We start from the raw sequence: 55452 nt of genomic DNA on the forward strand, positions 1-55452 counted from the left end.
CATCCGCTCCACGCAACACCGAACCCAGCGAACACTGCCACAACAAGTAAGTGAGCACTCACATCGGAACGCTGAAACCGCCGAGCCCAGCGACCACCACCAACACGTAAGTGAGCACTCACATCCGATGCACGCTCCGCCGAGCCGAGCGAGCGCTGCCACAACAGGTGAGTGAGTACTCACATCGGAATGCTGAGGCCGTCGAGCCGAGCGGGGTTTCAACGAAACGGGTAAGTGAGTACTCACATCGGGGTTAGAGCGCTGCCGGGTGGTGCAGGCGGTGCCATAGGTCGGTGCCATGGCTGGTGGGCTCGGGTGGGGCCTCGTGCAGGCGGAAGGAGCGGTCGCGGTCGGCGCGCAGGAACAGGGCGGGCAGGCGGTCGCGCTGGTCGTAGCAGGCCTGGGCGAGTTCGTGCAGGTGGGTGACGAAGACGACGGTGACGCCGGCGTCGGTCATGGCGTCGATGATGTGGCGGGCCAGGTCGGAGCCCTCGCGCTCGTTGGTGGACTGGAAGGTTTCGTTGCACAGCAGCAGTCCGTGCGGGCCGATCGTGTCGGCGATCTGGGACATGCGCCGTAGTTCCTCGTCGAACTTGCCGCTGGTCTTGGAGTCGTCTTCGTCGGTCGTGAAGTGGGTGAAGACGCCGGATCGGGCGGAGGTTGTGAACGAGGTGGCGGCCACGAACGTGCCGGCTGCGGCCATTAGCTGGGCCAGGCCGAGGCTGCGTAGGAATGTGGACTTACCGCCGCGGTTGGCGCCGGTGACCATGATCAGCGACTTGCCGTCGGCGTTCAGGTCGTTGGTAGCGACCGGCTCGTCGAGGCGCAGTTGTAGCCCGGGGTCGTAGAGGCCGCGGGCGGTGAGCTCGGGCGAGAGCGGAGACGAGGGCGAGAGCGCCGACGAGGACGAGAGCGCCGACGAGGACGAGAGCGCCGACGAGGACGAGAGCGCGGACGGGGACGAAGGCGGGGGCGAGGCGAGCACGGACGGAAGGCATATCTGAGCGCCGCGGGTGGTCAGGGCTTGGTGGAGGTTTAGTGAGCCCAGATAGAAGGCGGCGTCGAAGCGTAGGGCGGTGAAGAAGGCGAGCACCGACCGCGCGGACCGGTCGGCGGAGATGGCTAGGCCGGCCAGCATCCGGTCGCGCAGGGTACCGAGGGCTCGGCTGGCCGCCTCATCGCCGTACGGGAGCTTGTAGGTGGCTTTGGGGGTGGTGTTGCGGCGGAACAGGCCGCGGGACTGGCGCTCGGGCCGGCGTATCGCGAAGCCTTCGCTTTGATTTCCCGCGCCGAGCCGGGCCGATACGAGCAGGTTGCCGTCGAGGCTCAGTTCGGCGATGCGGTTGGTGACCGAGGCCAGGTACGCGTCGTCGAACTGGTCGTCGGCCAGGGTGAAGAACTGGGTGAACCCGGTCGACGACACTCGCGGCCGGTAGCGTCCGGCCAGGGCTCGCAGGTCGCGCAGCAGGGTCACGTACGCGGTAAGGGTCACGATCGACTGGTTGAGCAGGGTTTCCGGGCTGTCGAAGTAGACGGCGCCGGCCGCGGTGCGCTGGGCTTGCAGGGCTCGCCCGGCCAGCTCGTAGAGTTCCCGTACGAGGTCGGGCTCGCGCAGGCAGTCGGCGAGCACCTCCTGCCGGTAGGCGACGTCCTCGGGGCTTGGCGGCGCCGCGAGCAGGACGGACCGGGCGGTCTCGGCCAGGAAGGCGTCACCGGCCGCCATCGCGTCGATCACCGCGGACAGCCCCAGATCCTCGGTGACGCGTTCGGCCAAAGCGTGCGCGGGCCGGGCCTCGGCGTCACCGGCGAACAGCAGACCTGGTCTCATGCGTGGGCCTCGATCCGTGCGCGGAGCTGATCCTGGGTGAGTCCGTACTTGGTGGCCAGGGCGAGGGCGTGGGCCGCGCCGTCAGCCCGGCCGCGGGTGACCTTGAAGGCGCCGGCGACCAGGGAGACGACCCGCGGGTCAAGGTTCGACAACTCGTCGATGAACGTGACGCACACGCCCACCGCGCCCGCGTCCAGCACGGCTCGCAGCACGTCGGTGCTCATCGTGCGCGCGTCGACGAACGTGGTCGAGCTGAACATCTCGTTCAGGATCACCACGGACCGGTCGCTGACGGCCGGCAGCATCGCCGCCATCCGGGTGGCCTCCTCCTCGAGCCGGCTCTGCAGGTCACCGGCGCGATCGCCCCGGTCGAAGTGGGTCAGGATCGCGTCCGGCGCGTGCAGCGCGACCGACCGTCCCGGCACGGGCACCCCGAGCGCCGCCAGGTGGTAGAGCTGCCCGACCGTACGGGCGAAGGTGGTTTTGCCGCCCTGGTTGGGGCCGGTGATCACGAGCAGCGACTCGTCGCCGCCGAGGGTGACGTCGTTGGTGACCGGCCGGCGCCCGTCGGCGATGAGCGCGTTCGCCAGCAGGACGTCGTACGTGGCCGTGACGTCGAGCCCGCGGGGCCGGATCTCGGGGGTGCAGAACGGCAGGCCCGCCTGGCGCACGGGTGCGGTGAAGTCAAGCCAGGCGGACGCGAACTGCAGCTCGCGCTCCACCACGGCGATCACCGGGTGCCGCACGTCGGCGTACCGGTCGACGAACGCGGCCACCCGGTCGAACACCTCGGGGAACAGCTTGACCACCAGGTCGAGGATCGCGGCGTGCAGGTCGTTCATCTCCGCCCCGCCGCGCAGGTCGAACTCGTGCGGCGTGACCTGGCCGGTGTCGAACCGCTCGAACGTCGCGAGCGTCCCGGCGTTCAGGTCCTCCTGCTCGGCGAAGGGGCTGGCCACGATCGAGTCACCCGAGATCGACAGGGTGTACTGCAGTCCCTCCAGCTCGGCGACCAGGGCCCGCGCGCCCGCGGCCATCTCGGCGAAGGACGGATCCGCCCGATAGCGGTGCAGCCACTCCCGCCACTCGCGTAGCCCCGCCGAGGACAAGGGCGCGTCGTCGAGGACGGCTGCTGCCGCGTCGATCACGTCGGCGTACGAGGCGAGGGCGTTCAGCCGCCACCGTTGCGCCTGCCGCGGATGCCGTACGCGTGTGGCCGCCTCGATCTGCCGCTCGTAGCGGGCGAGGCCGTCGCAAAAAGCCCGCAGCGGCTCGCCGGCCAGGTCAGCGAACACCGCCTGCCGTCGCTCGATGCCCGCCGGGTCCTCGAGCCGGACGCGGAAGGCCGGCCGCAGGTTGTGCCTCTCCCGGCCGGCCACCACCGCGTCGACGAGCTGGTCGAGCTGCAGATCGGGGAAGTAGCCGGGCTCCGGCGCGTCGGCCGGCAGCGCGCCGGACTTCGCGAACAAGCCGGAGAAGTCTGAGTCGATCACTTGACAATGTTGGCTCACATTGTCGATGAAGCCCTGTTCCCACGCCTCGCTGCGCCGGATTCTGCGCCGGCAGCACGAGCGGGTCGCCCAGGCTCTGACGCCGGGCGGCCGCACCGGACCCGGGCGGCCATGACGACCGCGTCATACCGTCATCACCGTCGTCCTCGCCGGGGACGACACGAGCCCTTAGGCGGCCACCCGCTCGGCGACCACCGCCGCCGTGGCCCGGGCACCCGCCCGCTCGTACGCGATCTGCACGGTCTGCCCGACCTCGGCGCTCAACTCCGCGCGCACCAGATCCTCGGGCGACCGTACGGGCTTCCCGTCGAGCTCGACGATGATGTCGCCGGCCCGCAGTCCCGCCCGCGCGGCCGGCCCGCCCGACCGGACCGCCTGGACGAACAGCCCGGCCGGCACCCCGGCCTGCGCAGCGACGGCGTCCGAGATCTCCTGCACCTGCAGCCCGAGGCTCGGGTGGACGATCTCGCCCCGCTCGGCCAGCTCGGCGGCGATCGGCTGCATCAGGGCGGTCGGGATGGCGAACCCGAGGCCGCTGCTGCCCGCGTCGCCCGACGGCGAGGCGCCGGCCGTGTTGATGCCGATCAGCCGGGCCGAGCAGTCGACCAGCGCGCCCCCGCTGTTGCCCGGGTTGATCGCGGCGTCGGTCTGGATCGCGCCGATCAGGTGGGTCGACGACGCCCCCTCCCCCGGCAGCCGCACATAGCGATCCGTGGCGCTGACGATTCCGCTGGTCACAGTGGAGGTCAGCCCCAGCGGGGAGCCGAGCGCGACCACCGGCCGGCCGACGCGCAGGTCCCCGGAGTCCGTGACCTCGATGGGCTTGGCGCTGCGGGAGGGGTCGTCGGGCTGCACCACCGCGAGATCCGTCAGCGCGTCGGCGCCGACGATCTTCGCGGTCGTCGAGTGCCCGTCGGTGTACGTCACGGCGACCTTGCCACCCGCGGCGGTCGAGATCACGTGCTCGTTCGTCACGATCCGGGCCGCCCCGGCGATGGTCACGACCACCCCGGAGCCGACGCCGGCGCCGCCGGGCCCCTGGGCGTTGATGGTGACCACCGAGGGCAGGGCCTGCTGCGCGACCTGGTCCACCGCGCACCCGGCGCTCGTCACGACCGACCTTCGCGGCTCCTCCACCGCACGCCAGATCAGCACGGTTCCCGCGCCGCCGGCCACACCGGCGGCCAGCGCGGCGGCCAGCAGCAGGTAGGGCCCGGGCATCCGGCTCGGGGCGGTCATCGGCTGTCCGGACGCGACTGCTGGTCCTGCATGCCGTCATCTCCTTCGCCGGGCGGCTCCACCACGCGACGCTTGGCGATCATGAATTCCGACAGGGTCAGCACGCCGTCGAGATGCAACTGGGCCAGGCCGACCAGGTGGTCGACTATCCCCGCCCCGGGCCGGTCGATGACCAGCACCCACAGCGGCCCGTCCGCCACGCGCCGGCGCAGCACCGACAGCACCGACGCGATGTCCGCCTCGGCCCCGACGGCCAGGCTCAGCACCTCGACCGGGCCACGTGCGCTCACCTGACCGACGTTAGGAAACGGACGGGCACGACGGCTCCCCCGCTTCGGCGGAGCGCGACGGGCCACGCTGAGCTATGCACCGATGACTCTTTGACATCAGATTGAGACTTGACTAAGAAAGAGGAGGTTGCCCAGGGGGTTCGGATGACTCACACCCAACTACCGCCGGCTCTGCCCACCGCCTACCTGCCCCGCCGCCGCCTGTGGGAACGGCTCGACCAGGTGCACGACAGCGCCGTCATCGTGCTGATGGCCCCGCCCGGCGCCGGCAAGACCCTGGGCGTCAGCGGGTGGCTGCGCCGCGAGCGGCCGCCGCACCCGGGAGTCGTGTGGCTCTCGGCCGATGCCGGCTGCCCCGCCGAGACTCTGCGCGCCGTGCTCGACGCGGCCGCGGCCGCCGGCGGTTCGAGGCCGGCGCTGGTGGTGGTCGACGACGCGCACCGGCTCCCGAGGGACGCGCTGCTGCTCGTCGATCACCGGCTGCGTCATGATCCCACGAGCCTGCGCCTGCTCCTGTTGTCCCGCACGCCGCTGGATCTGCATCAGGTGGTGCCGGAACTGCTCGGCGATCTCACCATCCTGCACGGCGACGTGCTCCGCCTGACCTCGGACGAGTCGCGCACCTTGACGCTGGCCCACGTGCGGACCGACTCCGTGGCCCTGGCCGAGGCGGTCGAGGAGCGGGCCCGGGGCTGGTGTGCCGTCCTGGTGCTCACCGCCCGCAGCATCGCCGCCGCGGCCGACCCGCTGAGCACGGCCCGTACGGGTCTCGGGGGCAGCCGGGACGAGGCCGCCCGCCAGATCGTCGACGAGACCTTCACGGAGCTGAGCGACACCGAACGGCACCTGCTGCTGTGCATCGCCGGTGAGCAGGTCGTCACCGCCGACCTCGCCGCACACCTGACACGCGACGCCGCGGCACCCGACGCGCTGCTGCATCTGGAGGCCACCGCCCTGCTGGTCCAGCGGACGATCACCCCGAACGGCGACCCGGCGCGGTACAACGTCCACCCCGTGCTGCAGGAGGTGATCCGCCGCCGGTTGACGCGGCCGGGCCCCGACGAGGACCGGGCGCGAGCCGCGGTGCGCCAGGCCGTACGGCTCGACCTCGCCCGCAACGACCACGAGCGCGCCTTCGGCCGGCTCGAGCACGTCGGTGATTACGAGGGCGCCGCCGAGCTGCTCGCGACCGATGGCCTGGCCATGGTGTTCCGCGGGGAGGGCGATCAGATCGCGGCGTTCGTCGCGCGGCAGAGCGAGGCCGTGCTCGCCACCGAGGCGTGCTGGTTCACGGCGACTGTCGAGTGCTGGCTGCGCGACGACATCGCCGGCGCCCAGTACTGGATGAGCCTGGTCCTCGGCCGGCCGTCGCCCGGTTCCGTCGCGGCCTCCGCGCAACGGGCGTGCCTGCGGCTGATGCGGGCCCGGCTCGGCCAGGAGGCCATCGCGGCCGCCGTCACGGACGCCCGCCGGTTGGTGGCCGAGGTGCTGCGCCGGCCCGCGGCCCAGGAGGTCCTGCCGCTACTGCTGCTCGAGCTGGCCGTGACCCAGATGTGGACCGGCGAGCTGGACGAGGCCGAGGTGCACCTGAGCAGCGTCATCGCGCTCTCCCGGAGCCGGGCCCTGCCCGCCCTCGGGGTGGCCGCCACGGCGCACCTGGCGCTGAGCCAGTTCATGCTGGGCCGCGAGCGGGCCGGCGTCGAGGTGGCCAACGTCGCCCTCGGGGCGGCGGCCGAGCTGCCCGAATCGTCCGTGCGCTTCTCCGTCCCGCGGGCCGGCCTCGCCCTGAGCCTGAGCGGGATGAGCTCGCCGCCGTGGCCGGTCGACCTGCCGGAGCGGGTGCCGCCGTCGGTCCACGCCGCCGACCTGTGCACCCTGTTCTGGCTGACCATCGAGGGGGTCGCCGTGGCCCTGACCCGGGCGTCGGTGGCCGACGCGGCGGCCGTCCTGGAACCGCCCATGCCGATCCTCGAACAGACCGAAGTCGTCACCACGACCGGGACCCTGCCCGCCCACCTGCGTCAGGCGCTGCTGGTCAACCGGGCGCTGCTGGCGGCGATCGCCGCCGACGGCAACCGGCTGGCCGACACCGCGGAGGCCCTGCGGCAATCCGGCTCGGCCGGCGAGGCCGCCCTGGCCCAGGCGTTCCTGGAGGATCTCCACGGGGACCGCCGGGCCGCCCACCGGCACTTCTGCACCGCGTTGCGGGAGGCCACCTGTCTGCAGCCGCCGGTGGCCGCGGTGGCCATGGTCTGCGCGGCGCAGCTGCGCGACTCGCTCGGCGACACCGCCGGCGCCCTGGACGACCTCGAGAAGGCCATCGTGATGACCGAGGTCCGCCGCAACGCCCTGCCGTTTCTGGGCTGGCTGCGGCACGGCACGCCGATCGGCACCATCCTGCTCCGGCTGAGCGGCCACGTCGCCTCGCCCTGGCTCGACACCGTCGTGCAGGCCGCGGCCGGCAGCACCGACATCGTCCACCACTACTCGGCCCGGACGCCGCCGCCCGATCCGGCCCCGGGCGACCCGGGCCATCAGGCGCTGACCCCGCGCGAGCGGGACGTCCTGGCCGAGCTGGCCCGGGGCGCGACCTACGCCGACATCGCGGCCGCACACTTCATCGCCGAGAGCACCGTCAAGACCCACGTCTCCAGCCTGTACGCCAAACTGGGCGTCTCGCGCCGCAGCGAGGCGCTCGCGACCGCACGCCGCGAACGCCTGATCTGACCCCGGAAAGTCAGGCCGTCTCGCGCAGCCGCAGCACCAGGAACAGCTGGGCCAGCCCCATGATGATCATCCAGATGCCGGTGAACACCACCATGGCCAGCAGGCTCAGCTTGGGCCAGGACAGCACGACCACGCCGCCGATCGCGGTGAGCGCCCCCAGCACGCCCACGCCGATGCGGGCCGCCCCGGAGTAGCGCGGGGTGAAGGCGGCCGCGCCCCGCACGATGCCCCCGATGATCCACGTCAGGCCGATCACCGTGGCCGTGGCCAGGATCGAGAGCAGCAGGTGGCGAAGGCAGACGATGCCGGCGCCGACGAAGATGAGGCCGAGGACGCCCTCCAGCGCCCGCATGCCGGCGCCGTCGACCCCCGTCGCGGTGACCGCTCGCACGATGCCGACCAGACCCTGCACGATCAGCCATAGTCCGAAGAGGATCGCGCCGAGGTAGAGCGTCGCCCGGGGCCACGCGACCAGCATCACGCCGATGACGACCGACGTGGCGGCGCCGGCCACCGCCAGCCACCACAGCAACCGCTCGGTGCGGCGATCCTCGGCCGCGCCGGCTGCGGTGCGCCCCGAGGGGCCCTGAACGACGGTGTCGGACATGCCAGTCACCTCACAGTCATCGCGCCTGCTCCACCGGAGTCAGCGTGCCCGGGTCGCCGCCCCCTCCGGCTCCCCCGAAACGGCGGAGGGCAGCACCGGCGCCGCGCGGCCGGGCGATCACCGCTCCGCCGATACAGGGGACGCCCCGGCGCCACCCCGCCTCGCATAGTGACGACGTGGACTCTCCCACCAGCCCGAGGCCGCGTGCCGTGACTGTCCTCGTCGTGCTCAGCGGCATCGTGATCACGGTGCTGGGCCTGCGCGAGCTGGCCTGGCTGGCCACGCCGGCCGCGTTCGCCCTGGTCATCGTCATCCTGGTGCACCCGGTTTACACGAAGCTGGCCGGCCGCGGCGTCCCGTCGATGCTGGCGGTGGCCGGCCTGCTCCTGTCGATCTTCGCCGTGATCCTGGGCCTGGTGGCGATCGTGGTGTATTCGATCGCCCGGCTGGCCACCGTCCTACCGGAGTACGTCGACGAGGCCGCCGTCACGACTCAGGACCTGAGCGAGCTGCTGGCCGGCCTGGGCGTCGGCACCGAGCAGATCGGCGCGATCGTCGACGACTTCGACTTGCGGGTGGCCGCGGGCTGGCTGACGGCGCACATCCCGTCGTTGCTGGGCGTCGCCACCAGCCTCGTCCTCGTCTACAGCCTGCTGATGTTCACCGGCATCGAGTCGGCCAAGATCGGCCGCCGGTCGACGGCGCTGCGCGAGGATCACCCCCGGCTGGCCGCGGCGCTGACCGGTTTCGTGGCCGGCACCCGCCGCTACGTCGCCATCACCGGCGTCTTCGCCGTCGCGGTCGGGCTGCTCGACACGGTCTTCCTGCTGATCCTGGGCATCCCGCTGGCGCTGCTGTGGGGCCTGCTGGCCGCCGCGTGCAACTTCATCCCGTACGTGGGATTCCTGATCGGCCTGGCCCCGCCGGCGCTGCTGGCCCTGTTGATCCAGGGCTGGCAGAGCATGCTGCTGGTGATCGTCGTCTACTTCGTCCTGAACTCGATCATCACCACGATCGTGCCGGCCAAGGTCGTGGGGGACGCGGTGGGCATGTCGATGACGGTGACCATGGTCTCGGTCGCGTTCTGGTCGTGGGTCCTCGGTCCGCTCGGGGCGGTGCTGGCCATCCCGCTCAGCCTGCTGGTCAAGGCGATCTTCATCGACGGCGTGCCGTCGGCGCGCTGGCTGGCCGGGTTCGTCGACGGCGGCGCCCTCCTCGACCGATTCGACGGAACCGAGCCGCGGCCAACACGCCGATGATTCGCCACGGGAGGAACACCATGGACCTGGACGTCTCGGAGATCGAGCAGGCGGTCAGCACGGGAGCCCTACCGCCCGGGCCGGACATCGACGCGTTCCTGGCCCAGGCCTGCAAGCATGCGGCCCGGCATCACGAGGGCGCCGTGGCCGACTACATCCCGGTGCTGGCCGCGGCGGATCCCGAGGCGTTCGGGCTGTGCGTGGCCGATGTCGACGGCGGGCTGCACGAGCACGGCGACACCCGGGTGTGCTTCTCGATCCAGTCGATCTCCAAGGCGTTCGTCTACGCGCTGCTGTGCGACGCGCTCGGTCACGAGCGGGTCCTCGAGGTGGTCGGGGTGAACAACACCGGCCTGGCGTTCAACTCGGTCATCGCCATCGAGCTCAACGACGGGCACCCGATGAACCCGATGGTCAACGCGGGCGCCCTCGCGACCACGGCGCTGATGGCCGGCGACTCCGCGGACCGGCTGTGGGCGAACGTGCGCGACGGGCTGTCACGCTTCGCCGGCCGGGCGCTCGAGGTCGACGACGAGGTGTACCGCTCCGAGGCGGCGACCAATCAGCGCAACCAGGCCATCGCGCGGCTGCTCGAGAGCTACGGGCGGATCACGCGCGACCCGCTGGAGGTCGTCGACGTCTACACCCGCCAGTGCGCGCTGAGCGTCGACGCCCGCGACCTCGCCGTCATGGGGGCGACGCTGGCCGACGGCGGCGTCAACCCGGTCACCGGCGAGCGGGTGGTGTCGGCGGAGGTCTGCCGGGACACCCTGGCCGCGCTCGCCGCCAACGGCCTCTACGAGCGCTCCGGCGAATGGCTGGCCGAGATCGGGCTGCCCGGCAAGTCCGGTGTCGCGGGCGGCCTGGTCACCGTGGCTCCGGGCAAGACCGGGATCGGCGCGTACGCACCCCGGCTCGACCCCGCCGGCAACAGCGTCCGGGGCCAGATCGCGACCGCCTACCTGTCGCGCGCGCTGGGCCTCAACATCTTCGCCTCCGATCCGCATGTACGCGAGAGGGCCGCACCATGACCGCAACGGAAGCACCCGTACGGACGTCCTGGGCCCCGATGATCGGGCTGTTCCTGGCTCAGGTCCTCATGTCCTACAACGTCGCCGCGCTGCCGGTGTCGATCGGCGGCATGGTCGACGACTTCAACGTGCCCCCGACCGACGTCAGCACGGCCGTCGTGACGTACGGGCTGGTTGTGGCCGCGCTGGTCATGCTGGGCGCGAAACTGGGGCAGCGGATCGGCTGGGTCATGGTCTTCCGCGCCGTCGTCGTGGTGTTCGCGGTCTCGGCGCTGACCATGATCTTCGCGCCCGCCGTGGGCTGGGTCATCTTCGCCCAGGCGCTGGCCGGAGCCTCCGCCGCCATCATCGTCCCGTCGCTGGTCGCCCTGATCGCGGAGAACTATCGCGGCGCGCAGCAGGCCACCGCGATCGGCTCGCTGGGTTCGGCCCGCGCCCTCGGCGGCGTCAGCGCGTTCCTCATCGGCGGCTCGCTGGCCACCCTGGTCGGCTGGCGCCAGGTCTTCATCCTCGTGCTCGTCATCGCCGTCGCCGTGTTCGTGCTGAGCTTCCGGCTGCGCTCGGACGCCGGCGACCCCACGATAAAGATCGACTTCGGGGCCGCCCTGATCATCGGGGCCGCCATCGTGCTGCTGACCCTGGGCGTCAACAACCTCAACGGGTGGGGCCTGCTACGCGCGGACTCCGGCGCGCCGTTCTCCGTCGTCGGCCTCTCCCCCGCGCCGATACTGATCGTGGCCGGCATCGTCCTGGCCCAGATCTTCTTCCTGTGGAGCCGGCGCCGGACCGAGACGGGCAAGGTGCCGCTGGTCAGCCTGTCCGTCTTCGGCTCGGCCGGCGAGCGCGCCGCGATCTACGCCATGTTCCTGGTCGTCGCCATGGAAGCCGCGCTGAACTTCACCGTCCCGCTCTACATCCAGATCGTCCAGGGGCGCACGCCCTTCGACACCTCGCTGGCCATGCTGCCGTTCAACCTGACCGTGCTGATCACCGCGATCCTGGTCGTCCGCCTGTACGACCGGTTCCCCCCGCGCACCATCGGCATGGCCGGGTTCGGGCTGACGACGATCTCGCTCGTCTGGCTGTCGGTGGTGGTGACCAACAACTGGGAGACCCTGCCGACGATCCTCGGCCTGATCACGTTCGGCATCGGCCAGGGCGCCCTGGTCACCCTGGTCTTCAACGTGCTGGTCACCGCGTCACCCAAGGAGCTGGCCGGTGACGTCGGCTCGGTGCGCGGCACCGTGCAAAATTTGGCCTCGGCCGTCGGCACTGCGGTCGCCGGGGCCCTGCTGGTCGGCATCCTGAGCGCCAACGTTGCCACCGCGGCGGCCGCCCACGTCGAGCTGCCGCCCCAGCTCGTCGCGCAAGTGGACCTCGACAAGACCAACTTCGTCAGCAACGACCGGCTCCGCGAGATCCTGGCCGGCACCGACGCGACACCGGCCCAGGTGGACGCCGCGGTCGGCCTCAACGAGGACGCCCGGCTGCGCGCGCTGCGCCTCGGGCTGCTCGTGCTGGCCGCCCTGAGCGCCCTGGCGATCGTCCCCGCCGCCCGGCTCCCCCGCTACCTCCCCGGCGATGTGCCCGACCAGGCCGGCAGCGATGCCCGCACCCGCGAGCCGGTCTGAACCCACCACGAGAACGAAGGGAACACCATGTCCGACCTGATCATCCTCGGCTACGACAACCACGACACGGCCGTCAAGGCGTACGAGGAAGTGCAGCGGCTCCAGAACGACCACGTCGTCGACCTCTCCGGCCTGGCCGTGGTGACCGTCGACGACAAGGGCAAGAGCCACGTCGACACGCCGGGGAAGATCGTCTCCGGCTCCGCCAGCTCCGGCGCGCTCTGGGGCATGCTGATCGGCCTGCTCTTCCTGGCCCCGATCGGCGGGCTGCTCTTCGGCGGCGTCATGGGCGCCTTCATGGGCTCGCTCGGCAAGGCCGGGATCGACGCGTCCTTCCGCGAACGGGTGCAGGGCATGCTGACCCCGGGCCGCGCCGCCGTCGTCATCATGACCACGAAGATCACCGAGGACAAGTTCGCCACCGCCCTCAAGCCGTACGGGGGTGAGGTGCTGCAGACCTCGCTGTCGGAGGAGCACGAGAAGGAACTGGCCGGGGAGCTCTCCGGATCCTGACGCCCGTCAGCGGCTGTCGCGGCGGGCCTGCCGGCGAGCGCCGGTGGCGCGCGTGGCGGCGTGTCGTTTCGGCAGGTCGCCGTGATCGGGCCGGCGATCGCTGCGCTGAGCCTCGCGGGTCTCGGCCGCCGGCGCCACCAGCGGGCCGGCGGCCACCGGGTTGCCCGGCTGCTGCGCCTCGGCCAGCCGCTCGGCCCGCAGCGCGAGCACGCTGGCCCGCGCGGCCGACGCCACCGCGTCGCTGACCCGGGCCAGCGCGTCCTCGAAGATCTCGGCCTTGCCCCGGCTGCGCGTGTTCTTGGGAAAGGCCCGGCCGCGCGCCCCCACCTCGTCGACCCGCGCCGCGGCCCGGCGGCGATACACCTTGACGTACTTGTCGCGGGCCCGCCGGATCCGCTGATGGAGGGCTAGCAGCTCGTCCTCGTCCAGCCCCGCCAGCGCGGCCGCGTCGGTGGCCCGGACGAGCATCAGCTCGTTCTCGGTGAGCGAGCCCAACAGCACCTGCTCCTGAGTCATGGCGCCCCCTCCGCTTCCTCGATCGCGTTTCGACTCTGCCGCCACGCCGAGGCACTGTCCTCCCCCGAAGCGGAGGAACTGAGCGGCGTTCGCCCGGCCGGGTCGATCTGCCCGCTTGTTCCGTCCGTCGGTGATCGGCCGGTCATAGCCGCCGGGGTCTTCTTGACACCTTCTTAATAGATACGAAGACTTCGACGCATCCCTATATCCCCTGACGAGGAGCTCCCCCATGGCTCGTCCGTATCGTTGGATCGCGGTTGCCGCCGGCGCGGTGACGGCGGTCGCCCTGACACCCCTAGTGAGCTTCGCCGACGAGCCCGACCCCACGGCGCACCCGCGGGTCGACGTGGCACAGACCCTTGACGTCCCGGCCGGCGTCGTCAAAGCCATGAAGCGCGACCTCAAGCTGACCAGTGACGAGCAGGTCGCCGACCGCCTGCGCACCGAGGCCGCGGCCCCGCTCGTGCAGCAGCGGCTCAAGGCCAAGCTGGGCAACGCGTACGGCGGCGCCTGGATCAAGAAGGGCCAGGAGCGTCTCACCGTCGCCGTCACCTCCGAGGCCGCCGCGAAGCAGGTGCGCGCCGAGGGCGCCGAGGCCCAGATCGTCGCCCGCGGCGAGAGCGCCCTGGCCGCCGACCGGGCCAAGCTGGACAAGCGCGCCGCGAAGGCGGCCGACGCCATCCGGGCCTGGCGCATCGACCCGGCGACCAACAGCGTCGTGGTGACGGTCAAGCCGGGCGCCGAGGCCCAGGCCCGCACGTTCGCCAAGGACAGCGGCGTCGGCACGGTCACCGTCGAGACGTCAGCGGTCGCGCCGCGGCCGGTGTACGACATCCGCGGCGGCGACCAGTACGTCATCAACGGCAACACGCTGTGCTCGGTCGGCTTCCCGGCCCGTCGCGGCGGCGCCCCCGGCTTCGTGACCGCGGGTCACTGCGGCGGCCGCGGCGCCCCGGTCAAGGGCTTCAACAACGTCGACCTGGGCAGCTTCGGAGAGTCGGAATTCCCGAACACCGACATGGCCTACGTCGCCGCCAACGGCAACTGGACCCCGCAGCCGTGGGTCAACAACTACTCCGGCGGCAACGTGATCGTGGCCGGCTCCAACGACGCCGCGATCGGCTCCTCGATCTGCCGCTCGGGCCGCACCTCGTCGTGGACCTGCGGCACCCTGCAGGGCCGCAACGAGACGATCAACTACTCCAACGGCCCGGTGTACGGCATGAGCCGGATGAGCGCGTGCGCCAACCCGGGCGACTCCGGCGGCTCGGTCATCGCCGGCAACCAGGCCCAGGGCGTCACATCCGGCATCGCCGGCGGCTGCGGCTCGGCCAACCCGCAGACCTGGTTCCAGCCGGTCAACCCGATCCTGTCGCGCTGGGGCATCGCCCTGGTCACCAGCGGCGGCGGCAGCTCCGGCGGCGCCGTCATCAGCGCGCTGAACAACCGCTGCCTGGACGTCCCGAACGGCAACTTCTCGGACGGCGTACGGGTGCAGATGTGGAACTGCAACGGCTCGGCCGCGCAGAAGTGGGAGTTCGTCAACGGCACCCTGCGTACGGGAAACAACAAGTGCCTGGATGTGGCCTGGGGCTCGACCGCCAACGGCGCGATCCTGCAGATCGTCGGCTGCTCGGGCAACCCGGCGCAGGGCTGGGTCCTGTCGGCCGCCGGTGACCTGGTCAACCCCCAGGCCAACAAGTGCGCCGACATCGACGCCTGGAACGCCAACGAGGGCGCCAAGCTGGTGCTGTGGGAGTGCACGGGCGGCGCCAACCAGAAGTGGCGCCGCGGCTAGACAGCGGGCAAAGGGCGGCAACACGTTGACCGTGTTGCCGCCCGGCGCGCCCCATCGCCGGGACACCTCGTGACTGGTGCGAGCCGGCGAGCCGGTGCGGATCACCGTGCTGGTCAGCAACACGCTCAGCTTCCAGTCGATCCCGCCCGGCGTCATCGAGGACGGGCCGGCCGGGCCCCGGCAACGCTACTGGCACGACTTCTTCAACTACGCCGGGATCCACCGACCCGTTTGGCTACCAGACCGCCCCGCGACACCTGACCGACATCACCGTGGTGACCGGCCTCGACGGCGCCGCCGGCACGGTCGGCTACACCATCGAAGCCCAAGGCTCAGCCCGTACGAGGGTGAGTCTGCGCGACGCCGCGGGCCGGATGGTGGCCGAGGGCAGCGGCCCGCGCGGCGAGCTGCGGGTGGACGACCTGCACCGCTGGGCGCCCGGCGACGGCTACCTGTACGACCTCGAGGCGCCCTGGCCCCCGGCGCCGTGCAGCCGGACAGCGCGATCGTCGCCATCCGGCGCCTGTTTCGTAGCTGGGGTGGGTGCGAGGCCGGGTCCAGATTTCGTCTGGTGGTGGCCCGGGGAAGCCTGGCTCCCGGTGTTGGAACCTGGCTTTCCCTCAGGCGCCGCCAGGCGGGATCTGGGCCCTGCCGCAGCCCCGCCCCGGCCACGAAACAGGGCCTGGGGCAGGGTGGAACCGGGATCAGGACGTGGCGTCTGCTGCACGTCGTCCCGGTGGGCCCCTGCCCTGATAAACCCTGCGGCCGGTCTGCGCCCGCTGCCCGTCGTTGTCGCGTCGCCGGTGCCACCACGTGATGGTGCTGGCGACGACCCGCTCGGCGAGCCACGCGTACGCGGTCGGGCTCGATGCGGCGTGGCCCTGTCCACCGTGGTCGGCGAACTGCAGGTCGGGCCGGTGCCCCATCGAGGAGGGGGACGGCACGACGGCCTGCAGCACCGACGGCGCCTGGACGAGCCGGGTCTGCGGAGTCGCCGCGACCACGGAGGTGGCGAAGAACAGGGCGACGACAACCGTCAGCCCCGCCCACCAACGCCTGGCCGCCATGAGCTGCACGCTACGGTGCCGTCGCAAGGGACTACTAGTAGCGGAATTTGTGCCGAGCGCTGCGCCGGTTCACCCGGGCCGGCAGTTCGTCCACGTTGACGCCATGAGGCAGCCGTTCGTCGCGCTCATGGCCCCGGGTGAAATCCCGCATCGTCACGACAAAGCCCCTGACCAGGCGATCCTCCCGCAGATCGCGATAGGTGGCCTCGATCAGCACCTGGCTGCCGTCGGCCCGCACCAGCGAGCAGAACACCACGCCGTCGCCGGAACCCTCGAACGCCCGGCGCAGCTGGTGACGATCGTCCGGATGGGCCAGATCGCCGAGGGTGGTCAGCGGCGGCAGCTCGTCGCCGCCGAGCAGCTCGCGCAGCGACGGGCTGGCGTACCGGATGCGCAGGTCATCGTCGATCACCACCATGATGTCGGCGCTGTTCTGGATCACCGTGCGCAGATAGAGGTCGCTGTCGCGCCGGCCGACCGCCTCGACCAGGGCGATCCGCTCCAGCGCGAGCGCGGCCTGGGCGGCCAGCACCTCGAGGGTGTCACGCGTGGCGCTCAGGGTCTCCCGGCGGCCCACCAGGATCAGGGCGCCGCCGCTGGGCCGGGCGACGTCGAGCGGTTCCAGCCACAGCGGACAGACCAGCGTGGCCCGATCGGGCTCCGGCTCCCCCCTCCACCAGCTGCGGGAGGGCGGGCCGGGCGCCGCTTCGCGCGTGAGCTCACGGCCGTCGAGAGCAAATTCCGTTTCCCGTACGGCGTCAGGCGGCATGAGCTGCGTGATGGCGGCCCGGACAGCCTCGTCGACGGCCGCCGTGTCGGCCGCGGCGACCAGCGCGGCGCTCGCCTGCCGCAAGCCCCGCTCCCGCTTGAGGGCCAGGCCGTTCAGCGTGACCGAGTCGGTCAGCCGGGTGATGGTCAGCAGCAGCGTGATCGCACCGGCCACGGCGATCACCACGCCGTCGCCGACCGTGCCCTGCACCGCCTCGACCAGCAGCACCACGGGCGGGGTGGCCACGGCGAGGCCCAGCAGCGCCGCCCACCGCCCGCGCCACGGGGCCGGCCGCGGCACCGCGGGCTCGGTCAGCCGCACCATCGACGGGTGCACGGCGGCGGCGCCCCAGGCCACGTAGAGCACCACGAACCCGGACTCGCTGAGCCGCCCCGGCCACAGGGGCTGCACGATGTCGCTGACCAGCACGCCGACCGCGCCGATGACCAGCAGCGTGGCCGAGACGTTGCGGCCCACGGCGACCAGCACCCGGACGACCACCGCGAGCAGCAGCAGCGCCCCGATCACGTACGCCCCGGAGATGTCGCCGATCCGGCCCGCGTCGCCGATGACGAACACCCAGACCACCAGCAGCGCCGAACACGTCAAGGCCAGCAGGTCGATCAGCCGGGCCCGATCGACGAGGATCGCCCCGATCCGGGTCAGCTGCAGCAGACCACCCGCGACCAGCACGAACATGCCGTAGAAGAAAAGCTCGGCCACGCCTGGCCGGCCCAGCGCGGTCAGCACGTCACCGGCGGCGCTCGCCACGACGGCGCCCGCGAGCCACAGCCAGGGCCCGCTCCGGGCGGGCCGGTGACGACGGACCCCGTAGACGATGGCGGCCGTGCTGCAGATTCCCAGCACAGCCCATTCGATGGCCCTCAACACGCCTAACTACTACCAGCGCCGTGGCTGAGTGTCCAAGCCGCCATATACGCAGCGCTAACCGGCCTCGACCCACGCATTGACGTGCGGCGATGGCTGCTTCCCGGCGTGGACTTCTGCGACTCGGCGGCGCCGCCGTGGTGCTGCGCCACGCCACGGCCGGGGCGGCCGGCGCGATCGCGGTTCCCGCGGTCGCGCGGATCCGCTCCGGATAGACGACAGCGTCCCGAGCAGGGAGTACGCTCCCCTCGTCCGTTCGCTCCGGAGGAGAGAAGCCACCCATGCGCAGGCTCGCCGGCGTCGCCCTGATCGCCCTGCTCGCCGCCCTCGTGCCCGCGGCCGCGGCCCAGGCCGCTCCCACGTGGAAGCTGACGCTCGACAACGTCAGCGCCGAGCCCGGCGGGGCCGCCAAGGCGATGCGGCTGCACTATTCGGTGCTGCCGTATTCCGAGGCGACCCGGGGTGACCTGGTGGTCGACTTCGCCGCGGCGAGCGCGATCGCCACGGTCGAGTCGTGGGGCGACCCTCGCTGCGTCACCACGGCCACCACGTTCACCTGCCCCGGCTCGGCCAGCGAGGTCGCGCTCCCGGTGACCGCCAAGCCCGGCGCCCGGCTGGGCGCGACCGCGCAGGTGACCGTGCGTACGGTGGTCGACGGCCGCACGCGGGCCACCGCCTCCGGCACGATCACCATCGCCGAGCAGGTCTCGCTGACCTCGGTCGAGACCCAGGGCGACGTCTCGGTGGCCACCGGGGCCTCCACCGACCTGAACGCGGGCGTGCGCAACACCGGCGACGACCCGGTGACCGGCGTGGTCCTCGAGCTGACCACGGTCCGCGGGTTCACCAACGCGCCGCACAGCAACTGCGCCCCCACCGAGTTCGGCGCCGCCTGCGTGTTCGACCGCGAGCTGGCCCCGGGTCAGACGTACCGGCTGGCCACGCCCTGGCAGCTCACCGCGGCCGACACGGTGTGGGCGCCGAGCAAGTGGTTCGCCAACTTCACCTGGCACACCGCGCAGGACTACGCCGATCTGCGCCGCCCCCGCCCGGCCGGCTCCGGCCCCGCGCTCGAGCTGACCCCGGTGACCTCGGCGCTGGCCGGCCCGCAGACCGAGACCGAGCCCAACGACAACTCGGACGGCTTCGCCATCACCGTCACCGGCGTCAACCAGTCCAACTTCACGGCCAAGGGCGCCACCGCGAGCGGCAAGGTCGGCCAAACCCTTCCCGTACGCCTCGGCGTCCGCAACAACGGCCCGGCCCGGCTCGAGGGCTACGCGGCCGACATGGGCTCCTACCTGCAGGTCACCGTGACCCCGCCCAAGGGCACGACGGTGGTCAAGCATTCCCGCCTGTGCGAGCCGTTCAACGTCGAACGCCCGACCCCCGGCGCGCCTTTCCCGGCCGGCGCCCACGAGGGTGACGGCAACTTCTACTGCTTCACCGAGCCGGTCGAGGGCGTGCCCTACCTGCCCGGCAAGACGGTCGACTTCGACTTCACGTTGCGCATCGACAAGCCCGGCACCCTGCGCGGCACGATCAAGACCGTACGCCTGGGCCGGCCCCCGGCCGGCGACCCCGACCCGGCCGACAACAACGCCGCCATCGTGATCACCGCAGCCGCCGCCACCACCCCCGGCGACGACGACGGAGGCACCGGCGGCGGCCTCCCGATCACGGGCACGAACACGTCCACGGTGGCCCTGATCGGCCTGGCCCTGCTGCTCGCCGGCACCGTAGCCCGGGTCGTGACCCGCCGCCACTGAGCACTTCCCGCCCGCCGAGGCGGCGCGCCTCAGCCCGTACGGTCATCGGGACCGGCCGAGCAGATCGCTGACCGGCCCGGTGGCGCCGTCGGCCGGTGAAGGGTGGTCCGCCACAATCTTCTGCCATGGACTTCGACGACTACCAGCGCGGCGCCCTGCGTACGGCCGCACCCCGCGACAAGAAGAACGAGCTGCTCCACCTGGTGCTCGGGCTGGTCGGCGAGTCCGGCGAGGTGGCCGAGAAGTTCAAGAAGTGGGTGCGCGACCTCGACAGCGACGAGCCCCGCCTCGACCGGGCCGGCATCGCCAAGGAGCTCGGTGACGTGCTCTGGTACGTGGCCGTCCTGGCCGACTACCTCGACCTGTCGCTCGACGACATCGCCACGGCCAACCTGGCCAAGCTGGCCGACCGCCACGGCCGCGGCGTACTCGGCGGCAGCGGCGACAACCGCTGACCGCGGCCCGGTAAGGCCAGCCCTACCGCGGATCCGGGTGCTGGCGCTCCTGATTCGGCACGTCCGGGTCCCTAGCGTCGGACGTATGAGGAAACTGCTGAGTTTGGGCATCGCGGGAGCGCTCATCGCATCCTCGCTGGGGGTGGCCGCGACACCGGCCACGGCGGCGAACGGCCGGCTCGTGTCGGCCACCGCACTGCACACGTACGCCACCCGGGCCGACGTGGACGCGGCGTTGACCGCGGACAAGTTCGATCCGGGGACCGACCGCTACGGCGTGCGCACCTATCGGCTCGTCTACCGTACGACCGACGCGACCGGAAAGCCGACCACGGCGAGCGGGCTGGTCGCGCTGCCGATCAACGATCGGGTCCGGCTCGACACGGCGTCGTTCGCGCACGGCACGTCGATCTACAAGGGGGACGCGCCGTCCGTCTCCGACGACGTGTTCCTGATCGGGCCGGCGCTCACTTTCGCGTCGGCCGGGTTTGCCGCGGTCGCGCCCGACTATCTCGGTCTCGGCGTCGGCCCGGGGGCGCATCCGTGGATGGACATCCCGTCGGAGACGACCGCGTCGCTCGACCTGCTGCGGGCGGCCCGGGTCTTCGTCGCCCGGCAGGGCCGGCAGCTCTCGCGGGACGTCTACGCGTCCGGCTTCTCGCAGGGGGCCTCGGCCGCCCTGGGCCTGGGCCGCGCGCTGCAGTCCGGCGCCGACCCGTGGTTCCGCGCGGCCGCCGTGGCCCCGATCAGCGGCGCCTACGACTTCCGTCACGCCGAGATCCCGGCGCTGTTCACGCCCGCGGTGCATCCGGTGCTGGCCAGCGCGTACACCACGTACCTGCTGGCCGCGTACGACCGGCTGCACGACATCTACGCCGACCCGGCGGACGTGTTCCAACCGCCGTACGTGGGTCTGCCCGCTCTCTTCGACGGCACGCACCCCGGCGAGGAGATCATCCCGGCGTTGCCACCGACGATCGACGCTCTGCTCACGCCGCGGGGCAAGGCGCTGCTGCTGCACCCGACGGGCCGCTTCGCCAAGGCTTTGGCCGTGGCCGACAGCGTCTGCACCGATTGGGACCCGGCCATGCCCGTACGCCTCTACTACAGCCCCGGTGACGAGGAGGCCGTGAACGCCAACACGGCGCACTGCCACGCCACGCTGGGCGCCCCCACGGTGAACGTGGGCGTCAACACCACCTACAACGGGTTCGTCCACGAGGGCTCGGAGGTTCTGGCGGTGCCCCGGGTGACCCGCTGGTTTCTTGACCATGTTCTGTGAACACGGTGTCTGATGGGTTTGAGACGCACACCCCGTCGGACACTAGGAAGTCGATGAACGCTCAACGGCTGCCCACCCGGGCCTGGACCGCGGACGAGTCGGCGGCGCTCGACAGGGCGCCGCTGATTCGCGTCGCGGGGGCACGGCCGGACGGGACGCTGCGCTCCTTCGTCATGATCGGGCACGTCCGCGTCGGCGGGGACGAGCTCATCCGCTCGCTGAACGGCACCGGCGGCAGCTGGTTCCGAGGCGCCACCCGTACGGGCCGGGGTGAGATCGACGTCGACGGCCGGCGGATCGAGGTCGCGTTCCTCGCCGACACCGGCCGGGAGGACGAGGTCGACCACGCCCTGCGGGCCCGGTACGGCAACGACTCCGGGGTCCGCCGAATGACCAAACCCGCGGCCCGCGAGGCGACGCTGCGCGTGGTCCCGCTCGCCTGAGCCTCAGTCCCCGACCGGAAAGGCACTGCCCGATGCACCTCACAATTCCCCGCGGCCCGATCGAGCTGGCCGCCGAGCTGCACCTGCCCCACGACCTCGACGAGGCGGCGCCGCTGCCCGCCGTGGTGCTCTCCACGCCCGGCAGCAGCGTCAAGGAGCAGATCGGCGCCAACTACGCCTCCCGCCTCGCCACGAAGGGCATCGCCGCGCTCGTCTTCGACCCCGCGCATCAGGGCCAGAGCGGCGGCGAGCCCCGGGACCTGGAGGACCCGTACCGCCGGGGCGAGGACATCTCGTACGCGATCGACGCGCTGACCGCCCTGCCCGGGATCGACCCGCACCGCATCGGCGTGCTCGGCATCTGCGCCGGCGGCGGCTACGCCATCCACACCGCCCGCACCGACCACCGCATCAAGGCCGTCGGCGCGGTCGACCCCGGCGAGATCGGCGCCTCGTTCCGCAGCTTCCAGGCCGACGGCCCGGTGGCCGCGCTCGACGCCCTGGCCGAGGCCCGCCTCGAAGAGGTCCGCACCGGCGTGCTGACCCGCGACAACTGGCTCCCCGACACGATGGCCGAGGCCGAGGCGGCCGGGATCACCGACATCGACCTGCTGCAGGCGATCCGGTATTACCGCACCGACCGGGGCATCAACGAGCACTCGACCAACCGCCGCCTCTCCCGCGGCGACTCGCTGCTGCTCGGCTATGACGCCTTCCACCTGGTCGACCAGCTCATGACCCAGCCGCTGCAGCTCGTGCTGGCCGAGAACCTCGAAGGCACCGGCTTCGACACGTCGGCCGAACGCCTCTGGAAGCTCGCCCCCAACCCGATCGACCGCCTGATCATCCCGGGCGCCCGGCACTACGAGATGTACGACGTCCCCGAATACGTCAACCCGGCCGTCGACCGGCTGGCCACGTTCTACAAGGCCCACCTGCGCTCTTGACTGTGTTGCAGCGACATGGTGTCGCATCGATCCCATCGCTGACGGATGTAGCGGGGAGATGGGACATGGACAGAAGACGTGGCGCCGTTCTGGTGGGGTTGGCCGGTCTGCTCGGCGCGATAATCGTGGCCGTGCCGGCGGCGGCGGCCGCACCCCGGCTGACGTGGGCGGCATGCCCCGCGGATGTTCCGATGGCGGCTCCGGTCGCGGTGCAGTGCGCGACACTGCCCGTGCCGCTGGACTACCGCGACCCAGGCGGCGAGCAGATCGAGATCATGGTGTCGAGGATCGCCAGCACCAACCCGGCCAAGCGGCGCGGCATCCTGTTGCTCAACCCGGGCGGGCCGGGCGGCACCGGGCTGAATCAGGGCGCCTTCCTGGTCAGCCGGGGGCTGCCGGCGACCGTCTCGGACGCGTACGACCTGATCGGCATGGACACTCGTGGGGTCGGGCACTCGACGCCGATGAGGTGCGGCTTCACGCTCGAGGATCCGTACTGGGCCAACGTGCCGCCGTACGCGGTGGACGACAACGCCGTGAATCGGCAGGCCGTGAATCGGCAGGCCGTGATCGCCAAGCAGGTGGCCGACAAGTGCGCCGCGAGCGACCCGCAGGGGCGGCTGCGGCACATCTCGACGGCGAACACGGCTCGCGACCTGGATCGGGTGCGGGCCGCGCTCGGGGAGAAGACGGCCAGCTTCTACGGGGCGTCGTACGGCACGGCCCTCGGCGCGACGTACGTGTCGCTGTTCCCGAAGACCACCGACCGGATCGTCCTCGACAGCAACGTCGGCGACACCCACCTCGACCGGGCGGGCCTGCGCCGGTACGGGCTCGGCTTCGAGCAGACGTTTCCCGGGTTCGCGAAGTGGCTGGCGGCCCGGCACGACGCGTACGGCCTGGGCCGGACGCCGCAGCAGGTGCGCCGGACCTATCTGCGGATCGCCGAGCGGCTCGACAAGACGCCGGCTCCGGACGGGGCGGACGGGGCCGTCTTCCGCTACCTCACCTTCTTCGGTCTCTACAGCGAGGGTCTGTACGGGGAGACGGCGCGGCGCTGGCAGACGTACCTCAACCCCGCCGATGCGGCGACGACGAAAGCGGCGACGCCGAACCCCAACGACAACAACTTCACGGCGTTCCTCGCGACCAGCTGCAACGATGTCGACTGGCCCGAGGACGTGGCGACCTACCGGCGGGCCGTCGCCGAGGATCGCAAGCGCTACCCGCTGTTCGGGGCGGCGACCGCCAACATCGTGCCGTGCGCCTATTGGCACCACGAGCCGTACGAGCCGCCGGTCGAGGCCGACGACAACGGACCGGCCAACATCCTGATCCTGCAGAACCGCTACGACCCGGTCACTCCCTGGGCCGGCGGGAAGCTGCTGCGTGACAAGTTCGCCAAGCGGTCCACATTGGTCACCGCCGAGGAGAACGGGCACGGCGTGTATCTCACTCACACCAACGCCTGCGCGCTCAACATCACCACGACGTACCTGGTCAAGGGCGCGATGCCGGCCCGCGACACCAGCTGCCGGCCCAACTGAAAGTCGGAGCATGACGGAAACTCAGCCCACCCACGACGACGCCCTCTCGAACGCTTCCAACGCCGAATACACCAGCCGTACGGAGGTCGGCCCGGTCGCCGTGCGTACGCGCATCGGTCTGGTCTTCCAGCGTCCCAACCCGTTCCCGATGTCCATCCTCGACAACGTCGCGTTCGGGCCGCGCACGCTCGGCTTCCACGGTGACCTCGACGAGATCGCCGAGAACGCGCTGCGCCGGGCCGCGCTGTGGGACGAGGTGAAGGACCGCCTGCACAAGAACGCGCTGGGGCTCTCCGGCGGCCAGCAGCAGCGGCTGGTGATCGCGCGGGCCCTGGCGATCGAGCCGGACATCCTGCTCATGGACGAGCCGGCGTCCTCCCTCGACCCGATCAGCACGTCGCGCATCGAGGACCTGATGCACGAGCTCACCCCGGGCGTCACGATCGTGATCGTCACGCACAACCTGCAGCAGGCCGGCCGGGTCGGCGACTACACCGCGTTCCTCAGTTCCGAACCCGACGAGGACGGGGGCATCGTCGGCCGGCTGATCGAGTTCGGCCCGACCGAGAAGATCTTCAGCCGGCCCGACGACAAGCGGACCGAGGACTACGTCACGGGCCGCTTCGGCTGAGCCTTCCGCGCGCCGCCACCGACGTCGGCGCCGGGGATCGATGGGCCGGGCGGATCCACCGCCCGGCCCATCGCCGTCCGCCGTCCGACCGGCTCGGGGCGCAACCCTCGCCGTGGTCCGCCACATTCGCTATCGTGCGTAACGCCCGGCAACAGCCGCCCCCTGGCTATCGGACGACCCAGCACGCGCGAGACCACTCAAGACTCGGCGACCCTGGCCGATCAGAGTCAGGTATGACCGGCGGCAGGCCGGTCAGGACGGAAGGCGGCAGTCGTGACGATGTCCACGGTGCGGCATGTCACCGGTCCGGCCGTGGGACCAGGCTCGAGCGATCCGCAGATCGACCGGCTGCTCGACCTCGCCCGGACCCATCTGGGCATGGAGGTGGCCTGGCTCTCCACGTTCACCGGGGAGGAGCAGGTCATCACGTCGGCCACCGGCCTGACCGCGGCGATGAACGTGACCGTGGGCGAGGGCACCGAGCTGGCTGCCTCGTTCTGCGTCCGGGTGGTCGCCGGCGCACTGCCCGCGGTGATCAGCGACGCCCGCCGGCATCCGGTGACCCGGGAGCTCGCCGTGACCCGGGAACTCAACATCGGCTCGTACGTCGGGGCGCCGTGGCGCGATGCCGAGGGCAACGTCGCGGGCATGCTGTGCTGTCTGAGCCGCACGGCCGATCCCGACCTCGACGCCAATGCCGCCCGGTACGTGAGCATGCTGGCCGATCTGATCAGCGACCACCTGGGCAGCGCGGCCGGCCGGGCCCGCCTGGAGACGCAGCGAGCCGAGGTCGTCGTCCGCGACATTCTGCGCACGCACGCCGTACGGGCGGTGGTGCAGCCCATCGTCCGGCTGACCGACGGCGCCACGGTCGCCTTCGAGGCCCTGTCCCGCTTCGAGCCGACCACCTTCGCCTCCCCCGACCGGGCCTTCGCCACCGCGGCCGTCTGCGGGCTCGGCATCGACCTGGAACTGCTCGCCGTGCGGCGCGCCCTGCAGCTGCGCGACCAGCTGCCCGCCGACATGTGGCTCGGGATCAACCTCTCCCCCGAGGCCGTCTGCACCTCGGCCGCCCGTGATCTGCTGCTGCCCTACGCCGGCCGCCGGATCGGCGTGGAGCTCACCGAGCACACCCCGGTCGGCGACTACGACGAGCTCAACGCCCATCTGCAGCCGTTGCGCGCCGCCGGTGTCGAGCTGGTCATCGACGACGCCGGCGCCGGTTTCGCCAGCCTCCATCACATCCTGCAGCTGCGTCCCGACACCATCAAGCTCGACATCTCGCTGGTCCGGGGCATCGACGACGATCCGGTGCGCCGGGCCCTGGCCCGGTCCATGACCGGCTTCGCCGACGAGATCGGCGCCACCCTGCTCGCCGAGGGCGTCGAGACGGCCGCCGAACGTGACACGCTGCGGGAACTCGGCGTGAAGTACGGGCAGGGTTACCTCTGGGGCAAGCCGCGGGCTCACCCCTTTGCCTAGCCGCCTGCTCCTGGGCCTCGTGGCCGGCACGGCGGCCCTGGTCGCGTTCTACGCGGCCGACGTCGCCGCGCCCGGTGTCCAGGTCGTGGTGGCCTGGGCGGCGGTGGCGGCCATCCACGTCTGCCTGGCCTGGGTCGCCCGCTCGACCGCCCGGATGCCCGGCCTGACGGCACCGGTCCGCCGTTTCTGGCATGCGGTCGCGGCGGCCGGGGTGGTCTACCTCGTCGGCGACATCGCCCAGGTGATCCTGGCCGCCCGTGACCCCACCTCGGCCGCCGCGGTCACCGGCGGCACGGTTCAGGTGGTCGCCCTCGCGCTGGGCAGCGCGGGGCTCATGGTCACGCTGCTCACCGTGCCGCTGGGGTTCGGCTCGCGTCGCGAACGCTCCCGCTTCTGGCTGGACGTGGCCACGGTGATGGTCGCGGCGGTCGTGGTCGGCTGGTATCTGGTGGTCCCCGAGCGTCCCGCGGCGCTGCTCGACATGGCCGCGCCCGTGCTGGCCGGGCCGGTGATCATCCTGCTCTGCGTGTTCGTGGTGGCCAAGCTCGTCATGTCCGGCACCGCCCCGTTCACCCGGCTGTGCGGGCTGATCGGCGCGGGCGGGGCACTGCTCAAGAGCAGCGCGGACGCGCTGGGCCGCGGCGGCCTGGCCGACCACCGGCTGCACTGGTTCCTGGCCTGCACGATCGCCGCGCACGCCCTGCTGGCCATCGCCCTGCAGGTCAACCAGATCCAGCTCGCCGGCCACCCGGAGATGCTGCGGCCGCGCCGGCGCAAGCCGTACAGCCTGCTGCCGTACGGCGCGATCGCGGTCACCTATCTGCTGCTCACCGTCGCGGTCGTGCGGGACCAGCCGGTCACCGTGGCGGTGGCCCTGGCCGGCGCCGCGGTCAGCACGGTGCTGGTGGTGCTGCGCCAGCTCACCGCGTTCCGTGACAACGCCCGCCTGCTCGACGAGCTCGACTCCAAGGTGCAGCAGTTGCACGCGACGCAGGAGGGACTGCACGCCTCGCTGGCCGAACGCGACGCTCTGGCCGCTCAGCTGCGCCACCACGCCTTGCACGACAGCCTGACCGGGCTGCCCAACCGGGTCCTCTACGCCGAACGTCTCGACGCCGCCCTGGCCGCGGGGCGCCCCGCGGTGGCCATGCTGATCGACCTGGACGGTTTCAAGCAGGTCAACGACCAGTACGGTCATGCGGCGGGCGACGACCTGCTGCGCCGGATCGCGGAGCGGCTGCAGGGCTGCCTGCGCGACACCGACACGGTCGCCCGCATCGGCGGCGACGAGTTCGCGGTGCTGCTACTGCCCGAACCGGGTCACGACCTGCACGACGTCGCGGCCCGGATCGTCCGGACGGTGGAGGCGCCCGTCGCGGTCGAGGGCGGCGGCTCGGCCCGGGTGGGCGCGAGCGTGGGTGTCGCCGTGGCCACCCCGCTGACCGTCAGCGGTGACGCTCTGCTCCGCGAGGCCGACCAGGCCATGTACGCGGTCAAGCGGGACGGCAAGAGCGCCTACGCCCTGGCCCCGGCGCGTTGATGTCGCGACGAGACATTAGTGCTACGGTTGATGTCACGTCGCGACATCAGGAGGCTTCGTCATGGTTCAGATCTCCGTAGTCCGCCCCGGCGAGGGTGAGCTCATCGCCAACGGGCCGGCCCAGATCCGCATCCTCGAGGACGGCAGTCACACCGCCCACCGCCTGGGCATCGGCCACATCACCGTTCCCCCGCACACCCCCGGCCCGATCCAGCACCGCCACGCCCAGCACGACGAGGGCTTCTACGTGCTCTCCGGCACCGTGCGGTTCACCGTCGGGCCGGAGATCCGCGACGCCGAACCCGGCACGTGGGTCCTGGTCCCGCCCGGGGCACCGCACACCTTCGCCGCCCTCGGCGACGAGCCGGCGGTCATCCTCTCCACCTTCACCCCGGACCTGTACGTGCAGTACTTCCGCGACCTCAAGAAAATGGTCGAGTCCGGCCGGCCGATGACGGCCGAGACCATGACGCCGCTCTGGTCGCGGTACGCCACCGAGATCTCCGCCGAGCCGGCCCCGAGCCGGGCGACCCAGACGTTCATGGTGGCCGCGACCCTCCGCGCCGACACCGATCTCGACGAGTTCACCGCCGCGCGGGAGGACGAGCACCGGCGGCTGGCGGCGCTGCGCGCGGAGGGCAAGGTCGGCGCTCATCACCTCTCCCCCACCCGCCGGGCGACGTTCCTCGAAGTCATCGCCGCGGACGAGAAGGAGGCGATGGCGACGCTGGAAACCCTCCCGTTCTTCCGGTTCTTCGACGCCGACATCTATCCGACCACGCCTCCGGACGACGCGGAACGGGCCCACCGCACACGCTTATAAGCGATGCGTTCCTAGCGGCACTTGCTGTCGCGGGGGAGCTTGCCGTCGACCAGCCAGGCGGTGCCGACGTTGAGGGCGCACGCGTTGCCGCCGAAGACGTAGACGCCGTGCTGGTTGTCGTCGACGGTGACCAGGCGGGACCGCTGGGCGAAGTCGCGCCGCAGGAGCTGTGCGCCCACCAGCGGCGTGGCCAAGTCCAGGCGGTTCTGCAGGATCAGGATGTTGGCCGGGCCCCTGTCGTTGATCTCGACCTGCGGCTCGGGCGACTTGCGGGACCAGAACGCGCACGGGCTGATGTTGGCCGCGGCCGCGCCGAACATCGGGAACTTCTTGCGGTCCTCGGCGACGTCGCGCTGATACACCGCCACGTCGCTCGGCCAGACGCTGTCGTTACAGGCCACGGCCAGGTACGCCGACAGGAAGTTGGACTGCGCGTGCGGTTGCGCGGCGGCGGCCGTCTCGGTGGCCTGGGCGGGCACGTTCAGCGACTGCCACAACTGGGCCAGGATGCCGTAGGCCGTCTTGTTGAACAGGCTGACATACGTGAACTGCCGGAAGAAGCGCCCGTCGAGACCGGCCACCGGCTGCTCGTCGAGCCGTTCGGCCAGCGCGAAGTAGGTCCGGCGCACGTCCTTCGGGGTCCGGCCCAGCCCGTACGCGTCGTGCCGGTCCGCCGCCCAGCGCGCGAACCCCGGGAACGCCTGCTCCATGCCCAGCCCGTACCGGCGCTGGCTCTCCCGGGTCAAAGCCGTGTCGCCGAGGTTGCTGTCGAGGAGGACCCGGTCGGTGGTGTGCGGGAACATCGACGCGTACGCCGCGCCCAGTGCCGACCCGTACGAGGCGCCGAAGAAGCTGGCCTTCTCCTCGCCCAGGACGCTGCGGATCCGATCGAGGTCGCGCGCCGTGTTGGCCGTCGACATGTGGGCCATCCGGTTGCCGGTGTCGTTGGCCGCGCACTGGTCGGCGACGGCCTTGGCCGCCTTGGCATCCGCGGCGACAGTGGCGGCGTCCTCGGCCCACGGCGGGACGTTGCCGGGATAGTTCTGCTCGACGGTGAACTTGCAGTCGACCGGGCTCGAGTGGCCGACCCCGCGCGGGTCCAGGCCGATCAGGTCGTACGCGTCCAGGACGCTGTTCGGGATCCCCCGATTGACCAGGTCGGACGGCATGGTCAGACCGCTCACCCCCGGCCCGCCCGGGTTGAGCAGCAGCACGCCGCGCCGCTTCGCCGGATTCGCACTGGCGATCCGTGAGATCGTCAGCTCGATCTTCTCCCCCGCCGGCTTCTGATAGTCCAGCGGCACCGTCACGGTCGAGCACTGCATCCCCGGGGCCGCCGCCGCGATCGCCTCGGGGCAGGCGCCCCAGGCGGGCGGGGCGGCGGAGGCGACGGGAGCCGCCCACACGCCCGCGAGGCCGATCGTCACTGTCAGGGCCAGTCCCGGGCCCGCACCATGTCGCTTGGTCTTCACGCAGCCGAGTGGACAGTGTGTTCAGGCCACACAGTCAAACTCCCGGCTTGACCATGTCGGGACAACACGGTCTTCACTGCTCCCTATCGTCTGCTCCCTATCGTCGAAAGGACAGTGCGATGACACCGACTGTGGGCGAAGACCTGCTGCTGCTCCTGTGCCGACCGGCGCCCGTGCTGCCGGCCGCCGGCGAGCACCTGCTCTTCCCCGCCCTGGCCGGCGCCGTCCTGGCCGAGCTGGGCCTCGGCGGTCACGTCCGGACCGTGCCCGGCCGGGGCGGCTCCACCCGGGTCGAGGCGATCGCCGGGTGCCCGCCGGCCGACGACGTCCTGCGGTCGGCCTGGGACCAGCTGACCGGGCGGCCCCGGGAGGCGCAGGCGGTGCTGGCCGTGCTCGGGCCGAGCCTGCGCGTGCTGCTGCTCGACCGGCTCGTCCGGCGGGGCGACCTGCACCGTCCGGCGCGCGGGACGCTCGGCTCGGTCGGCCTGCACGAGCTCGCGGCGCGGGACTCCGGCCACCGCGAGCGCGTGCTTTCCGCCGTACGGGAAACGCTTGTCGGCAAGGCCGGGGCGCCGGACCGGATCGTCGCCGTCGCCGCGCTGTTGTCGGCCTGCGGTCTGCTCCGCTCGTTCGACCCCCGGATCCCCTGGACGCCCGCGGTCGCCGCCCGGGCCGAGCAGCTGGAACGGGACCACTGGGCCGCCCTGGTCGTGGCCGAGGCGGTGGGCCGATCGGTCGCCGTGGCCCTCGCCGCCAACCTGTTCGTCGCGGCCGCCGTCCTGCGTTGACCCCTTGACCCTGTGGTGGGAACAGGGTGTCCAATGGCCGTGTCGAACCGTGTGGCTCAGGAAGGCGCCGACATGGCCTGGAGCACCCGTGAGCTCGCGGATCTGGCGGGCACGACGGTGAACACCATCCGGCACTACCACCGGCTCGGCCTGCTCGAGGAGCCACAGCGCCAGCACAACGGCTACAAGCAGTACGGCGTGCACGACCTCATCAGCCTGCTGCGCGTCCGGCGGCTCGCCGAGCTGGGCGTGCCGCTCTCGCAGATCCGCGCGGCCGGTGAGCAGGGCGAGGTCGGGCCGGAGGTGCTGCGCCGGCTCGACGTCAGCCTCGCGGCCGAGCTCGACCGGCTGCGCCGCGTGCGCTCCGACATCGCCGTCATCCTGCGCGACGGGGCGGCGGCGGACGCGCCGGCCGGCTTCGAGTCGCTCGCGCCACGCCTGTCGGCCTCCGACAACTCGCTGCTCCACGTCGTCAGCCAGCTCTGCGACGACGACGCCCGCAACGATCTGCGGCAGATGGTCGAGGCCGGCGCCGATCCCGTGAACGAGGAGTTCGACGCGCTGGCGCCCGACGCCGGCGAGGCGACCCGGCGGGAGCTGGCCGACCGGCTCGCGCCGACCCTGGCCCGGCACCTGGCCGCCTACCCGTGGCTCAGCGACCCGGCGGGCCGCCTGGTCAAGAGCGAGAGCGTCACCCGGCAGACCTTCGTCGACGCGGTGGTCGAGCTCTACAACGCCGCCCAGCTCGACGTGCTCGTCCGGGCCGGAAAGCTGGCCCGGCAGCAGCTGGGCGCGCTATCGGTCGCGGCCGAGCGCGTCGCGTAGGGCCGCCCTCGAGCTGATGCCGAGCTTGGGGAAGATCCGATACAGGTGGGCCGAGACAGTCCGCGGCGAGAGCAGCAGACGCGCGGCGATCTCCTTGGTGGTCAGGCCCGCGGCGGCCAGCTCCGCGACCTCCCGCTCCTGCGGGGTCAGGGCCTCCCCGGGCCGGCGCTCTCGGCCGGTGGCCCGCAGCTCGCTGGTGGCTCGCCGCACCCACGGGGTGGCGCCGAGCCGTTCGAAGCGGTCGCGGGCCGCGGCGAGCCGGACCCGGGCCTCCGCCTTGAGCGACTGCCGCCGCAGCTGCTCACCGTAGGCCAGCTCGGCCCGGGCGAGCTCGAACGGCCACTGCTCGGCGCCGGGCAGCGCCAGGGCCGCGTCGAAATGGCGGGCCGTCTCGGCCGGGGGCGACGTCAAGGCGGTCATCGCGGCGGTGATCAGCCCGAAGCGCGGCGAGACGCGCGCGGCACCGGTCGCGCGCATCGCCGCCGCGTGCGCGCGCGCCGCGTCGGCCCGGCCGGTGCGCAGCGCCGCCTCGGCCAGGTCGAGCGCCGTCCACAGCGCCTCCAGGTTGAACGGCGGCAGCTCGCCCGGCGCGGTGATGGCCGTCGCGTGGCGATAGGCCGTCTCGAAATCCGAGGCGCCGAGGGCGTCGCGGGCCAGCGCCTGATGAGCCCACCGGGTGAGCCGCCCGAGGCCGCGCGGTCCGGCCCAGTCGAGGAGAATCCGGGACTCGGCGGCGCACGTGGCGGAGTCACCCCGCTGGGCCGCGAGCAGGGCGACGATGTAGCGGCCGATGTGGCTGAACAAGTGATACCCGGTGTCCCGGCCGAGCGAGACGATCTCGGCCGCCGCGGCCTGGGCCGCGCCCCACCGACCGGCGTAGAGGTCGTCCAGCGTGCTCATGACCAGCGACGGGAGGGCGCCGCCGACGGTTCCGCTGTCCCGCGCGTCCTGCACGGCCCGGGTCAGCAGCTGGTGGCAGCCGGGCAGCCGATCCAGGTAGGAGGCGGCCAGCGCGGTCCGGATGATGACGTCGGCGTCGGTCACCTCGGCCAGCCGCGCGAGCTGATCGTCGAGGTCGCGCAGCAGCTCGTCCGGGACGGCGCCGGGGTCCTCCAGGATGCGCACCATCGACACCGGCGAGCTGGCCGAGACCCGCGGGAACGGCGCCACCACCTTCTGCAGCGGCGCCCAGAGCTCGGTGCGGCCCGCCCACAGACAGACGAGCGTCAGGGTGAACAGGGCCGGCGACAGCTCGTCGAGATCGGTGGCGGCCGTGGCGGGCAGCGCACCCAGGGCGGGCAGCGCACCCAGGCGGGCGGCGCACCCAGGGCGGGCAGCGCACCCAAGGGCGGGCAGCGCGGCCAGGGCCTCGACCAGGATGCGATGGGCGGTCGCGACGTCACCCTCGACCATCAGCTCGCGATAGCCCCGGGCGGCGGCCGCGGGCAGGGACAGCCCCGCCTCCGCGGTCGCCCGCAGGTCACGCATCAGCTGGTGGGACAGCTCGAGGTGACCGGCGACCGAGGCCCCGATGTACGCGGCGTGGGCCAGCCGCCGGTCCCCCACCGCCCGGTCGGGGCTGAGCCGGGCGGCCCGCCGCAGCCGGTCCATCGCCCCCAGCACGTCGCCGCGGCGCAGGGTGAGCCGGGCCCAGTCCTCGACGAGCTGAGCGACCCGCTCGTCGGGCACCGCGATGGCCATCGACAGGTGATCGGCATGGCGTTCGGGCCGGTCGATCAGCGCCTCGGCCAGCCGGCGATGGGCCGCCCGGCGCTGCTCCGAGGTGGCGCCCTCGACCACCGCCGACCGGACCAGCGGATGCCGGAACAGCACGGCGCGCCCGTCCACCGTGACCTGGACCAGCAGGTCGCGTTCGGCGGCGCCCAAGGCGTCCAGGGCGTCCGAGCCGGCTGCGGCCTCGAGCACCCCGAGGTCGCCGGAGCCTTCCAGGGCGGCCAGCAGGAGCAAGTCGCGGGTCTCGGCCGGCAGGCGCGCGACGCGGGCGGCGTAGAGGGCCCGCACGTCCCTGGCCGGGCCGACGCCGGGCACAGTGTCGCGCATCGCCCCCGACACCCCGGCCAGGGCGCCGAACTCCAGCAGCGCCAGCGGGTTGCCCTGCGCCTGGTGCACGACGGTCGCGGTCGCGCGGCGGGGCAGTTCGGCGAAGCGCTCGGCCAGCAACCGGGTGGCCGCCGCGTCGGGCAGCGGCAGCACGCGCAGCTCGGGCAGGTCGAGACCGTGCGAGCCGGCGGTTCCGCTGCGGACGGCCGCGAGCACCCCGATGCGCCGCCCCGCCGCGCGCCGGGCGACGAAGCTGAGCACCGACCGGCTGGGCCGGTCCAGCGCGTGCAGATCGTCGACGACGAGCAGCAGCGGGCGGTCGCGGGCGGCCAGGGTGAACAGCGAGAGGGCGCCGTGCAGGACGGCCATCTCGGCCGGCGTGGGGCCGGCGCCGAAGCCGAGCGCGACCTCGAGCGCGCACCGCGACGGCTCCGGCAGGGCGGCCAGCTCGGCCGCGAGCGGGCCGACCAGCTGGTGCAGGCCCGCGAAGCCGATCTCGGTCTCGTATTCGACGCCGCCGCCGCGGACGACCCGCCGGCCCAGGGCCGCGGCCCGCTCGGCGGCCAGGTCGAGAAGCGCCGTCTTTCCGATGCCCGGCTCCCCCGCCAGCAGCATCGCGGCGCCGTCCTCGGCGGCCTCCGCCAGGAAGGCGCCCAGGGCGGCGAGCTCGCCGGCCCGTCCGACCAGGCCGCGCTCGTCGACGTCCACACCCGATTAGAAACCGTGTTCCTGGAACAGGGTCAAGCGAGCGTGTCGTTCCCCGTTCGCGCGGCGGGCCGGTCCGCGCCGCCGGGACGCTTGGCGCCCCGGTCGCCGCGCTCCTGCAGCGCGTCGGCCATCAGGAGCGCGAGCGCGGCGGCGCACCAGCCGGACGGGGCCGGGCGGCCGGCCGGCTCGGTGGGCGTCGATGTCATGGCTTCCCCCAGAAAGGTCCGTGAGTCGTTCCCTTGAGGCTGGCCCGGCCGCGCCTCGGTTGAATCGGTCAAATTGCTGCTCACACTCCCGCCACATCCAGCGACTTCTCGCGGAACTGCTGGGCGATCACACCCCTCATCACGCGTTTCGCGAGGGGGTTGCGCAGCAGGGACAGGGTGACGGTGCGGGCCGTACGGTCGCGCCGGGTCTGCGGCACGAACATCACCAGGTCCTTGTGGGCCGTCGTCTGCACGGCGCCGATGAAGGGCCGCAGCTTCTGCTCCCACTCCCGCAGCGCCCGGGCCGGGGCGCCGGGGTTGCGCTGCAGCGTGGTGCCCAGCAGGTCGGCGCCCGCGAGCGCGCTGCTGGCGCCCATGCCGGAATAGAGGGTGAGGCACCAGGCGGCATCGCCGAGCAGCACGACCCGGCCGGTGTGCCAGGACGGCATCCTGACCTGATAGGCGGCGTCGAACAGCACGTCGTCGGCCGCCTCGAACTGCTGCACCAGATCCTCCAGCACGGGCCCCAGCGGCTCGGGGCCGAACGCCCGGCGGATCGACTCGGGCGCGGGCCGGCCGAACTCGGCCTGCTCGTCGGTCGTTCGGTAGTTGAACAGCACGCCCGGCTGGTGGTTGGCGAACGGGAAGACCCAGGCCGACCGCCCCGGCTCGGCCAGCACAAAGCCGTCACCGGAGCGAAAGCCGGCCACCGGACGCTGCAGGATGGTCGCGCCGATCATGTGGTGGAACGGCCGGAGGAAGTCCTCGTCCGGGCCGAACTGCAGGCGCCGGACCGTGGACCGCAGGCCGTCGGCGCCGACGACGAGATCGAACCGCTCGGTGACCTCGGTGTCGCCGGCCGCGGTCGTGGTTCTGAGGGTCACGTCCACGCCGTCGGCATGCTCGTCGAGGCCGACCGGCGTGGTGCCGTAGCGGATCCCGGCCCACGAGGAGACCGCGTCGAACAGGGACGACTCGACGTCGCCGCGCAGCACGAGCCGGGGCGCGCCGGGCAGGTCGCCGTGCCCCATCCCGGGTCGGCGCCGCCCGGAGCGGTCGATGTCGAAGTTGCGGGTGTCGTCGCCCAGGCGGTTGCCGATGGCGTCGAGCACGCCGAGCCTCTCGGCCGCGGCCCGGCCCGTGCCGAAGAGCGCGATGAAATAGCCGGGCGAGCGGCGTGCGGCGGCCCGTTCCACGATCACGGTCTCCCAGCCGATGTCGTGCAGGCGCAGTGCCGTGGCCAGTCCCCCGATCCCGGTGCCGACGATCAGAGCGCGGTGCGTGGTCATGTCCGTTCCCCCGCGGATAGGTTATTGACCAGAATGCTATCACGGTCAAAAACATGCTTCGATAGCATGCGCGGTGACGAAAGAGGAGGTCGCGAGGTGGCGCGTCCGACGCAGGACCGGACCGAGGTGATCCTGACCGCGGCCCGGGCGCAGTTCCGCGCGGTCGGCGCCGAGGGTGCCACGGTCGACGACATCGCGGCCCGGGCCGGCGTGGGCAAAGGGACGGTCTTCCTCTACTGGCCCTCGAAGGCGCGGCTGTACGAGGCGGTGGTCGGCCTCGAGGTGGCCCAGACGCTCGCCTCCCTGACCACCGGCCTGCGGCGGAACGAGCTGCGGCTCAGCCTGGGCACCATCGCCCGGCACGAGATCGCCGCCAGCCTCGGCCGCCCGTCGACGGCGCCGCTGCTGGTCGACCAGTTGACGGAGGTTCCGGCCCTGGCCACCGCCCCGCGCCGGGCGCTCCGCCGGATCATCGAGGTCCTGCGGTCGTACGGGCTGGTGGTTGACCTCGATGCCGGCGACATCATCGCCGGCATGGAGGTGGCCATGACGGGGGCGCTGGTGCGGGGGCTCGGCGAGCCGCAGCAACGCGACACGATCCTGACGGCGCTGGACCACCTCGTGTCGTCCGCTTACGACCGGCCCGGCGCCGCCGCCGACGCCGCGATCCCCGAGGCACTCGAGGCCCTGGAGGACGCGATCGACGCCATCGTCGCCGCCGCCGCCCCCGACCGCCCCACAACGGCCCGGCTCCGGCCGCACGAACGCCCGGCTTAGTTCCCGGTTTGACCGTGTGCTGTGGACACGGTTTTCAATGCATCAGTGCAGCCGACCAGCTCGAAACGACCCGCGAGGACTGCGATGTCCTGCGTCCGCTCCATCAGCGTGCTACTCGTGACCGGATTGGCGCTGACCCAATACGCGTGCGGCTCGGGGAGCTCGACGGACGTCGCAGCCACAACGCCGGCGCCGGCGTCGACGTCGGTCGCGGCCACGGCCACGGCCAGCCCTGAGCCCACCGCCACTGCTACGTCGGGCAACAGCGACTACGGCCCGATTCTGAGCGGCCGGCGACAGGTCGTCATCCGGCCGGCGGGCGGCCCCGAAGGCGTCCTGGCGGTCGACGGGCAGGGCCGGCTCAACCTCACCGACGGGCCGTCCGACTTCACGCTGTTCGTCTTCGCGCCGGTCCGCGACGGGCTCCACCAGATCCGTACGGCCAAGGCCGGCGCCGGCGGCGAGCCGTCCTGCATGGGTGTCAAGAACAACGGCGCCGACCCGTTGACCGTCGTGGCGGCCGCCTGCGACACCCGACGCGACGGGCAGTTGTTCCGCGTCCGCAAGGCGCCCGAGGCCGAGGCGGACGGCTACGGCATCAGCAACCAGGGCGCCTACCTGCAGATCACCCCCGAACGCGGCCTGATCGCCGAGGAACTGGCCGACGCCCCGCTGCGCACCGTCTACACGTTCGTCGACAACGGCCCGGCGCCGGCGCGACCCGGCAGCTGACTGTCTCGACCCCCGAAGGACATCGCCGATGAGCCAGACATCGCTTCTCACGCTCGACCGCTACCTCATCGCGACCGACCGCGCGGTTGCCGACAAGGCGGCCCTGCCGGAACTGCTGGACTTGTTCGATCCGGACGCCGTGGTGCAGCTGGACGGGACCCCGATCCGCGGGGCCGCGGCCATCCGCGAGCTCTACCAGGGGTTCATCACCTTCCACACCGCGATCAAGCACTACTGGAACTCCAGGGTGCTGCCCGACGGCCGGGAGACGATGGACTGGGTGTGCGCGGCCCGCACGATCGACGGCGCGGTCATCACCGTCGCCGGCATCGAACACGCGACCCTCGGCCCGGACGGCCGCATGGTCGAGCTGCACAACACCTTCACCCGCCGGGCGGGCTGACCGATGACCACGATGCTCAAGCAGAGCTGGTTGCTGACCCCGGGCGAGCCCCGCAACGGGCCGTCGGTTCCGGCCGGCGTGGAATACCACCGGGTGCTGGCGGGCGGCAAACGCCGGATCGGGCGCGGCCTCCTCGCGATCTTCCTGCTGCTGGCCGGGCTCGTCGTCTTCCCGACGGTCATCGGCCGGGCGGCCGCGCTGATCGACGAGCAGAGGGGCCTGACCCCGCCGATCCTGGGCGGCACCGACTACACGCCGCTCTACCACGCCGCCTCGATGGCCTCGCTCGCCCTGCTCATCCCGTGGAGCATGCTGATTCAGCGGTGGCTGTACGGCGTACCCGGGGCGTCTTTGCACTCCGTGACGTCGCGGTTCCGCTTCGACCTGCTCGGCAAGTCGCTGCTGGTCTTCGGTCCGGTCTGGCTGGTCGTCAACCTCCTCGGAGCGCTCCAGCCCGGCGAGGAGTCGCCGTGGTCACAGACCGACCTCGTCGCCATCTTCATCGCCACGATGCTGCTGACCCCGCTGCAATCGGCGGGCGAGGAGTACGGCGTACGGGGGCTGATCTTCCGCGTCATCGGAAGCTGGACCCGCAGCCCGCGAGCCGGGCTGATCGCCGGGGTGCTGGTCTCGAGCATCCTGTTCACCGCCGTCCACGGCTCGACAGATCCGTACATCATCGTCTGGTATTTCGTGCTCTGGACGGGGCTGGCCGTCATCACGTGGCGCACCGGCGGGCTGGAGATCGCGGTCATGCTCCACGCCGTGCTCAACACGTTCACCTTCCTCCTGGCCACCGCCCTGCGAGTCGACCTCGGCGGCGCGACGGCGGACCGTTCGGCCGGAGCCGGCTCGCCGTACCAGCTCATCCCCACCCTCACGGTCATCGTCATCACCGCCGTCGTCTGGTGGTGCACCCGCAAGTCAGGACCGGCTCTGACCGCGGACCGGCGTCTCGAGCAGATGGAGAACTAGGTGGACGTGTGGAACGGAGCCGTCCGGCATCGGCCCGCGGCTGTGGTGCGGCCCGCAACCGCCGAGCAGGTAGCGCGGGCCGTCGTCGAACGGGGCGAGCTGGCGCTGTCGGTGCGGTCGGGCGGGCACGACCCCGCCGGCCGGTCGGTCCGCGACGGCGGGCTCGTGCTGGACATCCGCGGCCTGAGCAGGATCGAGGTCGACGGTCGCATCGTCGAGACCGACGAGACCCATGAGCCGGAGCTGCTCTGGGCGATCCGGGGCGGCGGCGGCAACTTCGGTGTCGTCACCGAGCTGCGGGTCCGGCTGCATCCCGTCGTGCGGCTCACCGCCGGCATCCTCTTCTTCGCCTGGGAGGAGGCCGAGCAGCTGTTCCCGCTGCTGGCGAGCTACATGCATGCCGCGCCGGAGGCCCTCACCACCCAGCTCGGCGTCTTCACCTCACCGGCCGGGAAGCCGGGACTGTTCGCCCTGCCCGTCTGGTGCGGCGACCCGGCGGAGGGCCGGGCCGAGGTCGACAAGTTCGCGGGTCTGGGCACATTGACGTCGAATCAGGTCACCGACATGGGTTACGCCGACCTGATGACCTTTTACGAGACGCTGACCCCGGCCGGCCGGCAGGTCGCCATGCGGACCCGCACCGTCCCGGACATCACCCCGGACGTCGCACGCGCCCTGGTGCACGCGGGCGACACCCTGACCACCCCGATGTCCGGCATCCCGATCAACCAGCTCCGCGGGCCGTCCACAAAGGTTGATTCGGCGGCGACGGCTTTCGCCTACCGGACCCCGCACTTCGTGGCCGAGATCGCCGCGGTGTGGACGCCCGGCCTTCCCGGCGAGCATGCCGCGTGGGCCCGCGACGTGTCGGCCGCCCTCGAGCCGCACTCGCTGCCGGGCGGCTACGTCAACCTCATCGGGCCGGACGACCAGGACCAGGCCGACGCCGCCTACGGTCCGGGCACCGACCGCCTGCTCATCGCGAAGCAGACGTACGACCCGGCCAACGTGTTCTCCGCGACCTCCCTGCCCCGGCGCTGAACGGCGACGCCTGACGCTCAGGCCCACAGAAGAAAGAAGAAAGCACATGTCAGATTTCGACATCCTGGACTTCTACCGCCGCTATGTCGACGTGATCAACGCGCATCAGTGGGACCGCGTCGGGGAGTTCCTGGACGACACCGTTCTCGCCCACGGGGAGACCGTGACGCGTGAGCAGGGGATCGCCAACTTCGAGAGCATCACCGACGCCATTCCCGACCTCGAGGTGGAGGTCGTGCGAACGGTCGTCAGCGGCGACACCGTCGGCACTCACGCCATCCACCGCGGCACCCCGGTCAAGGAGTGGCTCGGGGTGGCGCCGAACGGCAAGTCCATCGAGGTCCACGAGATCACGACGTACCGGGTTCGGGACGGCAAGTTCGTTCAGATGTCGAACGTGTGGGACCTCGACGCCCTTCGGGAGCAGCTGTCGAGGGGCTAGCGGGGAGTGGAGAAGTCTTGGGTGCCGATCACGCGGAGGAGTTCGAGGGCGCGGTAGACCGGTGAGTCCGGCTCGGCCGTGAACAGGACCACTTGCTGGTCGCGGTCGGGCAGCGTGAGGATCTCGAAGTCGAGTTCCAGCCGGCCGACCGCCGGGTGGTCGATCACCTGCCGGCTGTGATGCTCGATGTGCAGCTCCTGCTCGTGCCAGAGCCGGGCGAACTCGGTGCTGGCGGCGAGCAGGTCCCGGATCAGGTCGCGGATCTCGTCGTTGTGCGGATAGCGGGTCGCGGCCACGCGGAGGTAGCTGACCGCGGCCCGGGCGAACTGCGGCGAGGGGCCCATGCCGTAGCCCCGCCGGGACGGGTCGGGATGCAGGAAGAACCGGCGTACGAGATTCCGGTCGCCCGAGCCCAGCGCGGAGAAGTCCTCGAACAGCGCCGCCGCCAGCGGGTTCCAGGCCAGCACGTTGCAGGCGCCGTTGATCACCACGACGCCGGCGTCGTTCATGCGGTCGAGCAGCCGCAGGGTGCCGGCCGGCACGTCCTCGGCGGGCCCGTCGCTGGTGCGGCTCTCGGTCTGCCCGGCCAGCCGGAACAAGTGTTCCTGTTCCTGCCCGGAGAGCCGCAGCGCGCGGGCGATCCCGTTCAGCACCGCCCGCGACGGATGCCGGCCGCGGCCCTGCTCCAGGCGGCTGTAGTGGTCGACCGAGATCATCGCCAGCTGGGCGACTTCCTCCCGGCGCAGCCCCGGCGTACGGCGGCGGCTGCCCACGGGCAGGCCCACGTCCTCGGGCCTGACCCGCTCCCGGCGGCCGCGAAGAAACGCCGCCAGCGCCTGCTTGTCCATGGCCCGAGGCTACGTGCGGGTGAGCGGCTCAGCCATGGACTACCGGTCTCTGGTTACCGGAATCCGGGGCCGCCACGGTTGCGGCATGAGCGAATCAGTGCTGGTCACCGGGGGATCCGGTTTTGTGGCGGGCTACGTCGTACGGGAACTTCTCGGCCGGGGCTACCGCGTGCGGGCCACGCTGCGGAGCTTGCGGCGGGCTGATGCCGTACGGGGGAAGGTGGGGGTTGACGGGGATCTATCGTTCGTCGCCGCGGATCTGCTGAGCGACGACGGCTGGGACGCGGCAACCGAAGGCATGACGTACGTCGTGCACACCGCCTCACCGATGCCGGTCGGCGAGCATCGCGGGCAGGACATCACCACCCCGGCCCGCCACGGCACCCGCCGGGTCCTGCAGGCGGCACGGCGCGCCGGGGTGCGGCGGGTGGTGGTGACCTCGTCGACGGCGGCCGCGATGCCCGCCGTACCGGGGGCTCCGGCCGACGAGAGGACCTGGACCGACCTGCCCGACCAGCGCCGCTACGCCTACCCGCGGGCGAAGACGCTGGCCGAGCGGGACGCGTGGCGCCTGATCCGCGAGTGGCCGGACGGACCGGAGCTGACCACCGTGCTGCCCGCGAACATCCAGGGGCCCGCGCTCGACGAGGACCTCTCCCCCTCGGTGGGGCTGATCCGGCTGATGCTGAGCGGCAAGATGCCGGTGCTCCCGCGCATGGGCTACCCGATCGTCGACGTACGGGATCTGGCCGTTCTGCACGCCGAGGCCATGACCGCCCCCGCCGCGGCCGGGCAACGGTTCATCGCGGCCGGCGAGTTCCTCTGGTTCCGCGAGATCGCGGCCATCCTGCGCGACCGGCTGGGCCCCGCCGCGGCGAAGGTCTCACTCCGGCAACTCCCGAACTGGGTCGTCCGCGCCGCCGCGCCGTTCAACGCCGAGATGGACCAGCTGGCCCCGAGCCTGGGCGTGCGCAGCAACCTGAGCTCCGCCCACGCCGAGAAGCTGCTCGGCTGGCGCACCCGCCCGGCCGCCGAGTCGGTGACCGACACCGCACACAGCCTGCTCGAGCTCGGCCTGGTCTGACCAGTCGGTGCGGCTACTGTGCCGTGCGGGCCCGGGCCCGGAACGCCGCCCCCTTGGCCCGGTTGCCGCAGTCACCCATGTCGCACCAGCGCCGCGAGCCGTTGCGGCTGGTGTCGACGAACACCCACCCGCAGTCGAGGGCCCGGCACGCCTTGAACCGGGCCCAGCCGGGCCGGGCCATGGCCCGGATCAGGGCGGTAAGCGCGGCGGCGCTGATCAGATCGGTCGAAGCCTCCGCGGTGGCGGGCCGCAGGCTGACCTGGTCGCCGTCGAACTCGGCGCGCAGGGCAAGTTCCGTCGGCGGGGCAGCGACCTGCTCGGTCACGACTCCGTTGTTACCCCAGGCCAGCTGCCTGATGAACGTGCGCATTGCGCGCAGGCGATCGAGCGCGTCGCCCTCGGCCTGAGCCGGCTCGCCGGTGACTTCAGCCCACCAGGCCCGGGTGCTGCGCGGGTCGGCCAGCTCGTCGGACGCCTCGTGGCCGGTGTTGGCCAACGCGATCAGCAGGCCCTCGTCCGTCTCGGCAGTCACCGTTCGCTCTCCGCCCCCGACGTGGGCCGCTCGCTTTCCGCTGCATGCGGGAACCGCGGGACGAACTCGCGCCGGAACCGTCGCAGCCGCCGGACGAACACCGAGACCAGCAATGCCGCGACCGCCGACGCCACAACGATTCCGGTAGCGACCTGCACCCAGGTAGAGACACCGAGCGCCTGGCCGATGATGACCGCGAGCACGCCGCCGATGACCGCGTTGACGATGCCGACGATGACGGGTGAACCGGCGAACAGATGCGTCGCCCCGATACGACGCCGGAAGCTGTACGTCTGGAGCAGGCCGGCTTCGTCATCGTGGTAGCCGGTCACCAGATACGGCTCGATCCCGGGGACGAGGTCGACGTAGGCGTGCCGCAGCCGGTTCATGCCGATCACCATCCAGGCGTCCTCGATGTCCGCCTCCATCAGCCGCGCGCACGTGGCCAGGCCGAGAAGCAGGACGAGCGGCAGAACCAGCAGGGCGATGACGCGGAAGTTCGGCCCGAAGCCCGTGGCCTGCACCACAAGCGAAAGCGCGACCACGGTGGCCGAGACGATCGCGAGGAAGGTGCCGGTCCGGCTGAAGATCTCCTGCCAGATGGCGCTCTTGGTCGCCAGCAGGCTCCAGTGCTCGGCCCCGAGGACCTGGGCCCGCAGCTCGGGCGCGGCTGACGGGACGGGCGGCGATGCCGAACTCTTCACAAGCAGAGATCCTGCCCTCAAGATGCTAACCAGTCAAGCCCATACGGCGGTTAGGAAGTCACTGCGCAGGGGGTGCCGTCCAGGCGGAAGTCGGTCGGGCCGGCGTTGGTGCCGCTGTAGGTGGCTTGCAGTCCGAACGTCGCCGTCGCGCCCGTTGCCAGCGCGCCGTTCCAGCCGGCGTTGCGGGCGGTCACGGCGGCGCCCGCCTGGCTGACCGCGGCGTTCCAGGCGCCGGTGACCTGCTGGTTGCCGGGGAACGTGAAGGTCAGCGTCCACGAGCTGCGGGCGGCGCCGAGGTTGGTCACGCTGACGTTCGCGGTGAAGCCGCTGCCCCACTGGTCGGCCGCCCAGCGCAAAGAACAGGCCGCGGCCGGCGGCGGCGTGGTGGGTGCACCCAGGGGCGGGAAGCGCAGGATCCGGTCGTCGCCGGTGGTCGGGGTGCCCCGGCCGTCGCGGTTGCTGGTGGTCACCCACAGGGCGCCGTCCGGCGCGCGTTCCACCGTACGGAGTCGTCCGTATCGGCCCTGCAGCAGAGCGACCGGCGTGCCCGCTCCCCCGGCGCCGTCCAGCGGTACGGACCACAGCCGCTGACCGCGCAGCGCGGCGACGTACAACGTCTGGCCGTCGATGGCGGCGCCGCTGGGCGACGCCTCGGCGGTGCTCCACACGACGATCGGGTTGCGGTAGCGGGTGTCGTCGGAGCGGCCCTCGACGACGGGCCAGCCGTAGTTGCCACCGGCGACGATCTGGTTCACCTCGTCCCAAGTGTTCTGGCCGAACTCGGCGGCGTACAGCCGGCCCTGCGCGTCCCAGGCCAGGCCCTGCGGGTTGCGGTGACCGAGGCTGTAGACCAGCGAGCCGGGGAACGGGTTGCCCGTGGCGGGCACCCCACCGTCCGGGCGCATCCGCAGGATCTTGCCGTTGCGGCTCTGCTGGTTCTGCGCGTTCGCCGTCACGTTGGCGTCGCCGACCCCCGCGTACAGCATGCCGTCGGGGCCGAAGGCGATCCGCCCGCCGTCGTGGATGCTCGCCTTGGCCAGCCCGCTCAGGATCACCTGCTGGGTCTGCGGGGCGTCCAGCCGGAACCGGGCGATCCGGTTGTCGGATGCCGCGGTGAAGTAGACGTACACGAAATTGTCTTGGGCGAAGGTCGGCGACACGGCCAGACCGAGCAGGCCCGCCTCGCCGGTGGCGGCCACCCCGGCGATGGTGGTGACAGTGGTCGGCGCGCTGCCCGGAGTCACCCGCAGCACGCGAGCACTGTTGCGCTCGGCCACCAGCGCGCTGCCGTCCGGGAGGAAGCCCAGGCCCCACGGGACGGTCAGGCCGGTCGCGACCACCTGCGGGTTGGCCAGGTCGGGCTCGAGGGCGGCGGCCGGCGAACTGACAGCGAGCTGCGCCGCCCCCAGAGCCAACGCGGCCACGGCACCGCCAACGACGATCATGCGACGCATGACTACCTCCACATCCGGGGAGCGCTCCCACAGTGGCCGTCCATACTGCCTCAATACATCGAATTACGTCAATGCGGACGGATCGGTGCTCAGCGCTTCACCGGACACGTTCGGCGACCCTCAGCTCAGTCAGGTAGCGCTTGACGACTCGGCCCCCGTAGTCGACGTCAATGAGCCGCGCGATGGAGCTGAGCAATGCCCTCTGCCGCGCGTCCGGCAAGGCACGGTGGCCGGAGTAGGTCAGCAGCAGATCCAGGTAGTCCGCCGTCGAGTACGGCAACTCCCACTCGTATCGGTAGAAGCTCGCGGGCCCGAACCGCTCCGACGAGGTCAGCTCCCGAGCATCCTGCGGGATGTCTCGGGCGCTTTCCAGACGCAGGCCCGGCGGGGTCGACGGATCGAAGCGCTCGTAAAGCTTCTGAATCTCGACGAAGAACGCCTCGGTCCAGGTGCCACCGGCGATGTGGCGGGTTCCCACGGTGGCCAGCAGACCACCGAGACGCAAGGCGTCAGCCGACTTCGAGACCCGCACGGCCGGATCGATCCAGTGAAACGCCGTCGCGGAGAAGACCAGGTCGAACGGTTCCGCGGCCAAGGGCCACTCCTCGAACGCTGCCGTCACGACCTCCACCGAGCCGGAGCCGGAGCCGGCCAGGTTACGCCGAGCCACAGCAGCCATCTCCGCGCCCAACTCGACGGCCACGATCCGGTAGCCCCGTTCCGCCAGCGACACGGTCGCCTGCCCGGTGCCACAACCGATCTCCAGCACCCTCGCACCGGGCGCAGCTCCGGCCGCAGCGAGATCATCGAACATCTGTGCCGGGTACCGGGGCCGCGCACGGTCGTACCGTTCGGCGTCCTCGTTGAAGGTTTTTCGCAGCCTCACGTAGTCATTGCTGTCGCTCACCCACAGAGGCTACGGGTGCCGCTCCGACGCCCGGCACTCAATTTCGGTGGCTCTAACGGTCGGCGGCGACGGGCGTACCCGCTCCAAGACCGTCACGGCGTCCGACGCTACGTCGTCCGGTCGGTGAGCAGCAGCACCTGGCCGGTCGTGAAGCGGCTCCACAGGCCGAAGGTTCCGGCCGGCCCGCGGCGTTCGGCGAAGCTGTGAGTGCGCCCGTACGGGTCGGTGCTGGCCGCGCCGAAAGACACCTGGAAGCGGGTGGTGGCGCCGCGCTCGGCTGGCGGCAGCGCCGAGGGCAGCAACTCGTCGGAGGCCCACCGAAAATCCTTCCCGTACGGGCCGGTCACGCGCTCGAAGGTGTTCTCCAGGATCACCCCGTTGGCCGGCACGGTGATGAGCACGCCGCGCAGGCCGTTCGCGTAGCGGGTGCTGAAGACGAGCACGTCGGCGGTGCCGCTGGGATACGAGGTCGCGGCACCCCGGCCGACCTGTGAGCCGGGCGGGCAGCCGTCCGGGCCGTCCGCCTCGAGCACGGCTCGGGCGCAGGTGGGGAACTTCGCCGGGTCGAAGCTGACCGAACGGTCGAACAGGAAGACGAACTGGGTCGCCGCGGCCGGTTTCGCACCGGTCGCCGTACGGCTGGTGCGGTCGAAGCTGATGACCACGCCGCGGCGCGTGCCCCCGTCCGGGCGGGTGGCAACGGTCAGGGTGTCGAGATTCTGCGGCCCGGGAACCGCCGCCATCGCCGCCCTGCGGTCCCGATCCCCCGGCCTGTGGCCGCCGCCGCCCTCGACGGCGAGCCGCTGGTGCTGCATCCCCGCTGGGATCGGGCCGTCCCTCACGATCGCATCACGGCTCACCTGCGGGCGGGCTCCACGGCGGCGTCAAGCGTACGGCGGTCGGGCAGGACCCGGCTTTGACGGCCGATCGACGCCTCGGCCCGCGACCCCGGCGGCCGGGCCAGGAAGTCGGCGGCGCTGCGGTCGGCGGGCTCAGGCCGTACGGGTCCTCGGACTCGGATCTGGCGACCCCGCGCCGGCCAGTAGAAAGTCAAGGCGGCCGCCGGATGCCGGGCCAGATCTTGACCTTTGGGGCTGTCCGCGTGCGCGGCGAACTGCCAGCCGTGCTCGTCGACGTTCTTGAGGATCAGGACGCGCGCCGCCGGGATGCCATCGGCCCCGACCGTGGACAGCGTCATGGCATGCGGTTCCCGTACGCCGGCATCGACCGCCTCGGCGAGCCAGGCGGCGAACAACTCGTCCGGCCGTTCCGGCGCCTTGTCCGTGTCGAAGACGGGCAGGTCACCGGCGAACACGGGCAGGCCGCGCAGGAAGTCCCTCATGCGAGGACGCTAAACCCGTACCCCGGGGTCCAGGTCAAGACGGACGGCGACGGCCAGGAACCGGTGCTCGGGATCGTCGTACGTGGTGAGCTGCCAGCCGGTGCGGTCCATGGAGTCGCCCAGCAGGTGCTCGGCGAGCGGCTCGTCGGGGCGCAGTCTGCGGCCGTGCCGGGCCGCCAGGGCAGCGCGGCCGGACGGGTGGAAGAGCACCAGCCGCCCGCCGGGCCGGGTGATGCGGGCCAGTTCGGCCAGCCCACCGGCCGGGTCGGGCAGGTGGTTGATCAGCCCGGCCGCGAACACGGCGTGCACGCTGCGGTCGGCCAGGGGCAGGTGACGGGCGTCGGCCAGCAGCAGCCGGGCGGCACTGTCGCGGGCGCGTTCGCAGGCGGCGGCCAGCATCTGCGGCGTGTGGTCGATGCCGATGATCGTCGCGCTCGGCCCGGTCGCCGCGCGCAGAGCCGGCAGCGCCCGGCCGGTGCCACAGCCGACATCGACGGCGACACCACCGGGCGCCAGCGCGGCCTCGGCCACGGCGTCCGCGTACGCCGGAAGGTCGGCACCGAACTTGACGTCCCACGTGGCGGCCCGGATGGCGAAGAACGCCCGCGACTCGGTGCGATACCACCCCTCGGCCGGTAGCAGGGCGGCGTTCATCTCGCGCAGCACGGGCCAGCCCGGATCGTGCAGGTCGACGACGACGTCGCAACCCTCGCCGCGATATTCGCCGGAGGGGCCGCGCACCCACACCGTCATGTGCCAAGCGTCGTCGGGGAGACGCTCGCGCCATCCGCGGCCGTCCACCACCGTGACCGCACCCGCCGGGCCGGACCCGACCGTACGCGCGACGCGGCGGCCCCGACCCCGCAGCCGGGCGGCGAGACCGTCGGCGAACAACGCCGCCCGATCGTCGGCACCGTCCACCAGAACGAGGCAGCTCTCGCCCGGCAGGGCGGCGATGAGGTGGTCCAGAACGGTCGTCCAACGGGCTCGTTGCTCGGCTGTGAGTGCCGCCTCGTCAACGCTCATAGCCCCATCATGCGAGCCGAAGACACAGATCACCATCCCGCAGATGCGGCTGATAGTGGCCGATCTACGCCGTAAGTACTGTTACTGATGGCGCTTTTGACTCGCAGGTGCGCACCCCCTTGCGACGGCTAAGATCACTGATCATGCCGTTGCTGTTCTCGTACGGAACCCTCCGCTACCCCGCCGTGCAGCAGGCCACCTTCGGGCGCGAGCTGGTGACCCGCCCGGACAGCATCGCCGGTTTCCGGCTCGAGCTGCTGCAGATCACCGATCCCGCGGTGATCGCCGTCAGCGGCGACACCCACCACCCGATCCTGCGGGCCACCGGCAACCCGGCCGACACGGTCGACGGCGCGGTCCTCGACCTGACCGACGACGACCTGCTGCGCGCCGACGAATACGAGGTCGACGACTACAAACGCGTCGAGGCGCCCCTCGCGTCCGGCGCCACCGCCTGGGTGTACGTCGGCGCCGGGGAATCCTGACCGGCCCGACCGCGACTGGGGCGCGGCGAAGCGGGCCCTGACCAGTCAACTGGACAGGGCCCGCTCGCGTCCGATGTCTTAGCGCAGTCCGGGTACGTCGACGACGATGAGCTCGGTGTCGTCGGCGCGGCCCGGGATGCGGCCGTCGTTGCCGGGGAAGTTGTTGTCGTTGGCGACCAGGACCTTCTCGCCGGCCAGCGGGAGCACCGACTCGACCGACTGCAGCGGGAACGAGAACAGCGGGCCGACGCCGTACTCGTTCGGGCGGGCCGGGGTGGACACGCCGTACGGGTCGGCGATGCGCATCAGGTCGACGGCGGTGCGTCGCGGCAGGACACGGTTGGCGTCGGCCTTGTCGAGGTCCGTCACGATCAGGCGCTTGACCACGGACTGCGGGCCCATCGCGTTGTCCCGCTCGATCAGTAGCAGCCGGCGGCCGTCGAGCACCGCGGCGTCGCCCACCACGAGGGACGGGTCGTCGACGCGGAACGTCCACGTGCGGTTCGTGTAGCGGTTGGCGCGCACGTCGAACTCGTACACGATCCGGCGGCGCTGGTCGGCGTCGTCGGTGCGGGCGCCCTCGAGGATCGGGTAGAGCGTCTTGCCGTCCGGGCTGACCGCCATCGCCTCGAAGCCGCGGCTGGCCGGCACGGTCGCGGTCTCCCCCGGCGCCAGGTCCGGCGACTGCGGCGACTTGCCGCCGTCGGGCAGCGGGATCGGGGCCTGCAGCACCTTGCCGGTGCGGTCGGTGCGCACCAGGTACGGCCCGAACTCCTCGCCCAGCCACAGGTCGCCGCGGTAGTCGCGGGCCAGCGACTCGATGTCGAAGTCGGCCCCGGTCAGCAGCCGGTCCTTGGTGTTCGCGTTGACGATCGGGAACGGCACCTTGCGGCCGGGGTCGCGGAAGCTGATGAACCCGCGGACATTCACCTTGTGCGTACGGTAATCGGGGTCGATGCGGTACGCGCGGAGCAGGAAGTCGGCCGAGTTGTTCTTCGCGCCGAAGCCGTTGTCGGGCATGGCGAGCAGGTGCTTGCCGGAGCGGTCACCGGCGTACGCGGGAATCACGGCGGAGAAACCGGGGATCGGCTGGCCGGGGAAGGGCGCGGTGATGCCGTTGACCGGGGCGGGATCCAGCTGCGTGCCGGAGACCGGGCCCGGCTGGTAGGCCGTCGCGGACAGGATCGCGCGGCTCCGCAGCGTAGCCTCCGGGCGGATCGTGACGGCCAGCGTGTAGAGCCGGGTGATCTGGGTGGCGCTGCCGTTGTCGTCGGAGATCAGGTGCAGCACGCGCCGGCCGCCGGGCAGCCGGTCGCCGAGCGCCATGCCCTCGATGTTGTCGAGCAGCGGGTTGGGCTGCGGCTGCTTCGCCGTCGCGCCGGACGGCGGGCAGGTCACCAGGTCGACCAGCAGCTGCTTGCCGAGCCAGGCGCGCGGGTCGGTCAGCGTCGTCAGCGACTCGACCCCGGTCACGTCGGGCGCGCCGGTCGCCGAGACCCGATAGACCCGTACGGTGTTGCCGACGCCCGCGGTGAAGCCACGCTCCAGGGCGAGCAGCTGGTTGTCACCGAGTGCGACCAGCTCGACCAGGCCCAGCGCCGGGTCGGTGCGGTACGCGTACTGGGAAACGGGTTTGTCGTTCTCGTACCGGATGATCCGGTGCCCGTCACCGTCGCCCGCCAGCGGACCCTCCATGCCGGCGTAGAGCACCCGGTGGTCGGGGGTGGCGGTCAGCGCCTCGAAGGTCTGGTTGACCGCCGCCTGCCCGGCCGGGGTCACCTGGAACCGGGCCGGCACCGGCAGCGAGGCGATCTCCTTGCCGTCGCTGAGCCGGAACCGCCGGATCGACGGCTCCCGCTCGGAGCTGGCCAGCACGGTCTTCCCCGACCGCTCGACCACGAGCCCTTCACCGTCAAAATCAGTTCCCGTGTATGCCGTGCCGTCCGGCCGCGTCAGGAAGGTGACCCCGCGGACGGCCGGCTTGGCCAGGTCCACGTCGTAGAGGCGGGCCGGGGTGGTGCCGATGTTGTCGACCAGCGCGAGCGCCCGCGAGCCGCGGGTCGGCGCCAGCGCGGACAACCCGGCGACCTGAGTGCCCTGGAAGGTGGTCTTGTCGAGTGCGTCGGAGACGCCGAGCAGCGAGGCGTCCGGCCCGCAGGATTTCGGGGTGGTCGCCGCGGCGGGCGAGGCCGGCACCACGGCCAGCGCCGAGAGCAGGACGGCCGCGCCTACTTGTCGTGAGAATGTCGTCACGTGGATACCGTGCAACAACGGCGGGAACACAGCGTGCCATCGTTGCCGCTCGATGGTCACCAGGCAGTGAACGTCAGGCGTTCCAGAACGGGTCGCGGCCGAGGTAGCGCAGCAGGCGGGCGGCCGCGTCGTCGTCCGGCAGGTCCGCCTCCGCCGACGCGTACGCGAAGCCCCGCAGCGGCTCCACGGTGGCGTGAGCCGCGGGCAGCAGCTGCTCGGCCAGGGCCGCGGTCAGCGGGCTCGGCCGGCCGGTGGCCACCGCGATGTCCCAGGCGTGCACCGCGGCATCCAGCGCACAGGCCCCGGCGGCCAGCTCGGGCGCCATGGTCGGAAACGGCGGCAACGGCGTCCGCACCGACTCCGCACCCGGCTCCACCGAATCCCACGCGGCGGTGGCCGCCCGCAGCGCGGGTTCGATCAGGTCGGCCACCTCACCGTCCAGCGTGGCCGGCGGCGCGAACGGATCCCAGGTCGGCAGGGGGCTGTCGGCGACCATCGAGGCCCAGCCGAGCTGGTCGCCGGCCGCGTGGAACAGCACCTGGGTCACGGTCCACTCCGCACAGGGAGTGGGATTGTCCAGCTGATCCTTGGTCACGCGGCCGGCGACCTCGCGCAACACCTGCAACGACGTGCTGAGAACCGCGTACGCCATGCCCGCACTCTACGCCGCTCCGGGTCAGGCGGCGGGGGCCGTTACGGCCGCTCGTCGACGCCGGCGCCGAGATACGTGGGGACGTCGGCAAGCAGGCCGGAGACCTCAGGGCTGAGCTCGTTGCGACGGCGGTGCAGCTCGGCGATCTTGTCGCCCAGCGAGGGATCGTCGTCGTCACTGATGTCGAAGATCTGCATGTTCTCGATCAGCTCGAGGCCGATCAGATCGGTGCGTAGCGTCGCCGGGTGGGTCAGGAACTCGAACATGCCGTCGAGGTCGTCGAAGACGAACGTCGCACCGTACTCGAACGCGCCGCCGTGGTCGCGGCCGACGACCCAGGAGCGTACGGACGGGACCGACCGGCCCGTCTCCCGCCAGCTCTCCAGCGCCGCCTCGATCCGCTCGGGTGACGCGGTCTCCTTCATCGCGGCGCGAATGACGTGGTAGATCATCTCGTGCTTCTTTCTAACGTGGTTAGATTTCCTAACATCGTTAAAGTAGGGCGTGTCCGGGAGAAGGTCAAGAGGGGCGGCTAGCGTTCGCCGGAACGGAGAAGTGAGAAGACGAACATGCCGACCAACGCACGACGCGCCCGCGAGCGGGCGAACACCCGCAACGCCATCGTCGAGGCGGCGCTGGCCGTCCTGGAGAACGAGGGTGCCGCCGCGCTGACGATCCGGCGCATCGCCAACGACGTGGAATACACGGCGCCGATCGTCTACCAGTACTTCGCGGGCAAGGACGCGCTCGTGCTCGAGCTGATCGAGCACGGGTACCGCCTCCTGATGGCCGACCTCAGCCGGCTTGCCGACGAGCCTGACATCGACCAGCGCGTGATCCGGATCGCGCGCGCCTACGTGCGCTTCGCGAACGAGCACCCGCACCTCTACCAGGCCATGAACGACGCCACGGTCGGCGCTGACGCCCGCCGGAAGGCCGCAGCGCCGGCCATCGGCCTCGTGGTGGAGCTGCTCACCGCCTGGTCGCAGACGCACGGCGTGCCGCTGACGGCGCCCGACGAGGCCTGCGAGATCGTCTGGGGCGCGCTTTACGGCATCGCCTCGCTCGGCAGCCTCGACTCCTTCAGCTCCGACCGCACCGAACGGCTCGCCGAGCAGGCGCTCACCGCGATCCTCCAGGGCTGGCGGGCCGGGCCTCGATGAGTTCGGCAGCGATCCAGCCACGGGCCGTCCAGCGAGGGCGCGGACCGGTCCTCCGCGCCCTCGCCTGAGCGGTGCGACAGGGTCAGCTGCGGCGGCAGGTCACGTCCTTGGCCGGCATCCGGCCGTCGACCAGGTACGCCGTCGTGAGGTTCTGGACGCAGGCGCTGTCGCTCAGGACGTACGCGCCGTGTCCGCTGCTCTCCGAGACGACCAGTTTGGACCGGTCGGCGAACTTCTTCCGCAGCAGCTGCGCGGCCGCCTAACCGCTGATGATCTCACCGGCCTCGGTCATGTCGATCGAGCGGCGCGGCAGGGAATTCTGGGCCGGGCCGTTCACCACGCTGCCGTCAGCGGCGTCGAACTGACTGCCGTGGCAGGGCACTGGATGACTCCGTCGGCGATCTTCGATGCGGCGCATCCTGGTGTGTGCAGGTGCTGCTGAACGCCCGGAAGACGCCCTCGGACGGCTGGGTCAGCACCACTTCCCGGCCGCTGAGAACCAGACCCCCACCGACCGGTACGTCTTCTGTCCGGGCGAGCACGTCAGCCGGCCGGCGCAGTCACCGTTGTCGGGAAGTACTCACGATCGGGCGCTCGACATTTCGTCGACATCGCTTCCACACGGTGGGTGGAGCGTGTGGAAGCGACGACAGCGTTGATCTGGAGGACTACATGCGCAGACTGCTCGCCACACTCGTATCCGTGTTCGCATTGCTGGGCGCCGTGACCTGGGGGTCACCGGCGTACGCGGCCGACACGATCGGCTGGGACTCGGGGATGAAGTGCTTCTTCCCGGGCTCGAACTCGCCCTTCTCGATCGTGAAGGTCGCCTGGGCCTATCACGTCACCAACGGCATCTACGTCTACAAGCCGTACGCGGTGCATGTGCTGGAGGCGGACGGCGCTCACCACTACACGGTGCGCTCGGCCGTCATGAGTCTCCTGATCAACCAGGGCGGAACGGGCCAGTACGACACGTGGAGCGGCACCACGACGTACACGTTCGGCCCCACTCGGCTCGGCAACATCACCTCGTACGCGGCCCGGGGGCAGGTCGCGCTGCAGACCGTCCTCACTTCGCCGAACGGCAACACCTGCCGGGTCCAGAACTCGCCGTCCTGATCGCGGACCGAGGGAACCTGCCTGGTCACCTCGGCCAGGCGGGTCTTCTCGCGGCCGGTAGCCTCACCGCTAGGTGTTGTGACATTCCTGTGGCTTGACGGTGACCGGCTGATGACTCTGATCGACCTCGGTGACGCGGAGACCGCCGCCGAGCCGGCTGCCGCGCCGATCAACCTGCCGCGGCTGCGTCGGCTGGCGCTGGCCGTTCTGACCGCACTGGGCCTGGCCGCCATGACCGCCTCGACGCCGCCGGCGCCACCCCTGGTGCGGCCGCTCTGGACGACGGCGCTGCAGCCGAGCGACACCGTGGCCGCGGACAGCCGGACCGTCTACCTGAATCGGAGCAGCCCCTCCGGCCGGGCCGAGGTCATCGCGTACGACCTGCGCACCGGGCGCCCGCGCTGGAGCACCCCGACCGGCGACGCGTACGGGATCCGGCCGGTCGGGGACGTCGTGCTGGTGACCACCGGCCCGCCGCCGACCGGCTCGCCGGGACCCCGCACGATCGCGCTCGACGCGGGGACCGGCAGGCGGCTCTGGCAGTCCACCGGCGCCTCCTCGTCGTCGGCGGGTGATCAGGTGCTGCTCGCCGAGATCGGCCGGGCCGGCGCGACCACCGCCCTGCGCCTGGTCGGGCTGCGCGACGGCCGCCAGCTGTGGCGACGCTCGATCACCCCGACCGAGGAGTGGACGACGATCATCGAGGCCGGCCGCCCCACCGCCGTCGTCACGGTGACCGGCGCCGGCGACGCCACGGTCTACAACTATGACGACGGAGCCGTACGCCACCGCAGCCGCATCCCGTGGACCGGGGTGTATTCCGCGACCCTCTTCTCCGCCGGTGCCCAGCTGGTGGTGATCCGTACGGCGTCCGCCCAGACCGCCGCCACCATCTACCGCGCCGCCGACCTGCAACCGCTGTGGCGATCCGACGAGCTGATCGGCTACGTCACCGGCTGCGGCCCGCTGATCTGCACGGCCGGCGTCCGCGGCGTGACCGGCCGCGACCCCGTCACCGGCGACCAGACCTGGCGGCGCGACGACCTGAACTTCGTGTGGGACCCCGGCGCCGGCCGGCTGCTGCTCTCGGCCAGCGCCAACCTGGCCTCGGCCACGACGGTGCTGGTCGACGCGGCCACCGGCCGGACGATCGGCCGACCACTCGGCGGTCAGGAGGCGTTCGTCGCCGGCCCCGCCAATTCGCTGATCCTGCTGCGGGCAACGGGAGTTCCCGACGACCGCACCGCGGTGACCCGCCTCGACCTGACCGACGGCCGGCAGACCGCCCTCGGCAAGCTCGACCGGCTCACCGAGCAGAAATGCCAGGGCGTCCCCGGCTATCTGCTCTGCCCGAGCGGAGACACCCTGACCGTCGCCGCCGTCAGCTGACGAAGGTCTCGAACTCCGCGACCCGGGGTGTCGACGTCGCGCTGAGAATGACAAAGGCGATCTTGCGCAGGGTGACCGGCTTGAACGTGATCGTGCCGGCCCCGGTGCCGGTGGCCAGGATGGAGCCGCTGTCGTGGTCGCGGACCTGCCAGGTGACGATGGCGGCGGCGGTCTCCCGG

At 71.8% G+C, this 55452-nt stretch carries 56 protein-coding genes and 1 pseudogene (1 of these 57 only partly in view); 30 read left to right on the forward strand and 27 right to left on the reverse strand.

Annotation, left to right across the window (positions count from 1 at the left end; genetic code table 11):
- Positions 1–253: 253 nt before the first annotated feature.
- The 4 genes from JKJ07_RS37680 to JKJ07_RS37695 all read right to left on the reverse strand — a co-directional run bounded on the left by JKJ07_RS37680 (position 254) and on the right by JKJ07_RS37695 (position 4868).
- Entirely contained in the window at positions 254–1828 is a 1575-nt protein-coding gene (locus tag JKJ07_RS37680) for a MutS-related protein (protein WP_202996783.1), read from the reverse strand.
- Positions 1825–3321 carry a MutS-related protein gene (locus JKJ07_RS52005; RefSeq protein WP_202996784.1) on the reverse strand — a complete coding sequence of 499 codons (1497 nt, stop codon included), beginning with the start codon at positions 3319–3321 and terminating at the stop codon, positions 1825–1827. Before JKJ07_RS52005 ends, JKJ07_RS37680 begins: the two co-directional genes overlap by 4 nt.
- Positions 3322–3507: 186 nt before the next feature.
- A complete protein-coding gene (locus JKJ07_RS37690; RefSeq protein WP_202996785.1) occupies positions 3508–4578 on the reverse strand; it encodes a S1C family serine protease in 1071 nt (356 codons plus the stop codon).
- Positions 4575–4868, reverse strand: coding sequence for a hypothetical protein (locus tag JKJ07_RS37695; protein WP_202996786.1), 294 nt, complete (start codon positions 4866–4868; stop codon positions 4575–4577). Before JKJ07_RS37695 ends, JKJ07_RS37690 begins: the two co-directional genes overlap by 4 nt.
- Positions 4869–5012: 144 nt before the next feature.
- On the opposite strand from JKJ07_RS37695, the gene JKJ07_RS52010 reads away from it, so the two are divergent.
- Positions 5013–7595, forward strand: coding sequence for a LuxR C-terminal-related transcriptional regulator (locus tag JKJ07_RS52010; protein WP_307834613.1), 2583 nt, complete (start codon positions 5013–5015; stop codon positions 7593–7595).
- A gap of 10 nt (positions 7596–7605) precedes the next feature.
- Here JKJ07_RS52010 and JKJ07_RS37705 read toward each other — a convergent pair whose 3' ends face one another.
- Complete coding sequence (locus tag JKJ07_RS37705; protein ID WP_202996787.1) at positions 7606–8202, reverse strand: HdeD family acid-resistance protein; 597 nt, start codon at positions 8200–8202, stop codon at positions 7606–7608.
- Between the two features lie 176 nt (positions 8203–8378).
- Here JKJ07_RS37705 and JKJ07_RS37710 point away from each other — a divergent pair, with 176 nt between their 5' ends.
- The 4 genes from JKJ07_RS37710 to JKJ07_RS37725 are packed head-to-tail and all read left to right on the forward strand — an operon-like array spanning position 8379 to position 12636.
- Positions 8379–9461 carry an AI-2E family transporter gene (locus JKJ07_RS37710; RefSeq protein WP_202996788.1) on the forward strand — a complete coding sequence of 361 codons (1083 nt, stop codon included), beginning with the start codon at positions 8379–8381 and terminating at the stop codon, positions 9459–9461.
- A gap of 20 nt (positions 9462–9481) precedes the next feature.
- A complete protein-coding gene (glsA, locus tag JKJ07_RS37715) occupies positions 9482–10492 on the forward strand; it encodes a glutaminase A (RefSeq protein ID WP_202996789.1) in 1011 nt (336 codons plus the stop codon).
- Positions 10489–12123 carry an MFS transporter gene (locus tag JKJ07_RS37720; protein ID WP_202996790.1) on the forward strand — a complete coding sequence of 545 codons (1635 nt, stop codon included), beginning with the start codon at positions 10489–10491 and terminating at the stop codon, positions 12121–12123. The genes glsA and JKJ07_RS37720 overlap by 4 nt, the downstream gene beginning before the upstream one ends.
- A gap of 27 nt (positions 12124–12150) precedes the next feature.
- Positions 12151–12636: a DUF1269 domain-containing protein gene (locus JKJ07_RS37725; protein WP_202996791.1), complete on the forward strand. Its 486-nt coding sequence runs from the start codon at positions 12151–12153 to the stop codon at positions 12634–12636.
- Positions 12637–12642: 6 nt separating this feature from the next.
- Here the strand turns inward: JKJ07_RS37725 and JKJ07_RS37730 are convergent, their stop codons facing one another.
- Positions 12643–13152: a hypothetical protein gene (locus JKJ07_RS37730; RefSeq protein ID WP_202996792.1), complete on the reverse strand. Its 510-nt coding sequence runs from the start codon at positions 13150–13152 to the stop codon at positions 12643–12645.
- Between the two features lie 229 nt (positions 13153–13381).
- Here JKJ07_RS37730 and JKJ07_RS37735 point away from each other — a divergent pair, with 229 nt between their 5' ends.
- Complete coding sequence (locus JKJ07_RS37735; protein ID WP_202996793.1) at positions 13382–14950, forward strand: ricin-type beta-trefoil lectin domain protein; 1569 nt, start codon at positions 13382–13384, stop codon at positions 14948–14950.
- A 704-nt stretch (positions 14951–15654) separates the two neighbouring features.
- Here JKJ07_RS37735 and JKJ07_RS37740 read toward each other — a convergent pair.
- Together JKJ07_RS37740 and JKJ07_RS37745 are read right to left on the reverse strand one after the other, a co-directional pair.
- Entirely contained in the window at positions 15655–16017 is a 363-nt protein-coding gene (locus JKJ07_RS37740; RefSeq protein WP_202996794.1) for a hypothetical protein, read from the reverse strand.
- Positions 16018–16051: 34 nt separating this feature from the next.
- The gene (locus JKJ07_RS37745; protein ID WP_202996795.1) at positions 16052–17677 is read right to left on the reverse strand and encodes a PAS domain S-box protein; all 1626 of its coding nucleotides are present in this window, start codon (positions 17675–17677) and stop codon (positions 16052–16054) included.
- 89 nt (positions 17678–17766) lie between these two features.
- Between JKJ07_RS37745 and JKJ07_RS51340 the strand changes: the two genes are divergently transcribed.
- The 11 genes and pseudogenes from JKJ07_RS51340 (at position 17767) to JKJ07_RS37795 (ending at position 28593) form a co-directional block, all read left to right on the forward strand.
- A complete protein-coding gene (locus JKJ07_RS51340) occupies positions 17767–17889 on the forward strand; it encodes a hypothetical protein (protein ID WP_268919371.1) in 123 nt (40 codons plus the stop codon).
- 66 nt (positions 17890–17955) lie between these two features.
- Positions 17956–19443 (forward strand): hypothetical protein, encoded by a 1488-nt coding sequence (locus tag JKJ07_RS37750; RefSeq protein WP_202996796.1) that lies wholly within the window; start codon positions 17956–17958, stop codon positions 19441–19443.
- Positions 19444–19568: 125 nt separating this feature from the next.
- A complete protein-coding gene (locus tag JKJ07_RS37755) occupies positions 19569–19898 on the forward strand; it encodes a nucleoside triphosphate pyrophosphohydrolase family protein (RefSeq protein WP_202996797.1) in 330 nt (109 codons plus the stop codon).
- An 85-nt stretch (positions 19899–19983) separates the two neighbouring features.
- Positions 19984–21180 (forward strand): alpha/beta hydrolase family protein, encoded by a 1197-nt coding sequence (locus JKJ07_RS37760; protein WP_236030592.1) that lies wholly within the window; start codon positions 19984–19986, stop codon positions 21178–21180.
- A 53-nt stretch (positions 21181–21233) separates the two neighbouring features.
- Entirely contained in the window at positions 21234–21623 is a 390-nt protein-coding gene (locus JKJ07_RS37765) for a DUF2255 family protein (RefSeq protein ID WP_202996798.1), read from the forward strand.
- Positions 21624–21655: 32 nt separating this feature from the next.
- Positions 21656–22570 (forward strand): alpha/beta hydrolase, encoded by a 915-nt coding sequence (locus JKJ07_RS37770; RefSeq protein ID WP_202996799.1) that lies wholly within the window; start codon positions 21656–21658, stop codon positions 22568–22570.
- Between the two features lie 65 nt (positions 22571–22635).
- Positions 22636–24117: an alpha/beta hydrolase gene (locus tag JKJ07_RS37775; protein ID WP_202996800.1), complete on the forward strand. Its 1482-nt coding sequence runs from the start codon at positions 22636–22638 to the stop codon at positions 24115–24117.
- Positions 24118–24199: 82 nt separating this feature from the next.
- Positions 24200–24748: pseudogene (locus JKJ07_RS37780) on the forward strand (phosphate ABC transporter ATP-binding protein); the annotation flags it as partial.
- A 279-nt stretch (positions 24749–25027) separates the two neighbouring features.
- A complete protein-coding gene (locus JKJ07_RS37785; RefSeq protein WP_236030616.1) occupies positions 25028–26230 on the forward strand; it encodes a sensor domain-containing phosphodiesterase in 1203 nt (400 codons plus the stop codon).
- Positions 26223–27770: a GGDEF domain-containing protein gene (locus tag JKJ07_RS37790; protein WP_202996802.1), complete on the forward strand. Its 1548-nt coding sequence runs from the start codon at positions 26223–26225 to the stop codon at positions 27768–27770. The genes JKJ07_RS37785 and JKJ07_RS37790 overlap by 8 nt, the downstream gene beginning before the upstream one ends.
- Before the next feature lie 61 nt (positions 27771–27831).
- Positions 27832–28593 (forward strand): muconolactone Delta-isomerase family protein, encoded by a 762-nt coding sequence (locus JKJ07_RS37795; RefSeq protein ID WP_202996803.1) that lies wholly within the window; start codon positions 27832–27834, stop codon positions 28591–28593.
- A gap of 11 nt (positions 28594–28604) precedes the next feature.
- Here the strand turns inward: JKJ07_RS37795 and JKJ07_RS37800 are convergent, their stop codons facing one another.
- Positions 28605–30065, reverse strand: coding sequence for an alpha/beta hydrolase (locus JKJ07_RS37800; RefSeq protein WP_202996804.1), 1461 nt, complete (start codon positions 30063–30065; stop codon positions 28605–28607).
- A gap of 119 nt (positions 30066–30184) precedes the next feature.
- Here JKJ07_RS37800 and JKJ07_RS37805 point away from each other — a divergent pair, with 119 nt between their 5' ends.
- Entirely contained in the window at positions 30185–30853 is a 669-nt protein-coding gene (locus JKJ07_RS37805; protein WP_202996805.1) for a GOLPH3/VPS74 family protein, read from the forward strand.
- 39 nt (positions 30854–30892) lie between these two features.
- Positions 30893–31678, forward strand: a complete 786-nt coding sequence (locus JKJ07_RS37810; RefSeq protein WP_202996806.1) for a MerR family transcriptional regulator — start codon at positions 30893–30895, stop codon at positions 31676–31678.
- Here JKJ07_RS37810 and JKJ07_RS37815 read toward each other — a convergent pair.
- From JKJ07_RS37815 to JKJ07_RS37825, 3 genes are all read right to left on the reverse strand, one after another.
- Positions 31649–34447 carry a helix-turn-helix transcriptional regulator gene (locus tag JKJ07_RS37815; protein WP_202996807.1) on the reverse strand — a complete coding sequence of 933 codons (2799 nt, stop codon included), beginning with the start codon at positions 34445–34447 and terminating at the stop codon, positions 31649–31651. The genes JKJ07_RS37810 and JKJ07_RS37815 overlap by 30 nt on opposite strands.
- Positions 34448–34479: 32 nt before the next feature.
- A complete protein-coding gene (locus JKJ07_RS37820; RefSeq protein ID WP_202996808.1) occupies positions 34480–34653 on the reverse strand; it encodes a hypothetical protein in 174 nt (57 codons plus the stop codon).
- 80 nt (positions 34654–34733) lie between these two features.
- Positions 34734–35942: an FAD-dependent monooxygenase gene (locus JKJ07_RS37825; RefSeq protein ID WP_202996809.1), complete on the reverse strand. Its 1209-nt coding sequence runs from the start codon at positions 35940–35942 to the stop codon at positions 34734–34736.
- A gap of 96 nt (positions 35943–36038) precedes the next feature.
- Between JKJ07_RS37825 and JKJ07_RS37830 the strand changes: the two genes are divergently transcribed.
- The 6 genes from JKJ07_RS37830 (at position 36039) to JKJ07_RS37855 (ending at position 40312) form a co-directional block, all read left to right on the forward strand.
- A complete protein-coding gene (locus JKJ07_RS37830) occupies positions 36039–36719 on the forward strand; it encodes a TetR/AcrR family transcriptional regulator (RefSeq protein WP_202996810.1) in 681 nt (226 codons plus the stop codon).
- 117 nt (positions 36720–36836) lie between these two features.
- On the forward strand, positions 36837–37451 hold the full coding sequence (locus JKJ07_RS37835) for a hypothetical protein (RefSeq protein ID WP_202996811.1): 615 nt from the start codon (positions 36837–36839) through the stop codon (positions 37449–37451).
- A 28-nt stretch (positions 37452–37479) separates the two neighbouring features.
- Positions 37480–37854 (forward strand): nuclear transport factor 2 family protein, encoded by a 375-nt coding sequence (locus JKJ07_RS37840; protein WP_202996812.1) that lies wholly within the window; start codon positions 37480–37482, stop codon positions 37852–37854.
- Between the two features lie 3 nt (positions 37855–37857).
- Positions 37858–38829: a CPBP family intramembrane glutamic endopeptidase gene (locus JKJ07_RS37845; RefSeq protein WP_202996813.1), complete on the forward strand. Its 972-nt coding sequence runs from the start codon at positions 37858–37860 to the stop codon at positions 38827–38829.
- Positions 38830–39870: an FAD-binding oxidoreductase gene (locus JKJ07_RS52015; RefSeq protein ID WP_202996814.1), complete on the forward strand. Its 1041-nt coding sequence runs from the start codon at positions 38830–38832 to the stop codon at positions 39868–39870. It abuts the gene before it with no gap.
- Between the two features lie 46 nt (positions 39871–39916).
- Positions 39917–40312 carry an ester cyclase gene (locus JKJ07_RS37855; RefSeq protein WP_202996815.1) on the forward strand — a complete coding sequence of 132 codons (396 nt, stop codon included), beginning with the start codon at positions 39917–39919 and terminating at the stop codon, positions 40310–40312.
- On the opposite strand, the gene JKJ07_RS37860 is transcribed toward JKJ07_RS37855, so the two are convergent.
- Positions 40309–41160, reverse strand: coding sequence for a helix-turn-helix transcriptional regulator (locus tag JKJ07_RS37860; RefSeq protein WP_202996816.1), 852 nt, complete (start codon positions 41158–41160; stop codon positions 40309–40311). The two genes, JKJ07_RS37855 and JKJ07_RS37860, sit on opposite strands and share 4 nt — an antisense overlap.
- 85 nt (positions 41161–41245) lie before the next feature.
- Between JKJ07_RS37860 and JKJ07_RS37865 the strand changes: the two genes are divergently transcribed.
- Positions 41246–42244, forward strand: a complete 999-nt coding sequence (locus JKJ07_RS37865) for an NAD-dependent epimerase/dehydratase family protein (protein ID WP_202996817.1) — start codon at positions 41246–41248, stop codon at positions 42242–42244.
- Between the two features lie 13 nt (positions 42245–42257).
- On the opposite strand, the gene JKJ07_RS37870 is transcribed toward JKJ07_RS37865, so the two are convergent.
- From JKJ07_RS37870 to JKJ07_RS37900, 7 genes are all read right to left on the reverse strand, one after another.
- Complete coding sequence (locus tag JKJ07_RS37870; RefSeq protein WP_307834614.1) at positions 42258–42776, reverse strand: CGNR zinc finger domain-containing protein; 519 nt, start codon at positions 42774–42776, stop codon at positions 42258–42260.
- On the reverse strand, positions 42773–43480 hold the full coding sequence (locus JKJ07_RS37875) for a hypothetical protein (RefSeq protein WP_202996818.1): 708 nt from the start codon (positions 43478–43480) through the stop codon (positions 42773–42775). The genes JKJ07_RS37870 and JKJ07_RS37875 overlap by 4 nt, the downstream gene beginning before the upstream one ends.
- A gap of 50 nt (positions 43481–43530) precedes the next feature.
- The gene (locus tag JKJ07_RS37880; RefSeq protein WP_202996819.1) at positions 43531–44934 is read right to left on the reverse strand and encodes a PQQ-dependent sugar dehydrogenase; all 1404 of its coding nucleotides are present in this window, start codon (positions 44932–44934) and stop codon (positions 43531–43533) included.
- A gap of 97 nt (positions 44935–45031) precedes the next feature.
- On the reverse strand, positions 45032–45841 hold the full coding sequence (locus JKJ07_RS37885; RefSeq protein ID WP_202996820.1) for a class I SAM-dependent methyltransferase: 810 nt from the start codon (positions 45839–45841) through the stop codon (positions 45032–45034).
- A gap of 107 nt (positions 45842–45948) precedes the next feature.
- The gene (locus JKJ07_RS37890) at positions 45949–46656 is read right to left on the reverse strand and encodes a hypothetical protein (protein ID WP_202996821.1); all 708 of its coding nucleotides are present in this window, start codon (positions 46654–46656) and stop codon (positions 45949–45951) included.
- A 41-nt stretch (positions 46657–46697) separates the two neighbouring features.
- Entirely contained in the window at positions 46698–47183 is a 486-nt protein-coding gene (locus tag JKJ07_RS37895; RefSeq protein WP_202996822.1) for a pyridoxine/pyridoxamine 5'-phosphate oxidase, read from the reverse strand.
- Between the two features lie 9 nt (positions 47184–47192).
- Positions 47193–48209, reverse strand: a complete 1017-nt coding sequence (locus JKJ07_RS37900) for a class I SAM-dependent methyltransferase (protein WP_202996823.1) — start codon at positions 48207–48209, stop codon at positions 47193–47195.
- Between the two features lie 143 nt (positions 48210–48352).
- On the opposite strand from JKJ07_RS37900, the gene JKJ07_RS37905 reads away from it, so the two are divergent.
- The gene (locus JKJ07_RS37905) at positions 48353–48694 is read left to right on the forward strand and encodes a gamma-glutamylcyclotransferase family protein (RefSeq protein WP_202996824.1); all 342 of its coding nucleotides are present in this window, start codon (positions 48353–48355) and stop codon (positions 48692–48694) included.
- Positions 48695–48772: 78 nt separating this feature from the next.
- On the opposite strand, the gene JKJ07_RS37910 is transcribed toward JKJ07_RS37905, so the two are convergent.
- The 3 genes from JKJ07_RS37910 to JKJ07_RS37920 all read right to left on the reverse strand — a co-directional run bounded on the left by JKJ07_RS37910 (position 48773) and on the right by JKJ07_RS37920 (position 52051).
- Complete coding sequence (locus tag JKJ07_RS37910; protein ID WP_202996825.1) at positions 48773–50947, reverse strand: esterase-like activity of phytase family protein; 2175 nt, start codon at positions 50945–50947, stop codon at positions 48773–48775.
- Positions 50948–51020: 73 nt separating this feature from the next.
- Positions 51021–51599, reverse strand: a complete 579-nt coding sequence (locus tag JKJ07_RS37915) for a TIGR03086 family metal-binding protein (protein WP_202996826.1) — start codon at positions 51597–51599, stop codon at positions 51021–51023.
- Between the two features lie 41 nt (positions 51600–51640).
- Positions 51641–52051 carry a Dabb family protein gene (locus tag JKJ07_RS37920; protein WP_202996827.1) on the reverse strand — a complete coding sequence of 137 codons (411 nt, stop codon included), beginning with the start codon at positions 52049–52051 and terminating at the stop codon, positions 51641–51643.
- Positions 52052–52168: 117 nt separating this feature from the next.
- Here JKJ07_RS37920 and JKJ07_RS37925 point away from each other — a divergent pair, with 117 nt between their 5' ends.
- On the forward strand, positions 52169–52762 hold the full coding sequence (locus JKJ07_RS37925; protein WP_202996828.1) for a TetR/AcrR family transcriptional regulator: 594 nt from the start codon (positions 52169–52171) through the stop codon (positions 52760–52762).
- A gap of 82 nt (positions 52763–52844) precedes the next feature.
- Here JKJ07_RS37925 and JKJ07_RS52330 read toward each other — a convergent pair whose 3' ends face one another.
- Genes JKJ07_RS52330 through JKJ07_RS52525 form a run of 3 tightly spaced genes read right to left on the reverse strand, consistent with a single transcriptional unit; the run spans position 52845 to position 53304 of the window.
- Positions 52845–53009 carry an alpha/beta hydrolase gene (locus JKJ07_RS52330; protein WP_202997047.1) on the reverse strand — a complete coding sequence of 55 codons (165 nt, stop codon included), beginning with the start codon at positions 53007–53009 and terminating at the stop codon, positions 52845–52847.
- A gap of 12 nt (positions 53010–53021) precedes the next feature.
- Complete coding sequence (locus JKJ07_RS50540) at positions 53022–53180, reverse strand: Rieske (2Fe-2S) protein (protein WP_236030594.1); 159 nt, start codon at positions 53178–53180, stop codon at positions 53022–53024.
- Positions 53110–53304: a Rieske (2Fe-2S) protein gene (locus JKJ07_RS52525; protein ID WP_498370762.1), complete on the reverse strand. Its 195-nt coding sequence runs from the start codon at positions 53302–53304 to the stop codon at positions 53110–53112. Before JKJ07_RS52525 ends, JKJ07_RS50540 begins: the two co-directional genes overlap by 71 nt.
- Before the next feature lie 160 nt (positions 53305–53464).
- On the opposite strand from JKJ07_RS52525, the gene JKJ07_RS37940 reads away from it, so the two are divergent.
- Both JKJ07_RS37940 and JKJ07_RS37945 read left to right on the forward strand, forming a co-directional pair.
- On the forward strand, positions 53465–53884 hold the full coding sequence (locus JKJ07_RS37940) for a hypothetical protein (RefSeq protein WP_202996829.1): 420 nt from the start codon (positions 53465–53467) through the stop codon (positions 53882–53884).
- A 111-nt stretch (positions 53885–53995) separates the two neighbouring features.
- Positions 53996–55273, forward strand: a complete 1278-nt coding sequence (locus JKJ07_RS37945) for an outer membrane protein assembly factor BamB family protein (protein WP_202996830.1) — start codon at positions 53996–53998, stop codon at positions 55271–55273.
- On the opposite strand, the gene JKJ07_RS37950 is transcribed toward JKJ07_RS37945, so the two are convergent.
- Positions 55266–55452 carry the 3' end of a hypothetical protein gene (locus JKJ07_RS37950; protein WP_202996831.1) on the reverse strand. It continues 275 nt past the right edge of the window, so the window shows 187 of its 462 coding nt (coding positions 276–462); its start codon lies beyond the right edge, outside the window — the gene reads right to left on this strand; its stop codon occupies positions 55266–55268. The genes JKJ07_RS37945 and JKJ07_RS37950 overlap by 8 nt on opposite strands.

It is taken from the genome of Paractinoplanes lichenicola, assembly GCF_016785085.1.
GTDB classification, from domain to species: Bacteria; Actinomycetota; Actinomycetes; order Mycobacteriales; family Micromonosporaceae; genus Actinoplanes; species Actinoplanes lichenicola.

Bases quoted from the DNA above. Each gene is read 5' to 3' on its own strand.
- JKJ07_RS37760 (WP_236030592.1), top strand. From the start codon at position 19,984: ATGAGGAAACTGCTGAGTTTGGGCATCGCGGGAGCGCTCATCGCATCC.
- JKJ07_RS37740 (WP_202996794.1), bottom strand. From the start codon at position 16,017: ATGGCGGCCAGGCGTTGGTGGGCGGGGCTGACGGTTGTCGTCGCCCTG.
- JKJ07_RS37785 (WP_236030616.1), top strand. From the start codon at position 25,028: ATGTCCACGGTGCGGCATGTCACCGGTCCGGCCGTGGGACCAGGCTCG.
- JKJ07_RS52010 (WP_307834613.1), top strand. From the start codon at position 5,013: ATGACTCACACCCAACTACCGCCGGCTCTGCCCACCGCCTACCTGCCC.
- JKJ07_RS37915 (WP_202996826.1), bottom strand. From the start codon at position 51,599: ATGGCGTACGCGGTTCTCAGCACGTCGTTGCAGGTGTTGCGCGAGGTC.
- JKJ07_RS37690 (WP_202996785.1), bottom strand. From the start codon at position 4,578: ATGACCGCCCCGAGCCGGATGCCCGGGCCCTACCTGCTGCTGGCCGCC.
- JKJ07_RS37795 (WP_202996803.1), top strand. From the start codon at position 27,832: ATGGTTCAGATCTCCGTAGTCCGCCCCGGCGAGGGTGAGCTCATCGCC.
- JKJ07_RS37805 (WP_202996805.1), top strand. From the start codon at position 30,185: ATGACACCGACTGTGGGCGAAGACCTGCTGCTGCTCCTGTGCCGACCG.
- JKJ07_RS37945 (WP_202996830.1), top strand. From the start codon at position 53,996: ATGACTCTGATCGACCTCGGTGACGCGGAGACCGCCGCCGAGCCGGCT.
- JKJ07_RS37855 (WP_202996815.1), top strand. From the start codon at position 39,917: ATGTCAGATTTCGACATCCTGGACTTCTACCGCCGCTATGTCGACGTG.
- JKJ07_RS37825 (WP_202996809.1), bottom strand. From the start codon at position 35,942: ATGACCACGCACCGCGCTCTGATCGTCGGCACCGGGATCGGGGGACTG.
- JKJ07_RS37705 (WP_202996787.1), bottom strand. From the start codon at position 8,202: ATGTCCGACACCGTCGTTCAGGGCCCCTCGGGGCGCACCGCAGCCGGC.
- JKJ07_RS37880 (WP_202996819.1), bottom strand. From the start codon at position 44,934: ATGCGTCGCATGATCGTCGTTGGCGGTGCCGTGGCCGCGTTGGCTCTG.
- JKJ07_RS37725 (WP_202996791.1), top strand. From the start codon at position 12,151: ATGTCCGACCTGATCATCCTCGGCTACGACAACCACGACACGGCCGTC.
- JKJ07_RS50540 (WP_236030594.1), bottom strand. From the start codon at position 53,180: ATGCGCCGCATCGAAGATCGCCGACGGAGTCATCCAGTGCCCTGCCAC.
- JKJ07_RS37770 (WP_202996799.1), top strand. From the start codon at position 21,656: ATGCACCTCACAATTCCCCGCGGCCCGATCGAGCTGGCCGCCGAGCTG.
- JKJ07_RS37735 (WP_202996793.1), top strand. From the start codon at position 13,382: ATGGCTCGTCCGTATCGTTGGATCGCGGTTGCCGCCGGCGCGGTGACG.
- glsA (WP_202996789.1), top strand. From the start codon at position 9,482: ATGGACCTGGACGTCTCGGAGATCGAGCAGGCGGTCAGCACGGGAGCC.
- JKJ07_RS37775 (WP_202996800.1), top strand. From the start codon at position 22,636: ATGGACAGAAGACGTGGCGCCGTTCTGGTGGGGTTGGCCGGTCTGCTC.
- JKJ07_RS37755 (WP_202996797.1), top strand. From the start codon at position 19,569: ATGGACTTCGACGACTACCAGCGCGGCGCCCTGCGTACGGCCGCACCC.
- JKJ07_RS37865 (WP_202996817.1), top strand. From the start codon at position 41,246: ATGAGCGAATCAGTGCTGGTCACCGGGGGATCCGGTTTTGTGGCGGGC.
- JKJ07_RS37720 (WP_202996790.1), top strand. From the start codon at position 10,489: ATGACCGCAACGGAAGCACCCGTACGGACGTCCTGGGCCCCGATGATC.
- JKJ07_RS37750 (WP_202996796.1), top strand. From the start codon at position 17,956: ATGCGCAGGCTCGCCGGCGTCGCCCTGATCGCCCTGCTCGCCGCCCTC.
- JKJ07_RS37730 (WP_202996792.1), bottom strand. From the start codon at position 13,152: ATGACTCAGGAGCAGGTGCTGTTGGGCTCGCTCACCGAGAACGAGCTG.
- JKJ07_RS37920 (WP_202996827.1), bottom strand. From the start codon at position 52,051: ATGATCTACCACGTCATTCGCGCCGCGATGAAGGAGACCGCGTCACCC.
- JKJ07_RS37680 (WP_202996783.1), bottom strand. From the start codon at position 1,828: ATGAGACCAGGTCTGCTGTTCGCCGGTGACGCCGAGGCCCGGCCCGCG.
- JKJ07_RS37765 (WP_202996798.1), top strand. From the start codon at position 21,234: ATGAACGCTCAACGGCTGCCCACCCGGGCCTGGACCGCGGACGAGTCG.
- JKJ07_RS37895 (WP_202996822.1), bottom strand. From the start codon at position 47,183: ATGAGGGACTTCCTGCGCGGCCTGCCCGTGTTCGCCGGTGACCTGCCC.
- JKJ07_RS37890 (WP_202996821.1), bottom strand. From the start codon at position 46,656: ATGCAGCACCAGCGGCTCGCCGTCGAGGGCGGCGGCGGCCACAGGCCG.
- JKJ07_RS37925 (WP_202996828.1), top strand. From the start codon at position 52,169: ATGCCGACCAACGCACGACGCGCCCGCGAGCGGGCGAACACCCGCAAC.
- JKJ07_RS37860 (WP_202996816.1), bottom strand. From the start codon at position 41,160: ATGGACAAGCAGGCGCTGGCGGCGTTTCTTCGCGGCCGCCGGGAGCGG.
- JKJ07_RS37845 (WP_202996813.1), top strand. From the start codon at position 37,858: ATGACCACGATGCTCAAGCAGAGCTGGTTGCTGACCCCGGGCGAGCCC.
- JKJ07_RS37820 (WP_202996808.1), bottom strand. From the start codon at position 34,653: ATGACATCGACGCCCACCGAGCCGGCCGGCCGCCCGGCCCCGTCCGGC.
- JKJ07_RS37900 (WP_202996823.1), bottom strand. From the start codon at position 48,209: ATGAGCGTTGACGAGGCGGCACTCACAGCCGAGCAACGAGCCCGTTGG.
- JKJ07_RS37840 (WP_202996812.1), top strand. From the start codon at position 37,480: ATGAGCCAGACATCGCTTCTCACGCTCGACCGCTACCTCATCGCGACC.
- JKJ07_RS51340 (WP_268919371.1), top strand. From the start codon at position 17,767: ATGGCTGCTTCCCGGCGTGGACTTCTGCGACTCGGCGGCGCCGCCGTG.
- JKJ07_RS37905 (WP_202996824.1), top strand. From the start codon at position 48,353: ATGCCGTTGCTGTTCTCGTACGGAACCCTCCGCTACCCCGCCGTGCAG.